At 67.1% G+C, this 40727-nt stretch carries 33 protein-coding genes; 13 read left to right on the top strand and 20 right to left on the bottom strand.

From position 1 onward, the window contains the following. Window positions 1–222: 222 nt before the first annotated feature. From ACWDUA_RS08990 to ald, 5 genes are all read right to left on the bottom strand, one after another. Window positions 223–2640 carry an acetyl-CoA acetyltransferase gene (locus ACWDUA_RS08990; RefSeq protein WP_449750659.1) on the bottom strand — a complete coding sequence of 806 codons (2418 nt, stop codon included), beginning with the start codon at window positions 2638–2640 and terminating at the stop codon, window positions 223–225. Between the two features lie 73 nt (window positions 2641–2713). Then, window positions 2714–4405, bottom strand: a complete 1692-nt coding sequence (locus ACWDUA_RS08995; protein ID WP_449750660.1) for an acyl-CoA dehydrogenase family protein — start codon at window positions 4403–4405, stop codon at window positions 2714–2716. 59 nt (window positions 4406–4464) lie between these two features. Continuing rightward, window positions 4465–5097, bottom strand: coding sequence for a TetR/AcrR family transcriptional regulator C-terminal domain-containing protein (locus ACWDUA_RS09000; protein WP_449750661.1), 633 nt, complete (start codon window positions 5095–5097; stop codon window positions 4465–4467). A gap of 103 nt (window positions 5098–5200) precedes the next feature. Then, window positions 5201–7126: a DUF222 domain-containing protein gene (locus ACWDUA_RS09005; protein WP_449750662.1), complete on the bottom strand. Its 1926-nt coding sequence runs from the start codon at window positions 7124–7126 to the stop codon at window positions 5201–5203. 502 nt (window positions 7127–7628) lie between these two features. Next, window positions 7629–8729, bottom strand: coding sequence for an alanine dehydrogenase (gene ald, locus ACWDUA_RS09010; RefSeq protein ID WP_449750663.1), 1101 nt, complete (start codon window positions 8727–8729; stop codon window positions 7629–7631). Between the two features lie 445 nt (window positions 8730–9174). Here ald and ACWDUA_RS09015 point away from each other — a divergent pair, with 445 nt between their 5' ends. After that, window positions 9175–10629, top strand: a complete 1455-nt coding sequence (locus ACWDUA_RS09015; protein WP_449750664.1) for an NAD-dependent succinate-semialdehyde dehydrogenase — start codon at window positions 9175–9177, stop codon at window positions 10627–10629. Window positions 10630–10661: 32 nt separating this feature from the next. Here ACWDUA_RS09015 and ACWDUA_RS09020 read toward each other — a convergent pair whose 3' ends face one another. Continuing rightward, a complete protein-coding gene (locus ACWDUA_RS09020) occupies window positions 10662–11687 on the bottom strand; it encodes a helix-turn-helix domain-containing protein (protein WP_449750665.1) in 1026 nt (341 codons plus the stop codon). A gap of 419 nt (window positions 11688–12106) precedes the next feature. On the opposite strand from ACWDUA_RS09020, the gene ACWDUA_RS09025 reads away from it, so the two are divergent. The 4 genes from ACWDUA_RS09025 (at window position 12107) to ACWDUA_RS09040 (ending at window position 18804) form a co-directional block, all read left to right on the top strand. After that, complete coding sequence (locus ACWDUA_RS09025; RefSeq protein ID WP_449750666.1) at window positions 12107–14179, top strand: hydantoinase/oxoprolinase family protein; 2073 nt, start codon at window positions 12107–12109, stop codon at window positions 14177–14179. 51 nt (window positions 14180–14230) lie between these two features. Next, complete coding sequence (locus ACWDUA_RS09030) at window positions 14231–16108, top strand: hydantoinase B/oxoprolinase family protein (RefSeq protein WP_449750667.1); 1878 nt, start codon at window positions 14231–14233, stop codon at window positions 16106–16108. Next, entirely contained in the window at window positions 16108–17445 is a 1338-nt protein-coding gene (locus ACWDUA_RS09035; protein ID WP_449750668.1) for a purine-cytosine permease family protein, read from the top strand. Before ACWDUA_RS09030 ends, ACWDUA_RS09035 begins: the two co-directional genes overlap by 1 nt. A gap of 96 nt (window positions 17446–17541) precedes the next feature. Continuing rightward, a complete protein-coding gene (locus ACWDUA_RS09040) occupies window positions 17542–18804 on the top strand; it encodes an aminotransferase family protein (protein ID WP_449750734.1) in 1263 nt (420 codons plus the stop codon). A gap of 110 nt (window positions 18805–18914) precedes the next feature. Here the strand turns inward: ACWDUA_RS09040 and ACWDUA_RS09045 are convergent, their stop codons facing one another. From ACWDUA_RS09045 to ACWDUA_RS09055, 3 genes are read right to left on the bottom strand one after another with little or no spacing between them, the layout of a single operon-like run. Beyond that, on the bottom strand, window positions 18915–20108 hold the full coding sequence (locus ACWDUA_RS09045; protein ID WP_449750669.1) for an NAD(P)/FAD-dependent oxidoreductase: 1194 nt from the start codon (window positions 20106–20108) through the stop codon (window positions 18915–18917). 54 nt (window positions 20109–20162) lie between these two features. Further along, window positions 20163–21389, bottom strand: coding sequence for an allantoate amidohydrolase (locus ACWDUA_RS09050; protein ID WP_449750670.1), 1227 nt, complete (start codon window positions 21387–21389; stop codon window positions 20163–20165). 3 nt (window positions 21390–21392) lie between these two features. Beyond that, complete coding sequence (locus ACWDUA_RS09055) at window positions 21393–21986, bottom strand: HutD/Ves family protein (protein ID WP_449750671.1); 594 nt, start codon at window positions 21984–21986, stop codon at window positions 21393–21395. Between the two features lie 111 nt (window positions 21987–22097). Here ACWDUA_RS09055 and ACWDUA_RS09060 point away from each other — a divergent pair, with 111 nt between their 5' ends. Beyond that, window positions 22098–22991 (top strand): LysR family transcriptional regulator, encoded by an 894-nt coding sequence (locus tag ACWDUA_RS09060; protein ID WP_449750672.1) that lies wholly within the window; start codon window positions 22098–22100, stop codon window positions 22989–22991. Between the two features lie 218 nt (window positions 22992–23209). Here the strand turns inward: ACWDUA_RS09060 and ACWDUA_RS09065 are convergent, their stop codons facing one another. From ACWDUA_RS09065 to ACWDUA_RS09075, 3 genes are all read right to left on the bottom strand, one after another. After that, window positions 23210–24886, bottom strand: coding sequence for an MDR family MFS transporter (locus ACWDUA_RS09065; protein ID WP_449750735.1), 1677 nt, complete (start codon window positions 24884–24886; stop codon window positions 23210–23212). 234 nt (window positions 24887–25120) lie between these two features. Beyond that, window positions 25121–25600: a MarR family winged helix-turn-helix transcriptional regulator gene (locus tag ACWDUA_RS09070; RefSeq protein ID WP_449750673.1), complete on the bottom strand. Its 480-nt coding sequence runs from the start codon at window positions 25598–25600 to the stop codon at window positions 25121–25123. 115 nt (window positions 25601–25715) lie between these two features. Then, window positions 25716–26342: a glyoxalase gene (locus tag ACWDUA_RS09075; RefSeq protein ID WP_449750674.1), complete on the bottom strand. Its 627-nt coding sequence runs from the start codon at window positions 26340–26342 to the stop codon at window positions 25716–25718. Window positions 26343–26460: 118 nt separating this feature from the next. Between ACWDUA_RS09075 and ACWDUA_RS09080 the strand changes: the two genes are divergently transcribed. Then, window positions 26461–27093, top strand: a complete 633-nt coding sequence (locus ACWDUA_RS09080; RefSeq protein ID WP_449750675.1) for a TetR/AcrR family transcriptional regulator — start codon at window positions 26461–26463, stop codon at window positions 27091–27093. A 10-nt stretch (window positions 27094–27103) separates the two neighbouring features. Here the strand turns inward: ACWDUA_RS09080 and ACWDUA_RS09085 are convergent, their stop codons facing one another. Next, window positions 27104–27976, bottom strand: a complete 873-nt coding sequence (locus ACWDUA_RS09085) for an oxygenase MpaB family protein (protein WP_449750676.1) — start codon at window positions 27974–27976, stop codon at window positions 27104–27106. A gap of 101 nt (window positions 27977–28077) precedes the next feature. Next, window positions 28078–28680, bottom strand: a complete 603-nt coding sequence (locus ACWDUA_RS09090) for a TetR/AcrR family transcriptional regulator (protein ID WP_449750677.1) — start codon at window positions 28678–28680, stop codon at window positions 28078–28080. Between the two features lie 181 nt (window positions 28681–28861). On the opposite strand from ACWDUA_RS09090, the gene ACWDUA_RS09095 reads away from it, so the two are divergent. The 3 genes from ACWDUA_RS09095 (at window position 28862) to ACWDUA_RS09105 (ending at window position 31119) form a co-directional block, all read left to right on the top strand. Then, complete coding sequence (locus tag ACWDUA_RS09095; RefSeq protein WP_449750678.1) at window positions 28862–30013, top strand: acyl-CoA dehydrogenase family protein; 1152 nt, start codon at window positions 28862–28864, stop codon at window positions 30011–30013. Between the two features lie 76 nt (window positions 30014–30089). Then, on the top strand, window positions 30090–30407 hold the full coding sequence (locus tag ACWDUA_RS09100) for a putative quinol monooxygenase (RefSeq protein ID WP_449750679.1): 318 nt from the start codon (window positions 30090–30092) through the stop codon (window positions 30405–30407). Window positions 30408–30435: 28 nt separating this feature from the next. After that, window positions 30436–31119, top strand: coding sequence for a nitroreductase (locus tag ACWDUA_RS09105; RefSeq protein ID WP_449750680.1), 684 nt, complete (start codon window positions 30436–30438; stop codon window positions 31117–31119). A 16-nt stretch (window positions 31120–31135) separates the two neighbouring features. Here ACWDUA_RS09105 and ACWDUA_RS09110 read toward each other — a convergent pair whose 3' ends face one another. From ACWDUA_RS09110 to ACWDUA_RS09125, 4 genes are read right to left on the bottom strand one after another with little or no spacing between them, the layout of a single operon-like run. Next, on the bottom strand, window positions 31136–32290 hold the full coding sequence (locus ACWDUA_RS09110) for a CoA transferase (protein ID WP_449750681.1): 1155 nt from the start codon (window positions 32288–32290) through the stop codon (window positions 31136–31138). A 2-nt stretch (window positions 32291–32292) separates the two neighbouring features. Beyond that, entirely contained in the window at window positions 32293–33519 is a 1227-nt protein-coding gene (locus ACWDUA_RS09115; RefSeq protein WP_449750682.1) for an acetyl-CoA C-acetyltransferase, read from the bottom strand. An 18-nt stretch (window positions 33520–33537) separates the two neighbouring features. Continuing rightward, the gene (fabG, locus tag ACWDUA_RS09120) at window positions 33538–34284 is read right to left on the bottom strand and encodes a 3-oxoacyl-ACP reductase FabG (protein ID WP_449750683.1); all 747 of its coding nucleotides are present in this window, start codon (window positions 34282–34284) and stop codon (window positions 33538–33540) included. Between the two features lie 41 nt (window positions 34285–34325). Continuing rightward, entirely contained in the window at window positions 34326–35504 is a 1179-nt protein-coding gene (locus tag ACWDUA_RS09125; protein ID WP_449750684.1) for an acyl-CoA dehydrogenase family protein, read from the bottom strand. A 132-nt stretch (window positions 35505–35636) separates the two neighbouring features. Here ACWDUA_RS09125 and ACWDUA_RS09130 point away from each other — a divergent pair, with 132 nt between their 5' ends. Then, window positions 35637–36314 (top strand): GntR family transcriptional regulator, encoded by a 678-nt coding sequence (locus ACWDUA_RS09130; RefSeq protein WP_449750685.1) that lies wholly within the window; start codon window positions 35637–35639, stop codon window positions 36312–36314. Window positions 36315–36344: 30 nt separating this feature from the next. Here the strand turns inward: ACWDUA_RS09130 and ACWDUA_RS09135 are convergent, their stop codons facing one another. Then, window positions 36345–37154, bottom strand: coding sequence for an SDR family NAD(P)-dependent oxidoreductase (locus tag ACWDUA_RS09135; protein ID WP_449750686.1), 810 nt, complete (start codon window positions 37152–37154; stop codon window positions 36345–36347). Window positions 37155–37177: 23 nt separating this feature from the next. Next, window positions 37178–38710 (bottom strand): MFS transporter, encoded by a 1533-nt coding sequence (locus ACWDUA_RS09140; RefSeq protein ID WP_449750687.1) that lies wholly within the window; start codon window positions 38708–38710, stop codon window positions 37178–37180. Between the two features lie 111 nt (window positions 38711–38821). On the opposite strand from ACWDUA_RS09140, the gene ACWDUA_RS09145 reads away from it, so the two are divergent. Next, entirely contained in the window at window positions 38822–39334 is a 513-nt protein-coding gene (locus ACWDUA_RS09145) for a MarR family winged helix-turn-helix transcriptional regulator (RefSeq protein WP_449750688.1), read from the top strand. A gap of 32 nt (window positions 39335–39366) precedes the next feature. After that, on the top strand, window positions 39367–40230 hold the full coding sequence (locus tag ACWDUA_RS09150) for an SDR family oxidoreductase (protein ID WP_449750689.1): 864 nt from the start codon (window positions 39367–39369) through the stop codon (window positions 40228–40230). Window positions 40231–40727 lie beyond the last annotated feature (497 nt).

Below are 40727 nucleotides of genomic sequence, written 5' to 3' on the forward strand. Positions count from 1 at the left end.
CGGCTGTCGAAACCTGGTGAGGTGGTTGTGTGTCGGGTTCGTCTGGTGGGGGTGTCGGCGGGCTTCGTCGCCGACGTGTTGGGTCCGTGCTGCTCGTCATCGGCGCAACTGTCGACTGCCCCCGGTTTGGTTGAGTGTGGCGCCCTGTTCGCTGGTTGAGCAGGTCGTCCTCGCGCAGCGAGGCCGCCCGGCTGTCGAAACCTGGTGAGACGGCGGCGTCCGCTACCGCCCCGTCCAGTTCGGTGCGCGCTTGGTGACGAATGCCAGCACACCCTCCATCGTGTCCTGGCTGATCAGCAGGTCGTCGAGCACGGCCGGGGTGGTGGCGCCGATGGCCTCGACGGGGTCGGCGATCCGCGCCGCGTCGGCCATCGCGGCCAGCGAGGCCCGCACCGCGGTGGGCGAACCCGCGAGGATCTCAGCGGCGACCGCACGGGCGACTGACAGCGACTGTCCCTGCTCGGCGATCCGACTGACCAGTCCGATGCGGTGTGCCTCGGCGGTGTCGATGCGACGGCCGGTGAGGATCATGTCGCGGGCCAGTGCCGGACCGACCGCGCGCGGTAGCCGCACCAGACCGCCCGCCGCGGCCGCCAGGCCCACCTTCACCTCGGGCAGCCCGAAGCTCGCCCGCTCGTCGGCCACGATGATGTGGCAGGCCAGGGCGATCTCCAGGCCACCACCGAGAGCGAGTCCGTTGACCGCGGCGATCACGGGTTTGGGCATCGCGGGCCGGGAGGTGAGACCACCGAAACCGTTCTTCGGAACCGCGAGCAGGGCGTCCCCGGCCATGTGTGCCAGATCGTTCCCGGACGAGAATGCCTTGTCGCCGGCCCCGGTGAGGATCGCCACCCACAGGTCGGGGTCGGCGAAGTACGCGTCGAAGATCTCGTCGAGCTCGGCATTGGCCTTCGGGTTCAGCGCGTTCCGTGATCCCGGACGGTTGATGGTCACCTCCAGCAGGTGGCCGTCGCGTCGGATCTCGGTGTGCTCGTAGCCGTCTCGGAATCCGGGGGCGGCGAGCGGGAACAGTTCGGACATCAGCTCCTCCGACACCGCGACACGGTTGCCGTGGGCGAACGACCGGACGGACACCGCGGTGCCGATCGGGTCGTCGGCGGTGGCCAGACGGTCGAGCAGCTCCTCGTCCCCGTCGGCGACATTCGCGATGAAGCGCAGTCCGGGCGCGCTCGGGTGATCGCCGTCGAGTCGCCCGATGACGATCGACCGGCGACGGCCCTCGGCGTCGGGCGGGGTGATCGTATAGGTCTCGATGGTGGCCGGGCCGTCGGCGTCGTGGCAATCGTCGACGCTGGGCACCGCGTCGAGCTCACGCTGGCGCCGAGCATCGTCGGCGGCGTGCCAGGTGACCGGGTCGGTGGAATAGACACCCACCGAGTACTTGCTCAGCACACCGCCGTTCGCGGCGACCAGACCGAGTTTCCCGGGATGCGAACGGACCCGGCCGGTGATCTCGGCGATCGCGTGCATCGAGTAGTTGTTTCCGGGGCCGCCGAAGTACGGCAGGCCACCGGTGACGGTCAGCCCACGCGGGTCGTCGGCGGCCAGGCCGAATGCGTCGCACACGGTGAACACCGCGATCGGGAAGCAGCTGTAGAGGTCGAGGAACGCGACGTCGTCGAGCTCGGCACCGGCCATCTCGAGGGCCGCACCGAGTGCCGCGGCGGCAGCGGGTCCCTGCGACAGGTCGGGGCGTTTCATCAGCGGGCGTTCCCGCAGGTCCGAGTGGCCGTGCAGGAAAACCCATCTCGTCGGGTCGATCCCCAGTGCTCGTGCCCGGCCGACCGGCATCAGGATCACCGCGGCGGCCTGGTTGACCTGGTCACGCGAGACCAGTAGCCGGGTGTATGGGTCGGCGAGTGCACGATTGCCGTCGGCGGTGTCGAGCAGGTCGTCGCTGCTTCGCGATTGTCGTGACGCCGCATGGGGATTGGTGGCCGCGACCTGTGACATCGGTGCGAACAGTTCGGCCATCGATCGTGCGTGGTCGGTTCGCGACAGTCCGATCCGGTGTCGTCGCGCGTTCTCGAGCAGTGCGTACTGCAGCAGCGGCTCGATCAGATGATGCCGGGCCTCCTGGGCGGTGGTGAGCCCGGCGAGGCCGAATCCACGGTCCTCGTGTGACCCGTCGACCTGCTCGGCGAAGTCCGGCCGAACCTCGGCGGCCGACTCCGACATCGCGTGCCGCACCGTCGAGATGGCCTCGGCGCCGACGATCACCACACCGTCGGTGCGGCCGTCGGCGATCCGCTGGGCGAACTCGGTGACGAGTTTCTGCGGGCTCTGGCCGCCGACCACCTCGGTGATCGCGGTGGCCGGATCGAGTCCGGTGCGGGCGGCGACGGCGCGCGGCATGTTGTCGGGGCGGCCGAGCGGGGCCGCCGACAGCGGGCTGGACACCTCGAACGACCGCACCGCGACCACCGTGTCGATCTCCGCGGCCACCGACGCCGGATCGATTCCGGTGTCGGCGAGCGCCTCACGGACCGCGCGTGCGGCCAGGTCCGCCTCGCCGAACCCCTGGTAGTCCGAGTCGGTCAGGCGTTCGGAGGCCTGCCCGACGCCGATGAGCACGGGCGTGCGGGGATCGAGCTCGTCGAGCGATACGCGCTGGTGCACCGGCCGCCTCCTCCGGGTTGTGACACAGGTCTCGGCAATTGTGTCATCTGATACCCGAGGCGACCGCGGGAGGTCAGTGTCGCGCCAGGATCGCTCCCAGATCGGTGCCGGTGGGCAGCGCTCCGTACTCGAAGGCGCGGTCGGCGCCCAGCCGTGCGGCGATGAACGCATCGGCCACCGCGGTCGGCGAGAATCGGACCAGCAGTGACGCCTCGAGTGCCAGCGCCATGGATTCGACGACGCGACGTGCTCGACGCTGCGCGGACGCCGCGTCGAGGCCGGCGAGTTCACCGAGGTCGCGGCGCAGCCGGTCGAGATGCGCGTCCAGGGTGGGGTCGGCGCCGCGCGCCAGGTTCACCTCGGCGTCGAAGGCGCCGACCGAGTGGGGCTCACGCGTCATCGCGCGCAACACGTCGAGTGCGATCACATTGCCCGATCCCTCCCAGACGGCCATCACCGGCTGTTCGCGGTAGCGCATCGACAGCGGGAAATCCTCGGTGTACCCGTTGCCGCCCAGGCATTCCAGCGACTCGTAGGCGTGGTGCGGACCGCGCTTGCAGATCCAGTACTTGGCGACGGCGGTCGCCAGCCGGCGGAACGCCTTCTCCTGATCGCTCGCGTCCTCGTCGTGGGCGCGGGCGAGACGCATCGCGGTGACGGTCGCCGCCTCGGATTCGAGGGCGAGATCGGCCAGCACGGCGGTCATCGCCGGCTGATCGACGAGCGTGGCACCGAAGGCGGCCCGGTGCCGGGCATGCCACAGCGCCTCTGCCACCGACTGGCGCATGCCGGCCGCGCTGCCGAGGACGCAGTCGAGGCGGGTCTGCGCGACCATCTCGATGATGGTCCGCACACCGCGGCCGGGCTCACCGATCATCACTGCGACCGTTCCGTCGAGTTCGATCTCGCTGGAGGCGTTGGACTTGTTGCCCAGCTTGTCCTTCAGGCGCTGGATACGGAACGGGTTTCGGGTGCCGTCGGGCAGGATTCGGGGCAGCAGGAAACACGAGAGTCCTTCGCCGCCATGGCCCTGTGCCTGTGCGAGGACCAGGAACGCATCCGACATCGGGGCCGAACAGAACCACTTGTGTCCGGTCAGCAGATACTCGGCGCCGGGTCCGCCCGCGCCGACCGGCACCGCGACGGTGGTGTTGGCACGGACATCCGAGCCGCCCTGCTTCTCGGTCATCGACATCCCGAAGATCGCCGACGACTTGTCCGCCGACAATTCGGGGGAGTAGCTGCGTGACAACGCCTTCGGTACCCACTGCGCCGCGACGTCGGGCTGCAGTTCCAGCGACGGGATCACCGCATGGGTCATCGAGACGGGACAGGCGTGCCCGGGCTCGATCTGGCCGAACAGGTAGAACGCGGCGGCGCGCACCACATGGGAACCGGGCTGCGGGTCGGCCCAGCAGCGGGTGTGTGCGCCGTGGGCGATCGAGGCGCCGATGATGCGGTGATACGACGGGTGGTATTCGACCTCGTCGATCCGGTTGCCCCAGCGGTCGAACGGGTGGAACTGCGGGGTGATGGTGTTGGCGAGCTTGGCATCGTGTTGGAACTGTTCGGTGCCGACCAGTGCGCCGATCTCGACGAGTTCCGCATCACCCCACGCGCCGTCGTGGCGGGTGATGGCCTCGCGCAGAACCTGATTGGTCTCGTACTCGTTGACGTCGACACGCGGGACGGACTGGTTGAGCACGGTGTGGGTGAGGTGCGGTCGCGGATGGGCCGTGGTCGGCGACGCGGGTGTCTGGGTCATGTCGGGCTCCGATCGGGTGATGGCGGATGAGGGTCGGCCGGCGTGGCCGGTCATTGTGGTCAGTCGGCGAGGACGAGCGGTTGATCGAGGACGGTGTCGGGGATCTGCAGGGCGGCGAAGACCACCGCCACCGAGTCCTCGAGGGTGTAGCCGAATTCGTCTGCGGTGGCGGCTTTCTGGACGATCAGTCCGAAGATCGCCGACCAGAAGGCGCGGGACTCCACACCGATGTCGGCGCGCAGTTGCCAACCGGTGCGCACCAGCGTGTGCATCAGGGCATCCTGGCCGCGCTCGTGAAGGGTGCGCAGGGTCTCGGTGATCTGCTGACGTAGATCGGTGCGACGTGACACCAACAGCATTGCGGTGGTGAACAACTCGACGTTGCGGGCCTGTGGGCCGAGCAGGGTGCCGATCAGGATGTGGGTGTACTCGCGCACCGTCGTCGCCGACGCAGCGGACTCCTCGGCGTGCCGACCGGCGCGCAGCACCGCCGCGCATGCCACCTCGACGAACAGTTGCTCCTTGGAGCCGAAGTAGTAGGTGACCTGGTTGGGGAAGGTTTCGGCACGCGCGCAGATCTGGGCCACCGACGCGGTCTCGCCGTGCTCGGTGAACACCTCGCCCGCCGCATGCAGCAGCGCCTGGCGGGTCGCCTTGCCGGCATCGCGGCTGGCCCGGCGGGGTGGGGGCATGAATCGATCACCTCGAACGCACTTGTTTGTACAACAAACAATAACGGGTGAGGGTGTGACGGTCAACACCTCGCCGTGTGGTGGTGGAGTAGGAGCGCATCCCTCAGAAGGGCGGGTCGGGCGAGTCCGCCTGCGTGGCGGGTGTCTGGTTGCGGGCACGGTTGCGTTGCCGTTCGAGTCGTCGGCGGCGATGTTTTCGGGCCAGTGTGGATTCCCGGTCCAGGAGTCGTTCCTCATCCGGTTTGCGGTGCGCACCCGGTGGTCCTGGTGGGGCTGGTGGTGGGTCGTCGAACCGGTATCGGCGTAGGCCGGGGAAGATATCTTCCATGGTCTCCGCGGGTCCGGGCAGGATCAGCCCTTCGGGGGTGGTGTAGTCGATGACCAGCCGGCCGGTGTGGGGGTCACGGTATTGGTCGTCGATCCACCCGGAATGGGTTTTGTGGAGATGATCGAACCGGCATTTCGGATTCAACCCGATCGGGGTGGTCTGCCCACCCGCCGCCGGGTTGTGGTGATCGTATTCGGTGACGTGGTCGAGATCGGCATCGAAGGAGCTTCGGGTGCACGCCACATCGGCACACGTGCTGTAGGACAGGCGCACGTACTCGTCGAGGGCTGCTGAGGGCCGATACGGATCGGAGGGCAGGGTCGGCGGCAAGATCACATCTTCGGGTCGCACGCCCCGGGGGACCAGTCGTGTGAATCGGGCGTTCGGGTGGGAGGCGAGGTCCCGCACGAACTCCGGGGCGATGACACCTTTGCCGAACAGGTAGCCGGGTGCGGCACCGGCGGGCAGGTCCGAGGAATCGGTCGACGCCACGGTCGGTGGAACATCGGGTGTGGCAGTCGGATTTGCGGCCGTGTCGATACCGGTCGGTTCCGCCTCGACTGCCGCGTCACGCTCGCGGCGGGCCGACCGACGGGTGTCGTCGGGTGTGGGAGTGTCGTCGGGTGTGGAAGTGTCGTCAGGTGTAGCAGTGTCGTCGGGCTGCTCGGTGGTACCGGTCGTCGGGGCGTCGAGGTCGAGCGGAGTCTCGGAACTGTTGTCGCTGTGCACTTCCGGCTCAGGTTCGGGTGTGGCAGGTGCGGGTCGGGGTCGGGGTTGGGGTCGGCCGGTGACGGTGTCGAGGTCGGCGACGGTGGCCTCGTTGGCCAACAAATGGATCACGTACTGCACCTTCGGGATCGACCCGGCCTCGGGGATCTCGGCCGGGCAGTCCTCCCGACCGCAGTCACACTCGAACTGGGTCCCCGACAGGAGAGCGAACATGGCATCGGATTTCCGGTTCTGCGAGGATCTCCCATCATGTGGGCACACCGTGTTCGCGAGGGTGTTGATCACGAGGCCGCATAGTTCGACGCGGTCGGCGGCCATGGTGCCGGCGATCTCCCCGGTCCCGTCATTGCTGAACGAGGTCCACACGCCACGTTTGTCCAGGCATCGTTCGCGGGCTTCACGGACGGCGTCACGGTCGTGGCGGAACACGACCCGGTCGGCCATGTCGGTGATGGTTTTCTTCGACCACAGTCGTCGGCGTCGGCGGATCAACTCGGCGATCTCGGCGTCGACTTTGGGTGCTGATTCGCGACCGTGTACCAGCGCGGTCCGTGACACCACCACCTTCATCAACTCGGGGGTGATCCAGCCGTCCCGCAATACTTCCGCCACACGGGGGAGGTGGTGGAGAACGGCGATGGATTCGTCCATGAGGAGTTCGGCGGCGCGTTGGGTGATGCCACGCACACGCGAGATCTTCTTGGCCAGATCGACGAACCCGGATGGTGCCCCGGCCACACCACGGTCGGCGTCGACGTGGCGGCCGACGAGTTCGATCACCGACCGGTAGGTCGACCAGGCGAGGAACGATCGTCCCCGATCGATCTCGCGTAACCCGATCAACAAGTCGTTGGTGGAGGATTGTTCGGGTGTTTTCGGGTCGACCCCACCCAATAGATCGGCATTGTCGAGTGGCAATTGCGGCCAGGTGGAATCGGTGAACGACAGTGATGTCGTGGGTGTGTTCGTCATCTGATTTCCTCCCCCCGGAGTGCCTGTGACCTGCAGTAAAGAACTGTTGTTCGATTACAGGCCACGGTACAGGAGGCCACCGACATACTTCCGCGAGCAGAAGTGGGTTCACCGGATGGTGGTTGGCTTGTGGAGGTCGGGCGGTGGAGGTCTCGACTCGACTTGTCGCTGCGCTCCGCGTCGGCTCGACCAGCGTGAACGTGTGCCGGCTTACCTTCGGTGGTCGAGCCGGGACCGAGCCTCTGGGCGAGGACCCGTGTCGAGGCCTGGTGGGTTGAGGGTGTCGGTGGCCATCTCCTATGTGGTCACCTCGTGAACGTGGCCGGTGGAGGTCTCGACTCGACTTGTCGCTGCGCTCCGCGTCGGCTCGACCAGCGAAGAGGGTGTGTCCGTCGTGGTGGTGGGGTTGGGATGTCGCGCTCCGCGTCGGCCCGACCAGCGGTGGTGTGGTGCGGGATGGACGGTTGGTGGATTGTGGGAATGTGCTTGCCGACAGCGGCCGTCAGGCCGGGACCGCGGAGTATCCGTGGGCGTCGGCGACTTCCTGGGACAGGAGCTCCCCGGCATGGGTCGACAGACCGGCGCGCAGACCGGCGTCGGCGGCGGTGGCGTCCTGCCATCCTCGGTCGGCCAGCGCGACGACGTACGGCAGGGTGGCATTGGTCAGGGCGTTGGTCGAGGTGTTCGGCACCGCACCGGGCATGTTGGCGACACAGTAGAAGACCGAATCATGCACGGCGAAGGTCGGTTCCGCATGCGTCGTGGGCCGTGAGTCCTCGAAACAGCCGCCCTGGTCGATGGCGATGTCGACGAGGACCGAACCCGGGCGCATCCGGGAGACCAGGTCGTTGGAGATCAGGGTGGGGGCCTTGGCACCGGGCACCAGCACCGCACCGATCACGAGGTCGGCCTCGAGCACGGCCTGTTCGAGGGCGTACGCGGTGGAGACGATCGTGGTGACCTGGCCCTGGTAGAGGCTGTCGATCTCGCGGAGCCGCGCGATGGACAGGTCCAGGACGGTGACGTCGGCCTTCATGCCGTGGGCGATCGCAATGGCGTTGCGGCCCGACACCCCGGCACCGATCACGACGACCTTGGCCGGGGCCACTCCCGGGACACCACCCATCAAGACGCCGCGGCCACCCTCCGGTCGCATCAGGTGGTACGCGCCGGCCTGCGGGGCGAGGCGTCCGGCCACCTCGCTCATCGGGGCGAGAAGTGGCAGTGAACCGTCGGGCGCCACCACCGTCTCGTAGGCGATGGACGTGGTGCCGGCTGCCAGTAGCGCGTCGGTGCACTCCTTGGATGCCGCGAGATGCAGGTAGGTGAACAGCACCTGGCCCGAGCGCAGACGCGAATACTCCTCGGCGATGGGCTCTTTGACCTTCAGCACGAGATCGGCCTGCTCCCACACGGCGTCGGCGGAGTCGAGGATCTGGGCGCCCGCCGCCTTGTAACCGGCGTCGTCGAACGACGAACCCGACCCCGCGCCGGCCTCGATGACCACCTCGTGGCCGCGCGCCACGAGCTCGTTGACGCCCGGTGGGGTGATCGCGACCCGGTACTCGTGGTTCTTGATCTCGCGGGGGATTCCGATCTTCATCAATGGCTCCTGTGATTGCGTGACGGGTCCGGATTCGGACGAGGAAAGGGAGTGGCTCACTACCGATGGCATTCCGCCGATCGTGCGGGACCTCGTTGTCTGCGCCGCATCGGCTGGTGCATCAATGGTGAACAACATTCGTAGTCCTGACAAGATTGGTGAACAATATTCTCTGATCGGTAGAGGTTCTGATCATTCTGCGAAATAGAGTGGGGTGCGGGCCGGTCTCCCAGAAGGATCTTCGGACGGCTGACCCGAGTTCGCCGTGCGTCATGTCCGTTCGGTTGACGGGTTCGAAGCGGCCCGCCTAGCATGAGTGTGCAAACGTTCTTGCAAACGATTTCTCCACCCTTCTTACAGGCGGATGATCCGCCGGTGCGCAAGGTGACGTCACGGACCCCGAGCGGTGCGAATTCGGCGTCGGCTCAACAGAAAGAGGACAGACATGGGTGACCTGGGACGTATCCCCGCCGACGTGCCCACCGGGCTCTGGATCGACAACGCCGTCACCCCGGCCACCGGCGGCGCCACCTTCGAGGTGCGCAACCCGTCGACCGGGGAACTGCTGACCACCGTGGCCGACGCCGGCGCCGACGATGCGCTCAAGGCGCTGGACTCGGCCACGGCCGCACAGTCGGCCTGGGCCGCGACGTCGCCGCGCGAACGATCGGTGATCCTGCGCACCGCGTGGGAGGCGATCCTCGACCGCACCGACGACTTCACCACACTGATGGCACTCGAGATGGGCAAGACGGTCACCGAGGCCCGCGGTGAGGTGACCTACGGCGCCGAGTTCCTCCGATGGTTCAGCGAGGAGGCCGTCCGGATTCAAGGACGTTATGCCGCATCACCTTCCGGCAACGGCCGCATCCTGGTCAGCAAGGTCCCGGTGGGGCCGGTCCTGGCCATCACCCCCTGGAACTTTCCCCTGGCGATGGGGACGCGCAAGATCGCCCCGGCGCTCGCGGCCGGGTGCACCGTCATCTCCAAGCCCGCCGAGGACACACCCCTGACCATGCTCCTGCTGGCTCGGGTCCTCGCCGACGCCGGTCTGCCCGCCGGTGTGCTGTCGGTCCTACCCGCCCTCGACGCCGCCGCCGTCACCGGCCCGCTCCTCGCCGACACCCGACTGCGCAAGGTGACCTTCACCGGGTCCACCCGGGTCGGCAAGCTCCTGATCGAACAGTCCGCACAGAACGTCCTCAAGACCTCGATGGAACTGGGCGGCAACGCACCGTTCATCGTCTTCGACGACGCGAACCTTGACGCCGCGGTCGACGGCGCCATCGTCGCCAAGATGCGCAACGCCGGCCAGACCTGCGTCTGCGCCAACCGCATCTACGTCGCGAATACGGTCCGTGAAGAGTTCACCACCCGGCTCACCACGCGCATCGAGTCCCTCGAGGTGGGCCCGGCGATCAAGGACAGCGTGCAGATCGGTCCGCTGGTGAACGCCAAACAGCGTGACCGCGTGGCCGGCCTCGTCGCCGACGCCGTCGACGACGGCGCCCGCGTCCGCACCGGTGGACATGCCATCGACGGTCCCGGCACCTTCTTCCAGCCGACCGTGCTCGACGACGTCGCCGCGGGCTCACGGATCCTGCGTGAGGAGATCTTCGGTCCGGTGGCCGTGGTGGTGGGATTCGACACCGAGGACGAGGTGGTGGCCGCGGCCAACGACACCGACTACGGCCTGGCCGCCTACCTGTACACGCAGAGTGTCGATCGGGCCTTCCGCGTCTCCGAGCGCCTCGAGAGCGGGATGGTGGGCGTCAACCGTGCCCTGGTCTCTGACGTCGCGGCACCGTTCGGCGGGGTCAAGCAGTCCGGACTGGGACGTGAAGGTGGCACCGAGGGCATCGAGGAGTACCTCGAGACCAAGTACCTCGCGTTCACATGAGGTCTCGGGCGTTCACATGAGGTCTCGGGCGTTCACATGAGGTTCTGGTCCGCCGGGGAGGCGATGGTCTCCTCGGCGGACCTGTTCACATAGGCGGTCGGGGACACGCCGGTCTCCTGCCGGAAGACCCGACTGAAATAGGCGGCGTCGGCGAAACCCGATGCCGCAGCGATCGATGCGATCGACGAGCCGGTGACGGTCCTCTTCTCCAACAGCTTCCGGGCCTCGGCGATCCGCCGGCCCCGGATGGTGCCCGACACCGTCTGGTCGTCGTCGGCGAACAGCTTCTGCAGATAGCGCTCGGAGAGATTGATCTCCGCCGCCACATCGCACGCAGTGAACTCGGGATCACGAAAACGCTTCTCCACGAGGAGGACTGCGCGCTGCCGGTGTGCCGTCCGAACCGCACTCTCGCCCGTGTGGGGATCGGCATTGGCCATCATCAATGCCAGCAGGTCGAGGAACTGATCCTGCAGTCCCGGTGCGAGCCGGCCGGAGAACCGCGCGGCATTGGCGCACAGCGCACGCGACATCGCGAGGACGAGTGAGGTCATCGGATTCTGTTCCTCGTCGAACCGAACCGCGCTGAACCGGTCGGCGCCGGGAATCCGGGCACGCACGAGAGCCGCCGGGATCCGCAGTGTGTGGACGGTGGTGTGCGTCGGCTGATCATAGGAGTACGGAACCGACGTTCCGATGAAAGCTATTGACCGGCAATCTGTTCGGGCATCCCGTCCGTTCTGGCTCAGGATGAACGGTGTACACGTGGTGTCGGCCGGGAGCATGAAGGTCATGTACTCGTCGGTGTCGGCGTGGGTGTGGGCCGTCGCGCGATGGATGTACATGGGATCGGCCTTCAGGATTCCGGCGCGGATGTCGTCGAGCTGGTGTGACTCGATGTGCGCCGGGCCGAATCCGTCCGGAACCTTCGCGTCGAGTGCGTAGTAGTACCCGCTCAGGATGTCGGTCCACACCGAGGCCCGACGGTGTGCGGCAATGCCCTGCAGGTCGACGTCGACCGTCGCCGGTGTCCCGGTGCCCTGTTCTCGGATGTACATCGCGGTGGCTCCTCGTGCCCTGGCCGATCGTCACGCTCGGCGGCGTAAGGAGACGGTGTCTTCTGCTCGGTGTCTTCTGCTCGGGAGGCGATCCCGGCTGCTCAGCGTACTGGGACATACGCCGTCATGGGGCTCGAATTCGCGGATTTACACACCCGAAACGGCGATGAGACCTGCACTAAACGGACCAACCCGACCACGCCCGGTAGGGCGCTTCTGTCCAAGGGTTGGTGCGGCTGAGGGCTACTCATCGGCCGGGGACCCCTCGTAGCGTTCGATGAACCAGATTCCCCCACGGACGTGGAACCGGCGCCGCAGCCGGACTGGTGTTGACCACGGTCACCGCCCGCCCCGTGCCATCGACCTGGCAGGGGCGGTGCCGACCGCTCTGTAACGAACCCCCACCCTGGAGTTGAGTTGTGACATATCGAATCTCGGTTGATACCGGTGGCACCTTCACCGACGTGATCGTTCGCGGCGACGACGGCGGTCTGACCATCGGCAAGGCACTGACCGCTCATGACCGGACCTTTGTCGGGATCAAGGAGGCCATCGAATCCGCTGCGGTCCAAATGGATCTCGGCGTCGACGAGCTCATCGCCGACACCACCATGTTCATCTACGGGACGACCCGCGCGACCAACGCGATCGTCACGAAGCGCGTCGCCAAGACCGCATTCGTGACCACCGAGGGATTCCCGGACACCCTGCTGCTGCGCGAGGGCGGCAAGTTCGACCCGCACGACTTCACCCAGGACTATCCGGATCCGTACATCGCCCGGCGCGACACCTTCGAGATCGCCGAGCGGGTACTGGTGGACGGATCGGTGGCCAAGGCCTTCGACGAGGCCGAGGCCCGCCGCACCGTCGAGCAGATCGGACGACGCGGCTACGAGGCCGTGGCGGTGTGCTTCCTGTGGTCGGTGGTGAACCCCGAACACGAGGCCCGGTTCGGTGAGCTGCTCGACGAGATCCTCCCGGGGGTTCCGTACACCCTGTCGCACAAGCTGATCCCGGTGGTCCGCGAGTATCGTCGTGCGTCGGCGACGGCGATCGACGCCTCCCTCAAGCCGCTGATGCAGAAGCATCTCCTGGGTCTGCAGGAGGATCTGCGCGAAGCAGGCTTCACCGGACGGATCCTGATCAGCACCTCCGAGGGCGGATGCAACGAGGTCGACGCCCTCGTCGAGAAGCCCATCTACACCGTCGGTTCGGGTCCGGCGATGGCCCCGATCGCCGCACGGACCTTCGCCAACCTCGAGGGGCTGGGCGACGACGTCATCATCTGTGACACCGGTGGTACCACGTTCGACGTCGGGCTGGTGCGCGGCGGGCGCCTGGTCTACACCCGCGACACCTGGCTCGGACCGAAGTATCTCGGTGACCTGCTGGGCATCTCGGCGGTCGACATGCGCTCGATCGGGGCGGGTGGCGGCTCCATCGCCTGGATCGACGAGGGCGGGTTGCTGCATGTCGGACCACAGTCGGCCGGCTCCGAACCCGGACCGGCCTGCTACGGACGCGGTGGTGAGTTCGCGACCGTCTCCGATGCGGCGGTGGTGTTGGGATACTTCAACCCGGACAACTTCCTCGGTGGCCGAATGCACTTGGACGTCGACGCAGCACGACGGGTGGTCGGTGTGATCGCGGGTCAGATCGGGCTGACGGTCGAGGAGACCGCCTTCCGGATCATGAGCCTGGCATCGGATCTGATGATGCGCGCCGTCTCCGACATCACGATCAAGGAGGGCTTCAACCCGCGGGAGAGCACCCTGGTCGCCGGCGGCGGCGCGGCCGGCATCAACATCATGACGATCGCCAAGGAACTCGGCTGTGAACGCGTGATCCTGCCGAAGGTCGCCTCGGCACTGTCGGCGTCGGGTATGCAGTACGCCAACATCGTCGCCGAGAAGGCCGCCAGCCTCGTCGTCGACACCGAGCATTTCGATGCCGAGGCCGTCAACGGCCTGCTCCAGCGCCTCGAGACCGAACTGATGGCCTTCCACTCGCAGCTCGACGGCGAACACAGCGGATGGACCGTGGAATTCATCGCCGAGGCCCGCTACGAAGGTCAGGTATGGGAGCTCGACACGCCGTTGCCGGTGCGGCGCTTCGATTCCGAGGACGACCGCGCCGCCCTCGTCGAGGCCTTCCATCAGGTGCATCACCGTGTGTTCGCCGTCCGCGACGAGGGCAGCACCATCGAGATCATCAACTGGAAGGCGCGACTGATCGTCGAACTCGCCGAGGCGCCGAAGCCGTCGGACATGACCGTGCAGCCCAGGGCCGGGCGGGCGAGTGCGGAGCGGGACTGCTACTTCGGTGCCGCAACACCGGTGCCGACCCAGATCTTCCTGGCCGAGGACATCACGCCCGGCCTGATCATCGCGGGCCCGGCGATCATCGAGGAACCGACCACCACCGTCGTCGTGTACCCGGGGATGTCCGCCGAGGTCAGCGCCGAAGGCAACTACCTGCTCCGTCTCTCCTGATCTGTGCGCCGAGGTGAGAAGACCCGGCGCCGACGACATAAGGGCCTGAACATGACCATGACCACCACTGCCGGTACCGATTTCGATCCGTACCTGACGGCGATCATCGCCAACCACATCGACGGGATCGTCCGCGAGATGACCCACACGCTGCTGCGCGCGGCGCGCTCGGCCGTCATCAGCAGCGCCCGTGACTTCTCGTGCTCGATCGTCACCGGTGACAACCAGCTGCTCGCATCGGCAGAAGGTCTGCCGATCCACATCTTCGGCAGCCACATGCAGTCGAAGGCGATGACCGACTTCCACGGTGACGACATCCGTGAAGGCGACGCCTATCTGCACAACGATCCCTACACCGGCGGCACCCACGCCGCCGACCACACGATCCTCGTGCCGGTGTTCTTCGAGGGCGAGCACCTGTTCACCACGGTTGCCAAGGCCCACCAGGCCGACACCGGAAACGCCGTTCCGAGTACATATTCCGCAGGAGCGCGAGATCAGTACGAGGAGGGCGCCCTGATCTTCCCGGCGGTGCGGCTCCAACGAGATCACGTCATGAACGACGACATCGTCCGGATGTGCCGTTCCCGTATCCGTGTTCCCGGCCAGTTCTACGGGGACCTGCTCGCCGGCATCGGCAGTGCGCGGGTCGGGGAGCGCCGACTCAAGGAACTCTGCGAGAAGTACGGCACGGAGCAGATCAAGGCGTTCATCCGCGGCTGGCTCGACTACTCCGAGGAACGGATGATCCAGACCATCCGTCGGCTGCCGGCGGCCACCCTGACCAGCAACGGCGCCCACGACCCCGTCGACGGTCTGCCCGACGGTATCCCGGTCACCGCCACGATCCGCATCGATCCGGACGAGGCGATCATCGAGCTGGACTTGACCGACAACGTCGACAACGTCGACTGCGGTCTCAACCAGAGCGAATCGACGGCAACGGCGTCCAGCATCGCCGGTGTGTTCAACTCGATCGACGCCTCCGTGCCCTGTAACTCCGGGTCGTTCAGGCGGATTCGGGTGCTCTTGCGCGACGGTGCGGTGGTCGGCAGGCCCACGTTCCCGCACAGCTGCTCGGTGGCCACCACCAACGTCTCCGACCGTGTGGTCAACACGGTGCAGTCGGCGTTCGCCGGGATCGGCGAGGGATGGGGCCTCGCCGAGGGCGGGGTGGGTATGGGAGCGGGCATGGCCGTCTGCTCCGGCGAGGACCCGAGCAGCTCGGAGGGCTCCTACGTCAACCAGCTGATCATCGGTACCGCCGGTGGCCCGGGAGCGCCTGGCGCCGACGGTTGGCCCACCTACGCGCTGCCCGTCGTCGCCGGGTTGATGTACCGCGACTCGGTCGAGATCGACGAACTCAAGCACCCGATGCGGTTCGGGTACCTCCGGATGGTGCCCGGCAGTGCCGGGGCAGGTCGGTACCGCAGCGCACCGGCAATGGAGCTCTCCTACGGACCGCTCGCGGCACCGATGGAGGTGTTGTGGCCGTGTGACGGAACCATCAACGCACCCAAGGGAGTCCGTGGCGGCCACGACGGTTCGCCGGCCCGCCACGTCAAGGTCGGCACCGATGGGGTGATCACCGAGCTGCCGGGGATCGTGGCGGTCACCCTGACCAAGGGTGAAGTGGTCCAGGGCGTGTCGTCCACCGGTGGTGGCTATGGTGATCCGCTGGACCGCGAACCACGCCGGACCCGCGACGACGTGCTCGAAGGCTACGAGACGATCGAACGCGCCCGCGAGGTCTACGGCGTCGTACTCACCGGTGATGTCGACGAGCGCTCGCTCGAGGTGGATGTCGACGCCACCGAGGTGCTGCGTGCGACCCTGCGCGCGGAGTCGGGTCGCCGAGCGACAACGGTATCGCCTCATCCGATTCCACGGACGGGCGAGTTGGATTCTCACAGAAAGACTTTCCTCTGATGTCGAAAGCCGACAACGTCGATGTGACGATCGACCCCGCAGCACACACCCACCCGGACGACGATGTCCGGGTGAGGCGCTGGTCGCTCACGATGGCATTCTGGTCGCTGATGTCGGCCATGTTCTGGCTGTACATCGCGGTCGCCTGCAATGCCGCGGTGGGCACTGTCAACACACTCATCGGCATGGTTCTCACGATCGCCACCTACGGCATCATCAACGCTGTGCTCGCACGCCATGCGATCCGCACCGGAGAGACCATCAGCATCTTCTCCGGCAAGATCTTCGGCCGGCTCGGCGCCGCGCTCGCCGCACTACTGTTCGCGGTGACGGCCATGTACTACGCCGTGTTCGAGGGCTCGATCATCGCAGTCGCCTTCCAGGAGTACTTCGGCGGCAACCTCAGGGTCTGGTACCTCGTCGTCGTCCTCTACGCGCTGCCACTGGTCCTCGGCGGCGTCCAGGACTGGCTGGACAAACTGAACGGAATCCTGTTGCCGCTCTACGGTCTCGGGCTCGTCGCGATCATCGTCGGGGCCACCGTGAAGCAGGGATACCCCACCGGCTGGCTGGGGCATGCGGTCGCGGGCGGTCCACTGCCCGGCTGGCTCACCACCTACCTGATCTACATGGGTGTGTGGGTGGTCATGATGTACACCTTCGAGTTCGCCCGGCTCGGCAGGCGAACGGATGCAACCTTCCACGCCAACGTCACCTTCGGCTGGGTGTTCTTCTTGCTGACCTTCGGCGTCAACGGCTTGATCGGTATCTACCTGGTGTCGGCGTGGGGTCTCGGCGAGGCCACCGAGACCGGTGTCGTGTCGGCGATCATCAACTCGCTCGGACTGCTGGGCGTGATCGTGATCGTCATCTCGCAGACCAGGATCAACACGGCCAACTACTATGCGGCGTCGATGAATCTGCAGGATCTGTCGACGATGATCCTCAAACGCACTACGCCACGCCTGTTGTGGGTGTTCGTCGTGGGCGCGATCGTCTATCTGTTCATGCTGACCGACGTCCTCGGCTACCTGTTGACCGCACTGGCGTGGCAGGGCGTGCTGGTGTGCGCCTGGGTCGCGATCGCCGTGACCTACGTGGTGTTCGTGGCACGGCAGGGTCGGGAAGAGGCCAGTGGTGGCGGGCAGCCGCTGCGATGGCTTCCGGTGACGGCCTGGATCGTCTCGGCGGCCGTGGGCATCCTGCTCACCGAGCAGACGAGCAGCCCCGTCGTCGCCGCTCTCGCACCGGTCATCACGGTGGCCCTCGCGCTGGTCCTCTACATCCCGTCGCAACTCGCGCTCCGGCGCAGCGTCCCGGTCGCGGTCGCGTCATGACCTCGGCCCCCGCGGTGTCCGTGGACCGGTGCACGGCACCGGTCCGTCCCATCGATCGTCACGTGTGAGGAAACGAAGGAAAGTGGTGTGAACGAGATGTCATCGTCGTCCGGAACAGCCCTGTGGCATCCCTTCAGCGATATGTCGTCTGTCCCGGGAAAGGAGTTCGTCGTCGATCGCGCCGAGGGAGTGTGGGTCCACGACCTGTCGGGCAGGAGGTACCTGGACGCCACGGCGAGCCTGTGGTGTGTGAACGTCGGACACGGCCGCGAGGAGATCCGGGCGGCCGTCACCGATCAGCTGGGCCGACTCGACAGCTTCTCCATCTTCGGCGACTACTCGAACCGGCCTGCGATGGAGCTGGCCGACCGGATCGCCTCCCTTGCGCCGCTGGATGATCCGAAGGTGCTGTTCGGCAGTGGCGGCGGTGACGGCATCGACACCGCGGCACGCCTGGCCCGACAGTTCTTTGCAGCCACCGGTCGGCCGGACAAGACCCATCTGATCTCCCGGCGGGAGAGCTACCACGGCACCCACGGGTGGGGTATCTCGCTCGCCGGTATCGACGGCAATCGGGTGGGGAACGGTGAGATGGTCCCGGCGGCAAGCCGGGTGCCGTTCGACGATGCCGCCGCACTCGAGGCCGAGATCCTACGGGTCGGGCCGGAGCGGGTGGCGGCATTCTTCTGCGAACCGGTCATCGGTGCCGGCGGCGTCCATCCGCCGGCGGACGGGTACCTCGAGGAGGTCGCGGCGATCTGCCGTCGCCACGACGTCCTGTTCATCGTCGACGCCGTCATCTGTGGGTTCGGCCGTCTGGGAACACTTTTCGGAATCGATCGGTGGAACGTCCGGCCGGACATCCTGGTCTTCGCGAAGGGTGTCTCGAATGGCGCGGTCCCGCTGGGTGGAGTCGTCGTCGCCGACCGTGTGGCGGAGCCGTTCTGGTCGGAACCCGGTCGTGTCCTCCGGCACGGCGCCACCTACTCGGGTCACCCGGTGAGCTGTGCCGCCGGATTGGCGACTCTCGACATCCTCGAGCAGGGCGACCTCGTCGAGCAGGGACGAATCCTGGAGAAGCCCCTGATCGATCGACTGCAGTCGCTCGCCGGTCATCCTGCTGCCGGTCAGATCCGGGGCGGGACCGGCCTTGTCGGCGCCATCGGTATCGATTCCGCTGTCCTGGAACAGAATCCGGGAGCAGTCGGCACCGCCTTCGGTGCGGCCCGAGAGGCGGGTGTGCTCCTGCGTCCGCTCGGCGGTGCCCTCGCCGTGTCACCGCCGCTGACGTTCACCGAGCCGGATCTGGACCTCATGCTCCAAGGGGTAGAGGCCGGGCTCGACGCGTTGGTCCGGTAGTACGGCGGACCGGTGGGCAATGACGATGTCCTCCGGGTGGATTCACGTGAAACCGTCCGGAGGACATCGTTGTGGCAGCTCGGTCTGGACCTGAGGTCGGCGGGCTGCGCTCAGCGCATCTCGCCGGCGCCCTCGTACGGGTGGATGCTCGTGAGCAGGTCGCCCTCGGCGAACCGCGAGTACCGGAAGTCCTGCGGGTCGACGTGCTTGAGGGTGGTGGTGCCGGTCAGCACCATGTCGGCGACGAGTTTGCCGACGGCCGGGGAGATCTTGAATCCGTGACCGGAGAAGCCGGTGGCCAGGAACAGACCGTCGACCGGCGACGGACCGATGATCGGGTTGTAGTCGGGGGTGACGTCGTAGGCGCCCACGTAGGAGCTGGTGATCCGTGGGTCCGGCATGTCGGGCAGGCGGTGGCCGAGCTTCATGACCACCTTGTCGACGGTGCTCTCGTCGGCGCGGTTGATGTAGTTGTCGGGGTCGATGTACTGCGGGGCAGAATGGTCCGAGTTACCCACCAGCAGTTCGCCGTTGGGCTCGCGGCAGATGTAGGACAGGCCGGCGAGGTCGGAGAGCACCGGGACCACCGGGGTGGGTGCGCCCTGGTCGACCAGGATCAGCTGCGCGCGCTGGGCCTTGACGTCGACGTCGACGCCCACGCCCGTGGTCAGCGCGGGGGTCCAGGGGCCGGCGGCGACGATCACGGTGTCGGCGTGGATCTCGTCGCCACCGGCCAGACGGGCGCCGATCACGCGACCGTCCTCACCCTGCAGCAGTTCGGCGACCGGGGTGGACTGCTTGATCGTGACACCGAGCCGGCGGGCGGCGGCGGCGAAGGCCATGCCGGCCATGTAGGCCTCGCCACGGCCGCCGAGGGGCTCGTAGGCGAAGGCGGCGAAGTCGTCGAGGTGCAGCCCCGGCCACAGTTCGGCCATGGTGTCGTGGCCGATCAGCGAGACGTCGACGCCGATGTCCTGCATCATCGCGACATTGGCCTCGAGCGGGGTGATGTTGTTCTCGCCCACGCCGACGACGTAGCCGCACTGCTGGAAGGCCATGTCGTCGCCGAAGAGTTCGGTTGCGCGGGTGAAGATGTCGACGCCGTACCACGACATGGCGACCAGTGACGGATTGCCGTAGTGGCAGCGGACCACCCCACTGGACTTACCGGTCATGCCCGAGCACAGGGTGTCGCGCTCGACCACCATGACATCGGTCTCGCCCTGATCGGCCAGCGACCAGGCGATGGCGAGGCCCTCGAGGCCGCCGCCGACGATCAGGAATCGGGTTGTGGTGGTGGTCATGTCACTTCGCTTTCTTCGAGAACTGCAGTGGGACAACGCATGGGGTGAGAGGAATCAGGACAGGAGGTCGGTGAGGACGGTGGCGAGGGCATGGCCACCGGCGTCGGCGTCGGGGTCTTCGACGTACTCCTCGGGAGAGTGCGAGACCCCGGTGGGGTTGCGCACGAACAACATCGCGGTGGGGATCTCATCTTTGAGCACCCCGGCGTCGTGGCCGGCGCCGGTCGGGAGGATCGGGGCGTCGGGCAGGACGGTCGAGACCCGGCCACGCAGCTGCGGGTCGAAGTCCACGCGCGGGCTCATCGACGCCTCGGTGAGGGTGAACTCGCAGTTCTCGGCGAGGGCATGGACCCGGGCGGCGGCGGCGATATCGGCGACCAGTGCGGCGACCACGGCGTCGTCCTCATGGCGGACGTCGAGCCAGACGTCGACGCGGGAGGCGATCACGTTGCTGCCGCCGGGAACCGGGTCGAGCTTGCCGACGGTGGCGCGGGCCCCGTCGACCGCGGCACCGAGCCTGCGCACATCGAGAACGGTTGCCGCGGCGGCGATCATCGGGTCATGACGGTCGGTCATCAGAGTGGTACCGGCGTGATTTCCCTGACCGCGGAACGACAGCAGCCAGCGGCCGTGGCCGAGGATCGCCGACCCGATCGCGATGGCCGAGCTGGTGTCGACGAGCCCGCGCCCCTGTTCGACGTGGAGTTCGACGAAGCACCCGATCTGGTCGAGACGTTCCTGGTCGCGACCGATGTATCGGGGATCGAGCCCGTTCCGGGTGGCGAGGTCGGCGAAGGTCTCGCCATCGGCGCCGGCGAGCTTCCAGGCGCGCTCACGGGTGACGCGGCCGGTCATCAGCTGAGACCCGAGGCAGGCCAAGCCGTATCGCGAGCCCTCCTCCTCGGGGAAGACGGCGAGCGCGAGGGGGCGGCGGGGGATCACGCCGGAAGCGTTCAGCTGGTCGACCGCGACAAGCGCCGACGCCACGCCGAGCGGGCCGTCGAAGGCGCCGCCACCGGGGACGGAGTCGAGGTGGCTACCGGTCACGACGGCGTCGGTCACGGCGAGTCCCGCCGGGTTCCACCATGCCCAGATGATGCCGTTGCGGTCGGTCTCGATCTCCAGCGACCGTTCGGTGGCGGCCGACAGGAACCATTCGCGCAGTTCGAGTTCCGCGGCGGAGTAGACCGGACGGCTGTATCCGCCGCGTGCCGGGTCGGTTCCGATGTGGGCGATCTCGGCCATCAGGCCGCTGACCGTCGCAGTGGATGCGGTGCTCACGGATCAGTCCTCCGATGCTGCTGTGGGATGAAGATGGACGCGGGCGACGGTGCCCGTTCCGTGGACGGTGACGGCCTGTGACCCGACGAGGATGGTGTCGAGCGGCTCCAGGGCGTCGTCGGCGATGCGCAACGAACCCGAGAGCACCAGGTAGGCGACGGTGCCCTCCTCCGAGAGCTCAACAGATCCGCGCACGTTCTGCAGGGTGAGATCGCCCCGGCCGAACTCTCGGCGAACCATCAGATTGAGGATCTGCGTGGTGCCGCGGGTGGGCTCTCCGGCGACCTCGTCGTCGCCGGAGAAGTGGATGCGGTCGAGATGCACGAGGTGATGGTCGGTGCCGTTGACGGTCAGCATCACCGGGTCGGCGCCGAGGATCAGCGCGGTGCGCTCGAATCCGTCGAATCGGGAGAAATCACCGGCTGCCTCGATCTCGGCGATGCTCAGCGTCCAGTCCGGGGCGGTCGTCGAACCGCCCGTGGCGATCCGGCGGGTCACACCTGCACCGTTGCGCCACGGTTGCAGCGGCACGTCGGCGCCGCGGATGACGCCGGACCGGGGAAGGTGCCCATCGCGGTGGGGTGTTCGGGTGGACATGTGGCTCGTGCTCTCGACTCGGGGGTTGGTGTCCCTCGAGTACACCCCTCCGATTGAGAAAAGAGAAATACCTATATGGAGCCGATTGTTCTGAGTGGCAGAATAATTTCCATGGAGCTCCGCCACCTGCGCTATTTCCAGGTCCTCGCCGAAGAACTGCACTTCGGGCGGGCCGCCGCCCGGCTACACATCTCGCAGCCGCCGCTCACCTCGCACATCAAGGACCTCGAACGGGAGGTGGGGGCGCGACTGTTCGACCGGACCACCCGCCGGGTGGACCTCACCGAGGAGGGGCGGCTCTTCCTGGACCGGGTCGGCGCGGTACTCACCTCGCTCGACGACGCGGTGGAGGAGGTGCGCGACCATGCGGCGGGTCGGCGCGGCCGGATTCGGGTGGGCTTCGTCAGCTCCGCGTCGGGGACGGTGATCCCGCCTGCCCTGCGCCGGTTCCGCGACCTCAATCCGCATGTCCGCGTGGATCTCTCGCCGCTGACAACACGCGAGCAGATCGACGCCCTGCAGGCCGGTCGCCTGGATCTCGGGTTGATCCGCGCCGGTGGACGCGTGGAGGACCTCCGCGTGGAGCCACTCGTCGAGGAGTCCCTCGTCGTGGTCCTGCCCACCCATCACCGGCTGGCCGATCGGACAGAGGTGGACATCCGCGACCTGATCGGGGAGCGGCTCATCCTGTTCCCGCAGACCCTGATGCCCGCCTATCTCGCCCAGATCTGGGGGCTGTTCGCCGAGTACGGCGCCGAACCCCGGGTGGTGCAGGAGGCGATCCACCACGAGACGGTCCTGGGCCTGGTGTCGGCCGAGGTCGGGCTCTCGATCCTGCCCGAATCGGTGTCGTGGTTCGGCACCGACCGCATCGCCATCCGGCCGCTCGCCCAGAAGGTGACCACCGCGCTGATGATCGCCCGCACAACCGAATCCGCGAATCCGGCCGAGGCGGCATTCGTCGACTGCCTGTATGCGGCGATGGGGGAGCTGCCGGCAGTGTGATCGGACCGGCCGCGACCTCGCACCCATCCGGTGCGCACGCCGGGATGTCGATATGCCGACGGACCGGCGTGCATTCGCATACCGGTCCGTCGTGTGAAGGTGTCCCTCACGGGGGTGCGCCTCGGAAGATGGTGGTTCCGTGTGCTTTCCCCGGTTGTCACCTCACCCCTGTCATCTCACCCCTGTCACCTCACCGCTGTCATCTCACCGTTCTGCCCTCACCGCGATCCGGCCGGCGTCGTGGCACCCGCAGCCGTCCGGGGGTCGTCGTCGGTGGTGTCGATGACGGTGGTGTCGATGGTGGTGGTGTCGATGACGGCGACCAGCTCGGACTGTCCGCCATCGTGTCCGTCGACGGCCTCCGAAGCCGATGCGTCGTCGGTGATCTCGGCCAGGCGCTGCTCGTCGAAACTCTCGGTCTTGAGTGCGACCTCCTTGATGAAGGCGATGGCGACCAGGCTGATCACGGCCATGACGCCGGCGATCAGGAACACCCGGGCGGTGCCGTCGCCGTAGGCGCCACGCACGATGGCCTCGATCGGACCGGGCAACTCGTTCAGGTTGGACAGTCCGGCACCACCGGTCTGTCCGGGATTGATCCCGACAGCGGCGAGGCCCTGCTTGATCAGGTCGGTCACATGATTCGACAGCACCGCGCCGAGAACCGAGACGCCGGCCGCGCCACCGAGTGAACGGAAGAATGTCACGGTGGAGGTCGCGGAGCCGAGCTCGGCGGGTTCGACGTTGTTCTGCACCGCGAGCACCAGGTTCTGCATCGTCATCCCCATGCCGAAGCCGACGATGAACAGGTAGCAGCCGATGACCACCATGTTGGTGTGCGCGTCGATGGTGCTGAGCAGGCCGAAGCCGATGGACATCGCGATCGCGCCGGCCACGAGGTAGCGTTTCCACTTCCCGAAGCGCGTGATCAGCTGACCGGACACGGTGGCCGAGATCATCGAACCGGTCACCATGGGCAGGGTCAGCAGACCTGCGGCGGTGGGGGAGTAACCGCGGGCGATCTGGAAGTACTGTCCCAGGAACACCGCGCCGCCGAAGAGCGCGACGCCGACCGAGATGCTGGCGATGGTCGCCAGGCTGATGGTGCGGTCACGGAACAGGTGCAGCGGAATGATCGGGTCCTTGGCACGGGACTCGACGAAGACCGCGGCGGCCAGTAGTGCCAGGCCCAGGGCGACGAGGCCGAACGACATACCCGACACCCAGTCGAAGTTCTTGCCGGCGAGGGTCACCCAGATGAGCAGGGTGCTGACACCGCTCGCGATCAGGACCGCACCGAGGTAGTCCAGCGACACCTCCTTGCGGATGACCGGCAGGTTCAGGGTTCGCTGGATCACCGCGAGCGCGATGATGGCGAGCGGCACGCAGACGTAGAAGGTCCAGCGCCAGCCGAGCCAGCTGGTGTCGACGATCACGCCACCGAGAAGCGGGCCTGCGACGATGGCCAGGGACATGACGGCGGCGATCGGGCCCTGGTAACGGCCGCGTTCACGCGGACTGAACATCGAGGCGATCACGATCATGACCAGCGCCTGCAGGCCGCCGAGGCCGAGACCCTGGACCACGCGGAAGCCGATCAGCATGCCCACCGACTGGGAGAAGCCGGCGAGGACCGATCCGAGCGTGAAGATCGCCAGGGATGCCTGGACCAGCAATTTCTTGCTCACGAGGTCCGACATCTTGCCCCAGAGCGGGGTGGTGGCGGTGGAGGCGAGCAGGGTGGCCGTGACGACCCAGGTGTACTGGTCCTGGCTGCCGTGCAGATCGGTGATGATCACCGGTAGAGCGTTGGAGACGATGGTCGCCGAGAGGAATGCGACGAACATCCCGAGCAGGAGCCCCACGAGGGCCTGGATCTTCTGGCCGTGGGTCATCGGGGTGTTGTCGCCGGCAGCGGCGTCGTGGCGCTGCGCAGCGGTTGCTGTCATGCGGAAACCTCCAGAAGGTCTGTTCGTACCTCGCGGCGGGGCCGTGGGCCGGGGCTGACGGCGCCGACAGTGGTCGGTCGTCGCTTCGGGTGCGCTGAGAAGTGCGCTGCGAATAGTTGAACGACGCAACTATAAGCGTGATAGGTGCAACCCGCAACTATCTGGAAGTATTCCCTGACCTCAGGATTCGTGTGAATCGGGCATATCCGGAGCCGGGTGTCGAGGCTCACTCGTCTGCACCGCCGACAGTCGACGCAACAGCCGCGCGAGGGTTCGGATGTCGTCCGGCTCCCACTGTCCCAGCTGTGCGCGCCACTCCTGGACGAACGTTGCGATCACCGTCTCGTACCTGTTGCGGCCGTCGGCGGTGAACGAGACCACCCGCGCGCGGGCATCCCGTGGATCCGGGTGGCGTTCGGCGAGACCGAGCCGGACGATCGTGTCGACCTGTCTGGTCACCGTCGACTTGTCGAGGCCCAGTTCGGTCACCAGCTCCGACATCGGGACGGACTCGTGCCGCGCGAGGACGGTGAGCAGCAGGTAGTGCGACGGATCCAGACGCGGATCGATGGCTCGCGCGCGCCGTCGGGCGCGGTCGCGGCCCTGCCGCCAGAGATCGGCGAGCTCGTCCTCGAGTTCGGCGATCGGTTCGTCACCCATCGGCCCGCGCATCCCTTCGTCGGTGGCGTCCGGGGAGACACGCTACCGCCGCGACCGCCGACCCGTGCACATCGCACCGACCCCGGCGGTGACGATCTGCCCGTCCGGACGGCGATCAGCCTGCCTGCAGGACGAATCCGTCGGGGTCGGTGGCCGATGCGGCTGCGGTCCAGCCGAGCAGCAGGCGGTGATCCCCGGAACCCTCGATGCCCACGCCGGCGTCCTTGGCGGCCGCCTTGCGGCCGTAGAGCGCGAGCTTCACCGCGTCGTCCCGGGCGGCGAACTCCACGTATCTGCGTCCGAAACTCTTGGCGACCTCGAGCCCGTGCTCGGTGTAGAAGGTCCGGGAGGCGGCCACATCCGCGGCTCCGAGGAGCACCACCACGTCGTCGACGTGACGCAGCGGGGCGCCGGTGTTCTTCTTCGACGACGCCGCCACCTTCCAGATGGCGCCGTCCGGGGCGCGGACCACGCCGCCGTAGCCCCAGAACGACTTCGACGCCGGCCTGAGCGGTTCGGCGCCGGCCTCGATCGCCGGGGAGATGAAGGAATCGACGACGGCCGGGTCGGCGACCACCAGCGAGATCGTGAAGCCGCGGAAGCCACTGGTGGGAGCGCTGGACTCGTGCAGTCGCAGGCGATCGTCGAGGCCGAAGGCGGCGTCGTAGAAGGTTCGGGCGGCATCGACATCCGGGACGCCGAGGGACAGGGAATCGAGTGTGGTGGTCAGTGAAGTGGTCATGTCCTCGACGGTAGGAGCATGCCGGCCCCGGCACTTCTCGATTCCTGACCGATGCGGCCCGAGGGTTAGGATGGCCCTTTGGCGAATGTCGAGTGACGATCCGAGGCGGGAGGGACGCATGACCGATGCGGTGTCCACCGAGCCCGCGGCGTCGGACTGGCGTGTGTACCCGCCGATGCAGCTGCCCCGGATTCTCGAAGTGGCGCTGACCGAGATCGTCGAACACGGCTATGACGCCACCAGCGTCCGGACCATTGCGCGCGAGGTCGGGGTGACCGTGCCCGCGCTGTACTACCACTACGAGAACAAGCAGGCGATCCTCGTCGCGCTGCTCGAACATGCCATGACCACCGTCGGCGGCCACATCGACGGTGCACTCGCCGTTGCCGGCGACGATCCGGTGCGACGGCTCAGTGCGGTGGTCGAGGCCACCGCGCTCTACATGGCGACCTATCGGGACCTGGCCTTCCTCGACTCCGAACGCCGTTCACTGACGCCGGAGAACCGGGTCCGCTACGCCGGACACCGTGACCGGATCGATGGACTGCTGCGTTCGGCCATCGAAGATGGTTGTCGGACAGGAATTTTCGCCACACCGGTGCCGGATTCCGCCCGCCGCGCGATCTTCACGATGTGTCAGGGCATCGCCACCTGGTACCGCCCCGACGGTCCCCGGACACCGGCAGAGACCGCGCGGGACTATGTCCGGATCGCGTTGTCGGCGGTGGAGTGCCGGGAAGTACGCGACTGAGGGTCCTCGCTCAACTGGCGTCGGCGGTCGAATGCGCCACCGGACATCCGGGCGCGAAGGTGCCGAGGCGTGATACCTCGAAGCCGTTGGGATAGCTACGGATTCGAGGCATGTCGTGTACCAGCAGCGGCTTGCGGCGGGACGGGAGCAGTGCGACGAAGCGGGCGCGTGCCCGCAGGCCGGCCACCGACAGCCGGCGCGCGAGGCGTCCGGGCTCCCGGTAGTGGAAGGCGGCGAGCAGCGGCTCGTCCATCAACGACCGGCTGAAGATGTCGATGACGGGTGCGAGCGGCTTGGGGTAGAAGGTCTTGAGCAGGCCCAGGGTCGAGTCGGCAACCTTGACCGCGTCGGCGTCGAATGCGAAGTGCTCGCGCTCGTAGTTGTCCATCAGGTGGGCGAAACCCTCGTAGGTGTCCGGGATGTCGGTGATGGCCATGTGTTTGCCCAGCGTCTGGTAGTACCGCACCGAGGCGACGACCTCGTCATAGGTCAGCGTCCGCCAGCCGTAGGAGTCGATCCACCGTTTGGGGACCACCACGAACGTGGCCAGCACGTAGAGCATGTCGTCGTTGCTGATGTCGTACCGCTTGTGCATCTGGTTGATCCGGCGGATTGCCGACTTGCCCTCGGGGCTCGAGAATCCTTCCAGCAGTGGCGCTTCCAGGAGTAGGCCGGTGTCGTCGTAGCGGCGTTGGACATTGTCGGTGAACTCTGCGGTCTGCGCCAGCAGCCGGCCGACGCTGGGTACCGCGTAGGTGCGGAACAAGGCGAAACTCAGGGCCTGGTTCATATCCCACGGGAAGTCGTAGATGGTCAGGTTCCGGTAGATCTCGGCGAACCGGGTTTCGGCGTCGAGACCGTGATTGCGGTCGATGGTGAGCATGGGGCCTCCTCGGCAACGATCTGCCTCGACTGTAAGTCGACTTACACTTATGTGCAAGAGGTCACACCCGGATGGTGATGTGGGGGGGGGGGTGTCCCGGGTCAGTTCTCCGGAGTCGGCGCGTCGGGGTGTGGGGTGTCCGCGTCGTGCGTACCGATCGCCGTCGCCAGGAAGGTGCGCATCCCGAAGTCGAGGGCATCGAAAGAGCGCAGGGTGCCGCTCTCGTATCCGACGAGCAGGTACATCGAGACGGTGGCGAAGCGTTCGGCATCGGCGTCGTCGCCCATCGCCTCGCGGTAGGTCTCGGCGATGAAGTCGCGTCGCTCGCGGTCGACCTCTTCCTGGTGGGCATGGACTTCGGGATCCTGGGCGGCCCAGATGCGGATCGCCGACTCGGAGTCGTGCGGCAGCGACAGGCCGACCCGGATGAGCTCGGAGAGCCGGGCCCGCGGATCGGTGACCTTGCGGGCCTCGGCGATCGGCCGCCGGCTCTTCTCCTCGCGCCAGTAGGCCACCAGCGCCGAGGTGAACTCGGCCCAGTTGTCGAAGGCGTGATAGAAACTGCCGGTCGTCGCCTCCGCGCGGTTGCAGACCGCGGCGAGTTTGAGGGCACCGTAGCCATCCTCGGCCAGAACGGTCAGTCCGGCCTCGAGGAAGCGCACACGCGCGTAGCGTGACGGTGTCGATCTCCTCTCGCGGGCCATATCCGAACATTCTAGTTCATCATCTGCGCTGGTCGGCCGGTCGAGGGTCGGGTGCATCCGGGTGGATGTTGATCTGGGTCACACGAACGTGTTACAAGTTAGCGAGCGATAAGTAGGCCTGCGACCCGTGTTCCCACGCCGGCACGCGGGCCGCCCCGACATCGAACGGATCTGAGCAACGATGAAGCGTACGGTCTTCGAACCCGAACACGAGCAGCTGCGCGAGAGCGCCCGCGAATTCCTCGCCCGCGAATGCGCGCCCAACGTCGAGAAGTGGGATGCCGCGGGCCAGGTCGACCGGGAGGCCTACAAGAAGGCGGGTGACGCGGGTCTGCTCGGGTTCAACATCCCCGAGGAGTTCGGTGGCGGGGGCGTGGAGGACGACTTCCGCTTCAACGCCGTCGTCGTCGAGGAGTTCGCCCGCTTCGGTGGTGCCGCGCCCGGCCTGAGCCTGCAGAACGACGTGCTCGTGCCCTACTTCCTGCACCTCGCCGACGAGGAGCAGCGTGCCCGCTGGATGCCGGGTATGGCCAGCGGTGAGACGATCCTCGCGGTCGCCATGACCGAGCCCGGCGCGGGCAGTGACCTCGCCGGCATCAAGACCTCGGCCCGCCTCGACGGTGACCACTACATCCTCAACGGCTCCAAGACCTTCATCTCGTCGGGGATCAACTCCGACCTGGTCGTCGTGGTCTGCCGGACCGATCCCGATCCCGCCGCCGGCCACAAGGCATTCTCGCTGCTCGTCGTCGAGCGCGGCATGGAGGGCTTCGAGCGGGGCCGCAAGCTCGACAAGATGGGCCTCAAGGCGCAGGACACCGCGGAGCTGCACTTCACCGATGTCCGGGTGCCCAAGGAGAATCTCCTGGGTGTCGAGGGTCGCGGCTTCTATCACCTGATGCAGAACCTGCCGTCGGAGCGCCTGTCGATCGCGGTCGGCGCCATCGCCGGTGCGCGCGCGGTGTTCGAGGAGACCGTGCAGTACACCAAGGATCGCAAGGCATTCGGCCGTCCGATCGGCACCTTCCAGGCCAATCGGTTCACGCTGGCAGAGATGTCCACCGAGCTCGACATCGCCGAGCAGTACATCGACCGCTGCCTGCGCGCCGTCGTCGAGGGCGAGCTCACCGCCGTCGACGCGGCCAAGGCCAAGTGGTGGTGCACCGAGCTCGGCAAGAAGGTCATCGACCAGTGTGTGCAGCTACACGGCGGCTACGGCTACATGAACGAGTACCGCGTCGCCCGCGCCTACACCGACTGCCGGATCCAGACCATCTTCGGTGGTACCACCGAGATCATGAAGGACCTCATCGGTCGGGACATGGGCCTCTGAGCGCCCTTCCCCGGCAGCTGCACACGGAGTAGCGTTGCAGCGCAGTTCCATTCAACTACCGAAGGTGAAGGTACCGATGTCCGCAGTGATCGTGGTGGCGACCCTGTCCCCGCAACCCGGCAAGGAGCAGGCCGTCAAGGACGCCATCCTGGCCGCCATCGACAAGGTGCACAGCGAGCCGGGGTGTGAACTGTACGCACTGCACCAGGCCGCCGACGGCACCGACTACGTGATGATCGAGAAGTGGGAGTCCGGCGAGGCGCTCAAGGTGCACGGTGGTGCCCCCGCACTGGCGGAACTCGGTGCGGCGATAGCGGATTCGCTGGCCGGGCCGCTGGACGTCAAGACCTTCACCGCGATTCCCGCCGGTGATGCGGGAAAGGGCGCGCTGTAACGCCATGACGGACTCTCTCATCGATCCCGTGACCGGGGAACGGGCCGAGGTGCTCGACCGGCTCCTGGCCGAACGTTGGAGTTGCCGCTCCTACCGACCGGATCCGGTGCCCCGCGATGTCATCGAACAGCTGTTGGCGATGGCGCAGCGGACGGCGTCGTGGTGCAACACCCAACCCTGGCAGACCATCGTGCTGTCGGGGGCGGCCACCGACCGGTTCCGGGAGGCGCTGAGCGAGCACGTGACCTCCGGCGCGGAGGGGGCGTTCGACTTCGAGGCGCCCGGCCACTACCAGGGCGTCTATCGAGATCGTCGCCGCGAGAGTGGTTGGCAGCTCTACGATGCCGTGGGGATCGAGAAGGGGGATCGCGCGGCGTCGACTGCGCAGATGCTGCAGAACTTCCGGTTCTTCGATGCACCGCACGTCGCGATCGTCACCACCGACGCACAACACGCGACCTACGGTGCCGTCGACGGCGGACTCTACGTCTCGACCTTCCTGCTCGCGGCGCAGAGCCTGGGGCTCGGCACCGTCCCGCAGGCGGCGGTGGCCGGATACAGCCCGTTCGTGCGGGAGTTCCTCGGCATCGGCGAGGACCGGAAGATCCTGGTGACCATTCCCTTCGGTTACCCCGATGCCGAGCATCCGATCAACGGCTACCGCACCGATCGTGCCGATCTGTCGGAGGTGGCCACCTTCATCGACGAGTGAAGGCGACCACCCGAACTCACGGGGCCGGCGTATCCGCACCCAGCTGCGGCGCCGGTCCCGTCGCGTAGTATTCGCCGTCGAAGGTGGCCGGCAACGCCGCGGCCAGATAGGTGCCGATTCCGGGCTGATCCAGTTCGGTGAACAGTGGATTGGCGGTCAGTGTGCCGGCGGCCACCACCTCGTCGAAGCTACGGTAGCGTTCCGACAGCACCGACGACGATTCCAGCGCTCGCGTGACCTCGTCGGTGGAGCGCTCGGCAAACCATCTGCCGAACAGGGCATTCAGGACCTCGCGGTGTGTGTAGCGGTCGGCGTCGCGGGCGAAGTCGGCATCGAGGGCCTGTTGCAGCGACTCGACCACCGCCTCGGTGCCGGTGATCCGCACGAGATCCCGGAAATGCCGTGGGGTGAGCGCGACCAGCATGAACCGGTCGCCGTCGGCGGTGACGACGTCGGTGCCGTACGTGCCGTACACGCCGTTGCCGGTGGCCGGTCGGCTCCGCGCGTTGACCTGCGGTTCGGTGAGGTATCCGAGCGTGCCGGCCACCGCGAGCGCGGTGTCCTCCAGCGGCAACCGGATCCGGGTCCCGGTGCCGGTCTCGTCGCGTCGTCGGACCGCAGCGGTGACGGCCAGCGCCGCATACAGTCCGCACACCACATCCCAGGCGGGCAACACGTGATTGACCGGGCCGCGGTGGCCGAGCGGACCGGTGATCAACGGGAACCCCAGGCCCGCGTTGACGGTGTAGTCGACGGCGGGGGAGCCGTCGGAGCCGCCGAGCAGTTCCAGGGTGATCACGTCGGGCCGGAGTGCGGCAAGGGTCTCGTGCGACATCCATTCGCGACCACCGGAATTGGTGACGAGGATGCCGCCTCCGGGACCGGATTCGGTGACCAGCCGTTGTACGAGCGACTGCCCTTCGGGGGACCGAAGGTCGGCCGTGACCGACTTCTTGCCACGGTTCAGGCCGGTCCAGTAGATCGACGTGGTCCCGTCGTCGGTCAGCGGGAGCCGGTTGATGTCGGCGGCACCGCCGGTCGGATCGACGCGGATCACCTCGGCTCCGAGCTGGGCCAGGGTGAGCCCACACAAGGGCGAGGCGACGAAGCTCGACACCTCCACCACTCGGATTCCGGTGAGAGGCCGGGGATTGTCGGTTCCTGATGCCATCGTCACACTGCCTCCACAAGTGCCGCGAGCCCTTGCCCGCCGCCGATACACATGGTCACCACACCGGTTCCGCCACCACGACGATGCAGCTCGTGCAGCAGTGTGGTGGTCATCCGGACACCGGTGGCACCGATCGGGTGTCCCAGTGAGATACCGGAACCGTTGATGTTCAGCCGGTCCTGGTCGTTCCATTCCCAACCCTGGAGTACCGCGAGGACCTGGACGGCAAAGGCCTCGTTCAGTTCGACCAGATCGACCGAGTCGAGTAGTGCTGCGGCGGAATCGAATCCGTGCCGCGCAGCCAGCTTCTGCACCGCCGGGACGGGGCCGATTCCCATCCGTGAGGGTTCGCACCCGGCCGAGGTCCAGCCGGTGAAGAAGCCGATCGGCTCGAGGCCGAGGTCGTCGAGGGCGTCCTCGGCGACGATCAGGCATGCGGCGGCGGCGTCGTTCTGCTGGCTCGCGTTGCCCGCGGTGACGACGCCGTCGGCCATCAGCGACCGCAGCCGTGCCAGGGATTCCGGGGTGGAATCCGGGCGCACCCCCTCGTCCCTCGCGAAGATGATGGGATCGGACTTGCGTTGCGGGATATCGATCCCGACGACCTCGTCGTCGAATATCCCGGCCTCCCACGCGGCTGCGGCACGCCGGTGGCTGCGGGCGGCATAGGCGTCGGCGTCGGCACGGGAGATGTCGTGATCGCGGGCCAGGTTCTCGGCGGTCTCGATCATCCCGGAGATCTCGCCGAACCGCCAGACCGGCTGGGAGCGTTCACGGCCGCGGTCGAGACGGTCGTACAGGGTGACGTTTCCCGACCGTGATCCCCACCGTTGGGTGGTGGAGTAGTACTCGATCCGGCTCATCGATTCCACGCCGCCGGCGATCACCGCGTCGGCAACGCCGGTCTGCACCATCATCGCCGCGGTCGCGAGCGACTGCAGCCCTCCGCCACAGCGGCGGTCGAGTTGCATGCCGCCCACCGAGATCGGCAGTCCGGCGTGCAATGCGAGCCAGCGTCCCACACACGGGACCTCGGAGTTGGCATAGGACTGGGCGAAGACGACGTCGTCGATCCGCTCGGGGTCGATGCCCGAGCGGGAGACGGTGGCCCTGACCACGGCGGCGCCGAGGTCCTCGACCGGGACATCACGCAGGGCGCCGCCGTAGGTACCGACGGCGGTGCGAAGGGGGGCGACGATCGCGGCACGTCGCAGCATGGGGGTACTCATGGGTTGTCTCCTACCGGCTCACATGAACCGTCCGCCGGTGACCTCCATGACCGTGCCCGTCATGTAGGACGACAGCGAGGAGGCGAGAAACAGTGCGACGGTGGCGACTTCGTCGACCTCGCCGGCGCGCTTCATCGGGATCTCGGCCATCTTCTGGTCCCACGCCTTCTGCGGCATGGCCTCGGTCATCGCCGACCGGATCAGTCCGGGCTGGATGGCATTGATCCGGACCCCGTGGTGGGCCATCTCCTTGGCCGCGGCCTTGGTCATGCCGACGATCCCGGCCTTGGCGGCGGAATAGTTGGTCTGGCCGACCATGCCGACCTTGCCGGACAGCGACGAGAGATTGACGATCGCACCGGACTTGCGTTCGCGCATGATGGCCGCGGCCTTGCGGGTGCCGTTCCAGGTGCCCTTGAGATGGACGTTGATCACCTGGTCGAACTGCTCCTCGGTCATCGTACGCATCGTGGCATCGCGGGTTATGCCCGCATTGTTGACCATCACATCGACCGGCCCGAACGCCGAATCCGCCGCGGCCAGAAGTGAATCGACGTCGTCGCTGCTGGTGACATCGCAACGCACACCGATCGCCACCTCGACACCGCCGAGTTCGCGGGCGGCACTCGCCGCGGCGTCGCCGTCGATGTCGCCGACCACGACGCGCGCGCCTTCGGCGACGAAGAGTTCGGCGATGGCGAATCCGATTCCCTGTGCGGCGCCGGTGATCACGGCGGTCTGCTGGTTCAGAAGAGGTCCGGGCATGGGAGAGGTCCTGTCTCGTGGGGTCGTCGGAATGTGTGGGGCTACGTCGAGGCGGCGCGGATCAGGTTGCCGCCGATGATGAGTCGCTGGATCTCACTGGTGCCCTCGTACAGGCGGAGCAGCCGGACATCGCGGTAGATGCGCTCCACCGGGACATCCCGCATGTAGCCGGTGCCGCCGTGGATCTGGACCGCGAGATCGGCCACCCGGCCCACCATCTCGGTGCAGAACAGTTTGGCCACCGACGGTGCGGTGCGTCGGTCCTCGCCGGAGACGTACTTGGCCGCGGTTTCCCGGACCAGCGCACGTCCGGCCATCACCCCGGTCTGCTGGTCGGCGAGCATCGCCTGGACCAGTTGGAAGGAGCCGATGGGCTTTCCGCCCTGGGTGGCGTTCGCGGCATAGGTCACCGACTCGTCGAGCGCGCGCTGCGCCTGGCCGACGGCGAGCGCGGCGATGTGGACGCGACCACGCGCCAGCGACGTCATCGCGGCACGGTAACCGGCGTCCTCGTCGCTGCCGACCAGCGCGCCGGCGGGAACGCGCACGCCGTCGAAGGACACGTCGGAGGTCCAGGCACCCTCCTGGCCCATCTTGCGGTCCTTGACCCCGACGGCGACGCCCGCGGTGCGAGCGGGGACGAGGAAGACCGCGATCCCGGTTCCGGAGTCGTCGGCCGGACGTGTGCGGGCGAAGACGATGAAGAGGTCGGCGAGCGGGGCGTTGGTGATGAACCGCTTCTGACCGTCGATCACCCAGTCGTCACCGTCACGGACGGCGGCGGTGCGTAGCCCGGCGGGATTGGAACCGGCGCCGGGTTCGGTGAGTGCGAACGACGCGACCACCTCGCCGGATGCGATGCGCTCCAACCATTCCCGCTTCTGTTCGTCGGTGCCGAAGTTCACCAGGACCTGTCCCGCGATGCCGTTGTTGGTGCCGAACATCGAGCGCAGCGACAGGCTGGTGTAGCCGAATTCCATGGCCAGCTCGACGTCTTGGGTGAGGTCGAGGCCGAGGCCGCCCCACTCCTGCGGGATGGCGTAGCCGAACAGGCCCATCTCGGCGGCCCGGGTGCGGACGTCGTCGGGGATGGCATCGGTCTGCATGATCTCGAGTTCCCGGGGCACGACGGAGGTGCGGATGAAGTCGTGGACCACGCGGCGGATCTGCTCGAAGTCCTCGGCGTCGACGGCGGGTGACTTCTCCTGGGGCGATGCCATGGCTCGAAATTATCAAATCTGCGGCGTGATGAACAGTATGGTCCCGATATGCACTGGTTGGAGACTCTGGGTCCGCCGACGATTATCAGATTCTGGTAGCGTCGCTGCTGATCAGACATCGAGGAGGGGCCGGTGACCAACATCCGGGAGCATCCGGTGGGGGATACGTCCGCGTCGTCGGTGCTCAAGCAGGGCGCCGCGCAGGAGATTCGCCGGGCCATCTTCTCCGGCGAGTTGAGACCGGGCACGAAGATCGACCAGGACGCGATCGCCGAGCGGCTCGGCATGAGCAAGCTCCCGGTACGGGAGGCGCTGATCGCGCTGACTGGCGAGGGCATCGTCGAGACCATCCCGCGTCGTGGTGCTTTCGTCGCCGACCTGTCGCCGGAGGACATTCGCGACCACTACTGGATGCTGGGGGTGATCTCCGGGCTGGCCGCCGAGCGGGCCGCGGCCACTCTCACCGAGGCCGAACTGGACGAGTTGCGCGATGTGGCGTCACGGATGGAGTCGAGCGACGATCTGTTCGAAATCGACCGACTGAACTTCGATTTCCATCGGATCATCAACAAGGGCACCAGGTCCCGGCGTCTGATCGCCGAGTTGAAATTGCTCAGCGGGGCGATCCCGGAAGGGTTCTTCGATGCGCACCCGGAGTCGGTGGCGTCATCGTTGCGCGATCACCAGGAGATCGTCGACGCCCTGGCGAGTCGTTCACCGGGGATGGCGAGGACCCTGATCGAAGGTCACTTCCTGCGGGGTGGTCATCGCGCTGTCGCGCTGTTGCGTGAGCGCGGATTCTGGGGATGACCCGGGTGGGGCCGTGCGCTGGTCGCCGGATCATCTCTTCCGGTAGACGAACGTCCCGACCTGCAGGTAGGCGGCCCGCTCGGCGAGGCGAGAGCTGACGCGGCGCAGGCCGTTGAACACGTGTGCGTCCTTGCCGATGACGACGTGCATCCGGCCCTTCATGGTGGCGTCGATCATCTTGCCGGCGGCCTTCTCCGGCGTCACCGCGAACGCCTCGGCCACCTTTTCGGGTGTACCGAGGTGATTGGCACTCGTACGGACGATGTCGGTCCAGATGGTGCCGGGTAGTGCAGTGGTGACGGTGACCTGGGACGATCCCCGAAGGTCTTGTGCCAGTCCGTATCCGAAGATCGCGAGGGCGGCCTTCGAGGCGCCGTAGATGGCCGCGCCCGGGAACGGGACGATTGCCGACAGGCTCGAGGTGTTCATGATGACCGCGCCGTCGGGCCGGGCCTCGAGGTGCGGGAGGAAGGCGCGGGTCATCGCGACCGTGCCGAAGAAGTTGACCCTCATGATCGTGTCGAGCCGGGCGTCGGTGATCCCGGCAGCGGTCTCGAAGTCCTGCGCGATCCCCGCGATGTTGAACAGGCCGTCGACGCGGCCGTGCTCGGCGATCACCGTTTCCGGGAAGGCCGCCACGGCCGCGTCGTCGGCGATGTCGAGGGGATGGCTGCGGAACCGTTCGGGTCGGCCGATCAGTCGAGCGGTCTCCTCGAGACCGGCGACGTCGAGGTCGGCGCCGGCGACGGTGCCGCCGCGGGCGACCAGCTCGGTCGCCACGCGACGGCCGATACCGTTTCCGGCACCGGTGACCACGAAGATGTTCCCCTCGACCTGCACCCGGGCTCCCTGTCTGCCGTACGTCAGCGTGATGCGGGGGCGGTGGCGTCGTCGGTGGCCGCGTCGTCGGTGATGACGACGCCCTCCGGGATCGCTTGCGGTCCCCGCTTGGGGATCATAAGCGTGATGGCCACGCCCACGAACGCTGCGATGGCACCCACCAGGAAACACATCCGGAACGAGGTCATCGACGGCAGTGACTGCCCGCCGAGCTCGATGGTGGCGGTGGTCAGCAGGACGGCCATCACGGCCGACGACACGGTGGTGCCGACCGAACGCATCAGGCCGTTGAGACCCACTGCGGCACCGGCCTCGGTCATCGGGACCGCACCCATGATCAGTGTCGGCATCGCGGCGTAACCGATACCGACACCGGAGGCCATGATGATCGACGCGAGCATCAGCTGCCACGGCGAGTTCATCAGGAACAGGGCGATCAGATAGCCGACACCCAGCACGGTGGCGCCGATGGCGAGGGTGAACTTGGCGCCGATCTTGTTCATCAGGGTGCTCGAGACAGGGGCGAAGACCAGCATCATCAGACCGCCCGGCGCCATCCACAGGCCGGCGGCGAGCATCGTCTGGCCCAGGCCGACACCGGTCGCCTCGGGCATCTCCAACAGCATCGGGATGACGACCGACTGCGCCATCATGCCGAAGCCGATCGCGACCGCGGCGATGTTGGTCAGGAGCACGGCCGGACGGGCGGTGGTCCGCAGGTCGACCAGTGGTTCCGGGGTCTTCAGCTGGTGGAGGCCCCACAGGAGCAGGACGACCACACCGCCGACGATCATGCCGATCGTGGTGCCCGAACCCCAGCCCCAGTCGTTGCCCTTCGAGACGCCGATGAGTGCGGCGCACAGACCGATCGCGAGACCGATCGCGCCCACGATGTCGAGGCGGCCGCCGGTGGCGTCGGCGGCATGCGGAACCAGGAAGACGACTGCGGCGATGATCACCAGCGACAGCGCCGCTGCGGTCCAGAACAGGCCGTGCCAGTTCCAGGTCTGCGCGATCCACGCCGACAGCGGCAGACCGATCGCGCCGCCGACGCCGAGGGTGGCGCTCATCGCGGCGATCGCCATGGTGGTGATCCTGGGCGGGGTGACCTCACGCATCAGGCTGATGCCGACCGGGATGAAGCCCATGGCCAGACCCTGGATCGCGCGGCCGGTGACCATCGGGATCAACGATGAGCTGAGGGCACACACCAGCGACCCCACGAGCAGCAGGATGGAGCTGCCGACCAGCACTCGTTGTTTGCCGAACATGTCGCCGAGCCGGCCGGCGATGGGCATGGCGACAGCGGCGGCGAGCAGGGTCGCGGTGATCACCCAGGACGCGTTGGAGCGCGAGGTGCCGAGCAGTGTGGGCAGTTCGGGCTGGATCGGGATGATCAGCGTCTGCATGAGGGCGGCCACCAGGCCGCCGAGGCACAGTGCGATGACGGTGGCGATGGCGCCACTGGACGACGATCCGGTGTGCGGATCGGATTCGGGATCGAGTGACTTCCCGGCCGCGCCGTGGGCGGCCGTGGACGGCTCGTTCGGGGACATGAGCACCTCCTTGGACTTATGTAGGGTACATATGTACGGTACATATTCAAAGTCGTGGCATGATTCACGAAAGAAATCGGACATTTCCTGACGGGACGGGGAGGATGCGTGGTGACTGGCGACGCCGTGCCCGATGACGACTACGCCCCGTGGCCGTCACCATTGATCCGCGACCTCGTCGACGAACTTCGTCGGTTCAACCGCCGCAAGACCGAGTTCTACGCCGACTCCATCCTGGAGGCCTCGGCATTCGCGATCCTGCTGGTTCTCTCCGACGGCCGGGCGCGCACCCTCCGTGAGCTCACCGAAGAACTGAGCCTCGAGCAGTCGACGGTCAATCGTCAGGTCAACAACGCGATCAAACACGGCTATCTCGAACGCTTCGAGGTGGCGGGGTCGCTGAGCCGCTTCGTCCGCCCCACCGACGCCGGCCGCGAGGCCTTCTACCACGACGGGATGCTCCGTGCGGCCCGCATGGAGGCGACCTTCGCCGACCTCGCCCCGGGAACCCCCGAGGGTCTCCTGCGTGAACTCCGGGCGTTCAATCAGGCATATGACCGGCGAGTACTCCGTGAGACCGGCAAGGATGTGGAGGCCACCGGCGAGCGCCGCCGGCATGGCTGAGCGTCAGTGGACGCGGAAGGGGGAACATCCTGGTGGGGACCTATGTGGTGACCGGGTCGGCGTCGGGAATGGGGCAGGCGGTCGCCGCCTCGCTACGTGCCGCGGGACACACGGTGATCGGCGTCGACCGCGACGGTGGTGAGGTCACCGCCGACCTGTCCACCGCATCCGGCCGTCGGACCGCGATCGCCGAGATCCTCGACGCGCTCGACGGTTGCGTCGACGGTGCGGTGATGGCCGCCGGTCTCGGTCCGGCACGGGGACGCGAGCGGATGATCGTCGAGGTCAACCTGCTCGGCGTGGTGGAGATACTCGAGGCGCTGCGCCCGCTGCTCGCCGCCGCGGACAAGGCCAAAGTGGTTGTCTTCGGCTCGAACTCGACAACGGTCACCCCGTTCGTGCCGGACCGCGTGATCCGTCGGCTGCTGCGTGGAGACCTCGACACCGCGACCGCGATGATCCGCCGACGCGGGCCGCAACTGTCCGGACCGATCGCCTACGCGTCGTCGAAGATCGCGGTCACCCGCTGGAGTCGCATGGTGGGGACGAGCACCGATTGGGCAGGTGCCGGGATCCGGGTCAACGTGATCGCCCCGGGGCCGGTGATGACGCCCCTGCTGCGGACGCAGCTCGACGGTGCGAACTCCGCGAACGTCCGGTCCTTCCCGATCCCGATCCGCGAGTACGGAACTTCCGAACAGCTGGCGTCATGGGTGCTGCAGATGCTTTCACCCGCAGCCGACTTCATGTCCGGGACGGTGATCACCGTCGATGGCGGCACCGAGGCACTGCTGCGCGGATCGGACTGGCCGCGGCAGGTACCGCTCCGGCGGATTCCACAGGTGCTGTGGCGGATGTATCGGGCACCCAAAGAAGGCCAAGTCGCACGGTATTGAACCGGCATCGGCCGGGTTGTCGAGGTGACCACCTCTGAGGTGGTTGGGGACATCCTCGTCTCACCGGGTCTCGACACGGGTCCTCGCGCTTCGCGCTCGGTCCCGGCTCGACCACCCATGGTGGTTGGCGGTTCGGTCCCGGCTCGACCACCCATGGTGGTTGGCGGTTCGGTCCCGGATCGACCATCGTTGGGGGAGTGTGTTTTACGGTGGTTGAGCCGGTGAGGAGCGTAGCGACGAGGCGTGTCGAAACCTCGGTGGGCCGAGCTCGGGTGGTGGCCACCTCTGAGGTGGTTGGGGACATCTTCGTCTCACCGGGTCTCGACACGGGTCCTCGCGCTTCGCACTCGGTCCCGGCTCGACCATCGTTGGGGGAGTGTGTTTTACGGTGGTTGAGCCGATGAGGAGCGTAGCGACGAGGCGTGTCGAAACCTCGGTGGGCCGAGCTCGGGTGGTGGCCACCTCTGAGGTGGTTGGGGACATCTTCGTCTCACCGG

The sequence above is a fragment of the Gordonia sp. NPDC003376 genome, from assembly GCF_053589235.1.

Excerpts from the sequence above, each read along its gene's own strand:
- ACWDUA_RS09075 (WP_449750674.1), bottom strand. The coding sequence starts at position 26,342 with ATGACCACTTCACTGACCACCACACTCGATTCCCTGTCCCTCGGCGTC.
- fabG (WP_449750683.1), bottom strand. The coding sequence starts at position 34,284 with ATGCCCGGACCTCTTCTGAACCAGCAGACCGCCGTGATCACCGGCGCC.
- ACWDUA_RS09110 (WP_449750681.1), bottom strand. The coding sequence starts at position 32,290 with ATGGCATCAGGAACCGACAATCCCCGGCCTCTCACCGGAATCCGAGTG.
- ACWDUA_RS09035 (WP_449750668.1), top strand. The coding sequence starts at position 16,108 with ATGTCGAAAGCCGACAACGTCGATGTGACGATCGACCCCGCAGCACAC.
- ACWDUA_RS09015 (WP_449750664.1), top strand. The coding sequence starts at position 9,175 with ATGGGTGACCTGGGACGTATCCCCGCCGACGTGCCCACCGGGCTCTGG.
- ACWDUA_RS09095 (WP_449750678.1), top strand. The coding sequence starts at position 28,862 with ATGAAGCGTACGGTCTTCGAACCCGAACACGAGCAGCTGCGCGAGAGC.
- ACWDUA_RS09140 (WP_449750687.1), bottom strand. The coding sequence starts at position 38,710 with ATGTCCCCGAACGAGCCGTCCACGGCCGCCCACGGCGCGGCCGGGAAG.
- ACWDUA_RS09115 (WP_449750682.1), bottom strand. The coding sequence starts at position 33,519 with ATGAGTACCCCCATGCTGCGACGTGCCGCGATCGTCGCCCCCCTTCGC.
- ACWDUA_RS09125 (WP_449750684.1), bottom strand. The coding sequence starts at position 35,504 with ATGGCATCGCCCCAGGAGAAGTCACCCGCCGTCGACGCCGAGGACTTC.
- ACWDUA_RS09020 (WP_449750665.1), bottom strand. The coding sequence starts at position 11,687 with ATGTACATCCGAGAACAGGGCACCGGGACACCGGCGACGGTCGACGTC.
- ACWDUA_RS09030 (WP_449750667.1), top strand. The coding sequence starts at position 14,231 with ATGACCATGACCACCACTGCCGGTACCGATTTCGATCCGTACCTGACG.
- ACWDUA_RS09055 (WP_449750671.1), bottom strand. The coding sequence starts at position 21,986 with ATGTCCACCCGAACACCCCACCGCGATGGGCACCTTCCCCGGTCCGGC.
- ACWDUA_RS09040 (WP_449750734.1), top strand. The coding sequence starts at position 17,542 with ATGTCATCGTCGTCCGGAACAGCCCTGTGGCATCCCTTCAGCGATATG.
- ACWDUA_RS09100 (WP_449750679.1), top strand. The coding sequence starts at position 30,090 with ATGTCCGCAGTGATCGTGGTGGCGACCCTGTCCCCGCAACCCGGCAAG.
- ald (WP_449750663.1), bottom strand. The coding sequence starts at position 8,729 with ATGAAGATCGGAATCCCCCGCGAGATCAAGAACCACGAGTACCGGGTC.
- ACWDUA_RS09000 (WP_449750661.1), bottom strand. The coding sequence starts at position 5,097 with ATGCCCCCACCCCGCCGGGCCAGCCGCGATGCCGGCAAGGCGACCCGC.
- ACWDUA_RS09070 (WP_449750673.1), bottom strand. The coding sequence starts at position 25,600 with ATGGGTGACGAACCGATCGCCGAACTCGAGGACGAGCTCGCCGATCTC.
- ACWDUA_RS09045 (WP_449750669.1), bottom strand. The coding sequence starts at position 20,108 with ATGACCACCACCACAACCCGATTCCTGATCGTCGGCGGCGGCCTCGAG.
- ACWDUA_RS08995 (WP_449750660.1), bottom strand. The coding sequence starts at position 4,405 with ATGACCCAGACACCCGCGTCGCCGACCACGGCCCATCCGCGACCGCAC.
- ACWDUA_RS09085 (WP_449750676.1), bottom strand. The coding sequence starts at position 27,976 with ATGCTCACCATCGACCGCAATCACGGTCTCGACGCCGAAACCCGGTTC.
- ACWDUA_RS09065 (WP_449750735.1), bottom strand. The coding sequence starts at position 24,886 with ATGACCCACGGCCAGAAGATCCAGGCCCTCGTGGGGCTCCTGCTCGGG.
- ACWDUA_RS09060 (WP_449750672.1), top strand. The coding sequence starts at position 22,098 with ATGGAGCTCCGCCACCTGCGCTATTTCCAGGTCCTCGCCGAAGAACTG.
- ACWDUA_RS09005 (WP_449750662.1), bottom strand. The coding sequence starts at position 7,126 with ATGACGAACACACCCACGACATCACTGTCGTTCACCGATTCCACCTGG.
- ACWDUA_RS09090 (WP_449750677.1), bottom strand. The coding sequence starts at position 28,680 with ATGGCCCGCGAGAGGAGATCGACACCGTCACGCTACGCGCGTGTGCGC.
- ACWDUA_RS09080 (WP_449750675.1), top strand. The coding sequence starts at position 26,461 with ATGACCGATGCGGTGTCCACCGAGCCCGCGGCGTCGGACTGGCGTGTG.